The sequence below is a fragment of the Candidatus Neomarinimicrobiota bacterium genome, from assembly GCA_017656425.1.
Classification (GTDB): domain Bacteria; phylum Fidelibacterota; class UBA2242; order UBA2242; family B5-G15; genus JACDNV01.
The window spans coordinates 1-57,671 of record JACDNV010000007.1 but is presented as its reverse complement, the minus strand read 5'-3'; the positions used below and the strand labels follow the sequence as shown (position 1 = coordinate 57,671).

Annotated in this window: 51 protein-coding genes and 1 tRNA gene (1 of these 52 running past the window's edge); 29 read left to right on the top strand and 23 right to left on the bottom strand. The window is 32.9% G+C overall.

Annotated features, from left to right (window positions below):
- From H0Z29_06255 to H0Z29_06160, 20 genes are all read right to left on the bottom strand, one after another.
- Positions 1-341, bottom strand: the 5' portion of a protein-coding gene (locus tag H0Z29_06255) for a class I SAM-dependent methyltransferase (GenBank protein MBO8131105.1). It extends 565 nt beyond the left edge of the window; the window shows 341 of its 906 coding nt (coding positions 1-341); the start codon lies at positions 339-341; the stop codon falls past the left edge of the window.
- A gap of 4 nt (positions 342-345) precedes the next feature.
- Positions 346-2,451 carry a ribonuclease R gene (gene rnr, locus H0Z29_06250; protein ID MBO8131104.1) on the bottom strand — a complete coding sequence of 702 codons (2,106 nt, stop codon included), beginning with the start codon at positions 2,449-2,451 and terminating at the stop codon, positions 346-348.
- Positions 2,452-2,454: 3 nt separating this feature from the next.
- Entirely contained in the window at positions 2,455-3,906 is a 1,452-nt protein-coding gene (locus H0Z29_06245) for a BamA/TamA family outer membrane protein (protein MBO8131103.1), read from the bottom strand.
- Positions 3,893-7,180: a hypothetical protein gene (locus tag H0Z29_06240; protein MBO8131102.1), complete on the bottom strand. Its 3,288-nt coding sequence runs from the start codon at positions 7,178-7,180 to the stop codon at positions 3,893-3,895. Before H0Z29_06240 ends, H0Z29_06245 begins: the two co-directional genes overlap by 14 nt.
- Complete coding sequence (locus H0Z29_06235) at positions 7,177-8,037, bottom strand: hypothetical protein (GenBank protein ID MBO8131101.1); 861 nt, start codon at positions 8,035-8,037, stop codon at positions 7,177-7,179. The genes H0Z29_06240 and H0Z29_06235 overlap by 4 nt, the downstream gene beginning before the upstream one ends.
- A gap of 26 nt (positions 8,038-8,063) precedes the next feature.
- Positions 8,064-8,819, bottom strand: a complete 756-nt coding sequence (gene lgt / locus H0Z29_06230) for a prolipoprotein diacylglyceryl transferase (GenBank protein MBO8131100.1) — start codon at positions 8,817-8,819, stop codon at positions 8,064-8,066.
- 3 nt (positions 8,820-8,822) lie between these two features.
- A complete protein-coding gene (locus H0Z29_06225) occupies positions 8,823-9,416 on the bottom strand; it encodes a nitroreductase family protein (protein MBO8131099.1) in 594 nt (197 codons plus the stop codon).
- Between the two features lie 20 nt (positions 9,417-9,436).
- On the bottom strand, positions 9,437-9,892 hold the full coding sequence (locus H0Z29_06220; GenBank protein MBO8131098.1) for a cyclic nucleotide-binding domain-containing protein: 456 nt from the start codon (positions 9,890-9,892) through the stop codon (positions 9,437-9,439).
- A 10-nt stretch (positions 9,893-9,902) separates the two neighbouring features.
- On the bottom strand, positions 9,903-10,796 hold the full coding sequence (folD, locus tag H0Z29_06215; protein MBO8131097.1) for a bifunctional methylenetetrahydrofolate dehydrogenase/methenyltetrahydrofolate cyclohydrolase FolD: 894 nt from the start codon (positions 10,794-10,796) through the stop codon (positions 9,903-9,905).
- The gene (rny, locus tag H0Z29_06210; protein ID MBO8131096.1) at positions 10,786-12,345 is read right to left on the bottom strand and encodes a ribonuclease Y; all 1,560 of its coding nucleotides are present in this window, start codon (positions 12,343-12,345) and stop codon (positions 10,786-10,788) included. The genes folD and rny overlap by 11 nt, the downstream gene beginning before the upstream one ends.
- 51 nt (positions 12,346-12,396) lie before the next feature.
- Positions 12,397-12,696, bottom strand: a complete 300-nt coding sequence (locus H0Z29_06205) for a cell division protein ZapA (protein MBO8131095.1) — start codon at positions 12,694-12,696, stop codon at positions 12,397-12,399.
- Between the two features lie 35 nt (positions 12,697-12,731).
- Positions 12,732-12,932 carry a hypothetical protein gene (locus H0Z29_06200; GenBank protein MBO8131094.1) on the bottom strand — a complete coding sequence of 67 codons (201 nt, stop codon included), beginning with the start codon at positions 12,930-12,932 and terminating at the stop codon, positions 12,732-12,734.
- 4 nt (positions 12,933-12,936) lie between these two features.
- Entirely contained in the window at positions 12,937-15,330 is a 2,394-nt protein-coding gene (locus tag H0Z29_06195) for a phenylalanine--tRNA ligase subunit beta (protein ID MBO8131093.1), read from the bottom strand.
- 5 nt (positions 15,331-15,335) lie between these two features.
- Complete coding sequence (pheS, locus tag H0Z29_06190) at positions 15,336-16,355, bottom strand: phenylalanine--tRNA ligase subunit alpha (GenBank protein MBO8131092.1); 1,020 nt, start codon at positions 16,353-16,355, stop codon at positions 15,336-15,338.
- A gap of 5 nt (positions 16,356-16,360) precedes the next feature.
- Complete coding sequence (gene rplT / locus H0Z29_06185; protein ID MBO8131091.1) at positions 16,361-16,708, bottom strand: 50S ribosomal protein L20; 348 nt, start codon at positions 16,706-16,708, stop codon at positions 16,361-16,363.
- Positions 16,709-16,728: 20 nt separating this feature from the next.
- Positions 16,729-16,926, bottom strand: coding sequence for a 50S ribosomal protein L35 (gene rpmI / locus H0Z29_06180; GenBank protein ID MBO8131090.1), 198 nt, complete (start codon positions 16,924-16,926; stop codon positions 16,729-16,731).
- 11 nt (positions 16,927-16,937) lie between these two features.
- On the bottom strand, positions 16,938-17,444 hold the full coding sequence (locus tag H0Z29_06175) for a translation initiation factor IF-3 (GenBank protein ID MBO8131089.1): 507 nt from the start codon (positions 17,442-17,444) through the stop codon (positions 16,938-16,940).
- Between the two features lie 11 nt (positions 17,445-17,455).
- Positions 17,456-19,378: a threonine--tRNA ligase gene (gene thrS, locus H0Z29_06170; GenBank protein ID MBO8131088.1), complete on the bottom strand. Its 1,923-nt coding sequence runs from the start codon at positions 19,376-19,378 to the stop codon at positions 17,456-17,458.
- A 63-nt stretch (positions 19,379-19,441) separates the two neighbouring features.
- Positions 19,442-19,515, bottom strand: a tRNA-Val gene (locus H0Z29_06165).
- Positions 19,516-19,603: 88 nt separating this feature from the next.
- Positions 19,604-20,857: a TIGR04013 family B12-binding domain/radical SAM domain-containing protein gene (locus tag H0Z29_06160; protein ID MBO8131087.1), complete on the bottom strand. Its 1,254-nt coding sequence runs from the start codon at positions 20,855-20,857 to the stop codon at positions 19,604-19,606.
- A 76-nt stretch (positions 20,858-20,933) separates the two neighbouring features.
- Between H0Z29_06160 and H0Z29_06155 the strand changes: the two genes are divergently transcribed.
- Entirely contained in the window at positions 20,934-21,470 is a 537-nt protein-coding gene (locus H0Z29_06155) for a dTDP-4-dehydrorhamnose 3,5-epimerase family protein (protein ID MBO8131086.1), read from the top strand.
- Here H0Z29_06155 and H0Z29_06150 read toward each other — a convergent pair.
- Together H0Z29_06150 and H0Z29_06145 are read right to left on the bottom strand one after the other, a co-directional pair.
- Positions 21,467-22,867 (bottom strand): sigma-54-dependent Fis family transcriptional regulator, encoded by a 1,401-nt coding sequence (locus H0Z29_06150; GenBank protein MBO8131085.1) that lies wholly within the window; start codon positions 22,865-22,867, stop codon positions 21,467-21,469. The two genes, H0Z29_06155 and H0Z29_06150, sit on opposite strands and share 4 nt — an antisense overlap.
- A 4-nt stretch (positions 22,868-22,871) precedes the next feature.
- Entirely contained in the window at positions 22,872-27,071 is a 4,200-nt protein-coding gene (locus H0Z29_06145) for a PAS domain S-box protein (protein MBO8131084.1), read from the bottom strand.
- A gap of 170 nt (positions 27,072-27,241) precedes the next feature.
- On the opposite strand from H0Z29_06145, the gene mraZ reads away from it, so the two are divergent.
- The 14 genes from mraZ to ftsZ are packed head-to-tail and all read left to right on the top strand — an operon-like array spanning position 27,242 to position 43,007.
- Positions 27,242-27,691 carry a division/cell wall cluster transcriptional repressor MraZ gene (gene mraZ / locus H0Z29_06140; GenBank protein MBO8131083.1) on the top strand — a complete coding sequence of 150 codons (450 nt, stop codon included), beginning with the start codon at positions 27,242-27,244 and terminating at the stop codon, positions 27,689-27,691.
- Positions 27,691-28,617, top strand: a complete 927-nt coding sequence (gene rsmH, locus H0Z29_06135; protein MBO8131082.1) for a 16S rRNA (cytosine(1402)-N(4))-methyltransferase RsmH — start codon at positions 27,691-27,693, stop codon at positions 28,615-28,617. The genes mraZ and rsmH overlap by 1 nt, the downstream gene beginning before the upstream one ends.
- Positions 28,617-28,928: a cell division protein FtsL gene (ftsL, locus tag H0Z29_06130; GenBank protein MBO8131081.1), complete on the top strand. Its 312-nt coding sequence runs from the start codon at positions 28,617-28,619 to the stop codon at positions 28,926-28,928. The genes rsmH and ftsL overlap by 1 nt, the downstream gene beginning before the upstream one ends.
- The gene (locus tag H0Z29_06125) at positions 28,928-30,895 is read left to right on the top strand and encodes a transpeptidase family protein (GenBank protein MBO8131080.1); all 1,968 of its coding nucleotides are present in this window, start codon (positions 28,928-28,930) and stop codon (positions 30,893-30,895) included. The genes ftsL and H0Z29_06125 overlap by 1 nt, the downstream gene beginning before the upstream one ends.
- Entirely contained in the window at positions 30,888-32,357 is a 1,470-nt protein-coding gene (locus H0Z29_06120; GenBank protein ID MBO8131079.1) for a UDP-N-acetylmuramoyl-L-alanyl-D-glutamate--2,6-diaminopimelate ligase, read from the top strand. The genes H0Z29_06125 and H0Z29_06120 overlap by 8 nt, the downstream gene beginning before the upstream one ends.
- On the top strand, positions 32,357-33,718 hold the full coding sequence (murF, locus tag H0Z29_06115; GenBank protein ID MBO8131078.1) for a UDP-N-acetylmuramoyl-tripeptide--D-alanyl-D-alanine ligase: 1,362 nt from the start codon (positions 32,357-32,359) through the stop codon (positions 33,716-33,718). Before H0Z29_06120 ends, murF begins: the two co-directional genes overlap by 1 nt.
- On the top strand, positions 33,719-34,822 hold the full coding sequence (locus H0Z29_06110; GenBank protein MBO8131077.1) for a phospho-N-acetylmuramoyl-pentapeptide-transferase: 1,104 nt from the start codon (positions 33,719-33,721) through the stop codon (positions 34,820-34,822).
- Positions 34,819-36,207, top strand: coding sequence for a UDP-N-acetylmuramoyl-L-alanine--D-glutamate ligase (gene murD, locus H0Z29_06105; GenBank protein ID MBO8131076.1), 1,389 nt, complete (start codon positions 34,819-34,821; stop codon positions 36,205-36,207). The genes H0Z29_06110 and murD overlap by 4 nt, the downstream gene beginning before the upstream one ends.
- Positions 36,197-37,318, top strand: a complete 1,122-nt coding sequence (gene ftsW / locus H0Z29_06100; protein ID MBO8131075.1) for a putative lipid II flippase FtsW — start codon at positions 36,197-36,199, stop codon at positions 37,316-37,318. Before murD ends, ftsW begins: the two co-directional genes overlap by 11 nt.
- Positions 37,311-38,450: an undecaprenyldiphospho-muramoylpentapeptide beta-N-acetylglucosaminyltransferase gene (gene murG, locus H0Z29_06095; protein ID MBO8131074.1), complete on the top strand. Its 1,140-nt coding sequence runs from the start codon at positions 37,311-37,313 to the stop codon at positions 38,448-38,450. The genes ftsW and murG overlap by 8 nt, the downstream gene beginning before the upstream one ends.
- A complete protein-coding gene (locus H0Z29_06090; protein ID MBO8131073.1) occupies positions 38,434-39,813 on the top strand; it encodes a UDP-N-acetylmuramate--L-alanine ligase in 1,380 nt (459 codons plus the stop codon). The genes murG and H0Z29_06090 overlap by 17 nt, the downstream gene beginning before the upstream one ends.
- A gap of 1 nt (position 39,814) precedes the next feature.
- Complete coding sequence (locus tag H0Z29_06085; protein MBO8131072.1) at positions 39,815-40,576, top strand: FtsQ-type POTRA domain-containing protein; 762 nt, start codon at positions 39,815-39,817, stop codon at positions 40,574-40,576.
- 7 nt (positions 40,577-40,583) lie between these two features.
- A complete protein-coding gene (gene ftsA / locus H0Z29_06080; GenBank protein MBO8131071.1) occupies positions 40,584-41,822 on the top strand; it encodes a cell division protein FtsA in 1,239 nt (412 codons plus the stop codon).
- 21 nt (positions 41,823-41,843) lie between these two features.
- Positions 41,844-43,007 (top strand): cell division protein FtsZ, encoded by a 1,164-nt coding sequence (ftsZ, locus tag H0Z29_06075; protein ID MBO8131070.1) that lies wholly within the window; start codon positions 41,844-41,846, stop codon positions 43,005-43,007.
- Positions 43,008-43,058: 51 nt separating this feature from the next.
- On the opposite strand, the gene H0Z29_06070 is transcribed toward ftsZ, so the two are convergent.
- Positions 43,059-43,250: a 50S ribosomal protein L28 gene (locus tag H0Z29_06070; GenBank protein ID MBO8131069.1), complete on the bottom strand. Its 192-nt coding sequence runs from the start codon at positions 43,248-43,250 to the stop codon at positions 43,059-43,061.
- Between the two features lie 98 nt (positions 43,251-43,348).
- Between H0Z29_06070 and H0Z29_06065 the strand changes: the two genes are divergently transcribed.
- The 14 genes from H0Z29_06065 to H0Z29_06000 all read left to right on the top strand — a co-directional run bounded on the left by H0Z29_06065 (position 43,349) and on the right by H0Z29_06000 (position 57,493).
- Complete coding sequence (locus H0Z29_06065; GenBank protein MBO8131068.1) at positions 43,349-43,522, top strand: hypothetical protein; 174 nt, start codon at positions 43,349-43,351, stop codon at positions 43,520-43,522.
- Positions 43,519-43,944 carry a tRNA-dihydrouridine synthase family protein gene (locus H0Z29_06060; protein MBO8131067.1) on the top strand — a complete coding sequence of 142 codons (426 nt, stop codon included), beginning with the start codon at positions 43,519-43,521 and terminating at the stop codon, positions 43,942-43,944. Before H0Z29_06065 ends, H0Z29_06060 begins: the two co-directional genes overlap by 4 nt.
- A gap of 713 nt (positions 43,945-44,657) precedes the next feature.
- Positions 44,658-45,419, top strand: a complete 762-nt coding sequence (locus tag H0Z29_06055; GenBank protein ID MBO8131066.1) for a cyclic nucleotide-binding domain-containing protein — start codon at positions 44,658-44,660, stop codon at positions 45,417-45,419.
- Positions 45,420-45,427: 8 nt separating this feature from the next.
- Positions 45,428-46,594 carry a radical SAM protein gene (locus tag H0Z29_06050; protein ID MBO8131065.1) on the top strand — a complete coding sequence of 389 codons (1,167 nt, stop codon included), beginning with the start codon at positions 45,428-45,430 and terminating at the stop codon, positions 46,592-46,594.
- A 72-nt stretch (positions 46,595-46,666) separates the two neighbouring features.
- Positions 46,667-47,029: a response regulator gene (locus tag H0Z29_06045; protein ID MBO8131064.1), complete on the top strand. Its 363-nt coding sequence runs from the start codon at positions 46,667-46,669 to the stop codon at positions 47,027-47,029.
- An 18-nt stretch (positions 47,030-47,047) separates the two neighbouring features.
- Positions 47,048-48,274, top strand: coding sequence for a polysaccharide biosynthesis/export family protein (locus tag H0Z29_06040; protein MBO8131063.1), 1,227 nt, complete (start codon positions 47,048-47,050; stop codon positions 48,272-48,274).
- Between the two features lie 11 nt (positions 48,275-48,285).
- Positions 48,286-51,366 carry a polysaccharide biosynthesis tyrosine autokinase gene (locus H0Z29_06035; protein ID MBO8131062.1) on the top strand — a complete coding sequence of 1,027 codons (3,081 nt, stop codon included), beginning with the start codon at positions 48,286-48,288 and terminating at the stop codon, positions 51,364-51,366.
- Positions 51,367-51,392: 26 nt separating this feature from the next.
- Entirely contained in the window at positions 51,393-51,671 is a 279-nt protein-coding gene (locus tag H0Z29_06030) for a hypothetical protein (protein MBO8131061.1), read from the top strand.
- A 1-nt stretch (position 51,672) separates the two neighbouring features.
- On the top strand, positions 51,673-53,109 hold the full coding sequence (locus H0Z29_06025) for an O-antigen ligase family protein (GenBank protein MBO8131060.1): 1,437 nt from the start codon (positions 51,673-51,675) through the stop codon (positions 53,107-53,109).
- Position 53,110: 1 nt separating this feature from the next.
- Positions 53,111-53,398, top strand: coding sequence for a PqqD family peptide modification chaperone (locus H0Z29_06020; GenBank protein ID MBO8131059.1), 288 nt, complete (start codon positions 53,111-53,113; stop codon positions 53,396-53,398).
- The gene (locus tag H0Z29_06015) at positions 53,395-54,222 is read left to right on the top strand and encodes a hypothetical protein (protein MBO8131058.1); all 828 of its coding nucleotides are present in this window, start codon (positions 53,395-53,397) and stop codon (positions 54,220-54,222) included. Before H0Z29_06020 ends, H0Z29_06015 begins: the two co-directional genes overlap by 4 nt.
- A 5-nt stretch (positions 54,223-54,227) precedes the next feature.
- Complete coding sequence (locus H0Z29_06010) at positions 54,228-55,352, top strand: hypothetical protein (GenBank protein ID MBO8131057.1); 1,125 nt, start codon at positions 54,228-54,230, stop codon at positions 55,350-55,352.
- The gene (locus H0Z29_06005; GenBank protein MBO8131056.1) at positions 55,349-56,431 is read left to right on the top strand and encodes a nucleotidyltransferase family protein; all 1,083 of its coding nucleotides are present in this window, start codon (positions 55,349-55,351) and stop codon (positions 56,429-56,431) included. The genes H0Z29_06010 and H0Z29_06005 overlap by 4 nt, the downstream gene beginning before the upstream one ends.
- 318 nt (positions 56,432-56,749) lie before the next feature.
- Complete coding sequence (locus tag H0Z29_06000) at positions 56,750-57,493, top strand: class I SAM-dependent methyltransferase (protein ID MBO8131055.1); 744 nt, start codon at positions 56,750-56,752, stop codon at positions 57,491-57,493.
- Positions 57,494-57,671: the final 178 nt, after the last annotated feature.

Below are 57,671 nucleotides of genomic sequence, written 5' to 3'. Positions count from 1 at the left end.
GTAGCAGTTCCATAGTCAAGAATCTTGCCACTTCTCTTATAACTACTAACAAGGTGATATTTGATTCGTAAATTAATATTTCTTATTGATTTATAAATAATAGAAGCTATATCAAAACTTTTCTCAATTGAAATGAAGGGGTCGTAATTTTCACTACTATAATATTGTGAAATTTCAGTAAATGGTACTCTCGGATTAAGAAAAATAAGACCGCACCTTCCACATTTTACAATCCTGAATATTTTTTCTTTATCCTTATCAAACCGATCAAATGTACTTAGGAAAAATATACTTTTTCCAGATTTGCATAAAGGGCAATTTATATTTTCCAATCTCAACATTTAATTAATGGGTAATTTCTAAATCTATTCTTCTATCCTCAATCGAAACTTCTTTAATTATCACCTCTACAATATCTCCCAACCTGTATTTTTTACCATATTTTTTACCAACAATAGCATGATTTTCACCGTCATAGACGTAGTAATCATCATATAATGTTCTTACATGAACAAAACCATCAACAAGAAAATCCGATATTTCTACAAAAAATCCATAATTGGCAATACCAGAAATAATACCTTTAAAACGATCCCCTATCTTATTCTTTAAAAACCTGGTTTGTTTAATTTTAATGTACTCTCTTTCTGCTTCTAAAGATTTCAACTCATTTTCGGATGATTTTTTTGCAATGTTTCTTAATCTACGGCGCAAAAGTCTTATCTCCTCTTTCCCTCTTTTCTCCTCATAATATTTCAACAGCCTATGAACCATTAAATCTGGATATCTTCGTATTGGCGAGGTAAAGTGCGTATAGTATTTAAACGCGAGACCAAAATGACCAATTGGCTTTGTAGAATATTTAGCTTTTGCCATAGATCGCAATGCAAGTATTTCTACTAGATTTTTAAATGGAAATTTTTCAACCTTTTCAAGAATTTCTTGCAAATCAGATGGATTAAATTGCTCAGGCTTTTTCATGGATAAACCCAACCTTGCAAGGATATCATATAAATTATTTATAGCTTCCTCAGACGGTTTTTCATGAACCCTATATATAAAAGGTAACTTCTCACTCTTTCTTGTAATAGAAATATGCTCTGCAACAGTCTTATTTGCTAACAACATAAACTCTTCTATAAGTCTGTGGCTATCAAGGCGTATACTCGGCCTAATATCTAGCGGTATACCTTCACGCCCCATCTCAAATACTGGTTCAGGAATATCAAAATCTATACTGCCTGTCATTCTCCTTTTATCATATAATAGCTTTGAAACATCCCTCATTAGTTTTAAAGTATCGGCAAAATCGCCCTTTCCTGTGTCTATGATCTCTTGAACTTCTTCATAAGTAAACCTTCTCTTTGATTCAATTACACTTTGATAAATATCATAATTGAGCAAATTCCCTTTACGATCTAGCTCCATATCAATCGTAATTGTAAGCCTTTCTTCTCCAGGTTTCAGACTACAAAGATCACCTGACAGCCTTTCCGGCAACATCGGTATAACCGTTTCAGCAAAATAGACACTTAAGCCCCTTTTCAATGCTTCTCTATCAAGAAGTGTCCCCGGCTTCACAAAGTGACTAACATCAGAAATATGTATTCCCAGCAAATAATTCCCCTTTTCATTTATTTCAATAGACACAGCATCATCGAAATCTCTTGCATTAATAGGGTCAATTGTAAAAATCTCCTTATCCCTTAGGTCTTTACGGTACTTTAACTCCTCTGTTATATTGGGATTCTCCAATTCATCGACCTCTTTTAATAGTGCCTTGGGAAATTCCCTAGGCAAATCGAACATCTTTATTACAACCTCGATGTCTTTGTATGGCGATTTAAAATCTCCAATTATCTTTACAACTTCTCCTGTGGTATAAGCGTTCGGATCATCCCATCTAAGATTTTTAACCTCAACAAGTTTCCCATCCTTCATCCCTGGTATTTTATTGGTAATCAATATTTCTGTTGGATGTTCAGGTTTTTCAGGTAAGAGATAAAATTTACCACCTCTCCTTTTTAAGGTTCCATAGAACGTTTTAGTCGCTCGTTCCAATATTTTTACAACTTTCCCCTCTGGTAATTTACCTTTTTGCTTTTTATAAACATGAACCAAAACCTTATCACCATCGAATGCGTTCAATATATCGTAACTACCTATAAAAATCTCATTTCCACTGTCAGTTTTGACAAAACCAAAGCCCTTGCTTTTCAGTGTAATAGTTCCTGTGACTGTTTTCTCATCCATATCTGGATATCTGAATGTATGCTTCCTGCCTCTTTCAATTCTTCCCTTTTCACTAAGTCTTTTTATAACCTTTTTAAAAATACTATAATCTACTCTGGAATCACCAATAGCTTTAAAAATACTTCTCTGTTTAATAAAGTTACCTCTATTATTTTTTAAGTATTTTATTATTTTCTCTTCTAAGGATTTCCTCTTCATCGCTTAAAATCTATTCTCTAAGACAAGATGAATTTTGGCAGTTGAAAATGTATCATCTTTCCCAAGAGCATATGTAAGCCCGACTATACCAACTCTCGAATTAAACATCATACCAAAGCCATAGGAGTATGGAATTACCCCATCTATATAGCCTAAATCTGTAAACATAAAAACTCTAGAATATAGTCCAAGCAATTTTCTAATTTCGAAAGATGTCACAAATACAGTTAACCCTTTAAAAAAATCCTCAGCATAGCCTCTTAAATCCCTTGCACCCCCTACCCAGAAATAATCTGTATATAAAGGGGTTTCTAAATTTACCCATTTTTTCCCCAATAAACCATTTAAATTAAAAACAAAGGAACTTATGCTCATATTAAAATCATAATTCAATTCTATAGAATAACCATAACTCTTATCACCCATATAGTTTCTATAATTACCCAACAAATTAGTTGTGACAAAATAGCCTTTTTTTGGATTTTTATCATTATTTCGAGTATTTATGAAAAAACTTATCCCCAGGCTTCGCTCGCGATTGCTTGTCTCATTTAATAATTTTTTACCACTTTTCGTTGGCATCCCTTCCATCCCACCAAGTATAAAACCTAATCTAACATTTTTAAAAGACCTACCACTGGAAAAATAAAAACTGCGTAAAACATAAAGTGTATCTCTTAAAACCTGTGAAAACTTTAAATCAAAAAATATATATTTCTGTAATACAAATGGTTGAAAATAATACACCATTAACTCTTGAGAATATTGATTTAATCTCATCCATGAGATTTCAATCTTCCTACCGAGACCGGAAAAATTGTGTAGATTCATTTCAAAATTACCTGTGAAGTATCCATCAGTCGTCCCTTTCCTGGGAACATATGCTAATGATCCTAGAAATTTATTCTCTCTTGCTTCCTCCAATTCTATATAAAGACAATTCTTTCCATCTATACTTTTCACAATAACAGGTTCTTTCGCCAGCTTGATAAACTTATAATTACTAATGATTTTTCTCATTGCTATCTTCTCATCCGAGTTCATACTTTTACCAATAAACTCTTTGAACTTGGTAACAAGTATTTTTTTTAGTCTATCATTCACCCCTTTTACAAGAATACTATCTACAACAATTCTCTTATTAACCATGACTTTTAATTTTGGATTAATATAAACAACAGAATCAGTCAAAGTCGGATTTATATTCTCAACGGATATAAAAGTTTCATAACCATTATTATCGTATATCCAGTTCTTTAAATGATTCATCAGCTCCAATATGGTTTCCTGACTGGCTTTAATACTTACATAATCATCCAGTATTGATATTCCGGAAAAATCAACGGTATCTCTTCCAAAATATTCTATGAATACTTTCCCTATTCTATACTCTCTCCCAAAAATATTTATGTAAAATATAAAAATTAATATGATAATTACTTTAAAGAACCGCACCAATATCCAATCCCCCTATTTGATAATTACCGATTACAGGCTCTATCCACCCCTCATATCTCAGCCTTAGATTTAAAATATCTTTATAGGTACGCATGAAGTTAAGCCCCCATCCAAATGTACATCCTACCATTCTACCATTACTTATTTCCCATGGGACACTTTTTTCCCCGCTATTAGTTTTTACATCTATTATCTCTATAAAACTTCCCACTACACCCTTATCTCCAACTTTCTTATCGTAACTAAATCTAAAGCTACTTTTTATAGCCTTTATCTTATTGTAGGTCTCCTGCCGACCTGAAACAAAGGAATATTTGAAACTCATTTTATCGTAATCGCCAATAAGGAAAATAATACTATTACTTAAATCATAAATATTAAGTTTTCTATTAACCAGTGCATTATATTCTGCAAATCTTTCCACTCTTTTATTTTTTAAGATAGTTTCATTACTGATGTTTCCAGAAACATTCTTTCTAATTTTAATATATATTTCTTTCTGCCTGTATTCTTCATATCCTCGAACATCGAGATTACCTGAATTATCTTTATTTATAATTCCAATTGATAAATCGCTTATTCTATTCCCATTATATCTCAGCTCATTTTTTATATATATTATTCTATTAACACTATTTCTAATTTTAAAAAGTTCTGAAAAACCATCTTTCACTCTATTTTGGAGCCTTATACTACCAATGTACCTTAGGTGAGAAATGAAACCAGAAGATTTCAGCAGGTGTCCACCAACCAGAACATTAAGATTTAACTTTCCGTCATTTACAGGCTCTTTTTCATTTGAAGGGATTATTCTCAGAATATAATCACCATTCTCTCTTGGAATAAACTCTGAATATGTTGAGTCATAAATATAGTTTCCCTGCCCCATCGGAACTTTTATATACAACTTCTCCTTTTTTACCATATTTTTCCGCCCAAGTTCTATTACAGATGATAAAGAAACTGGTTTTCTCCGGGGTCTAATCTTAATAACCCATCGACCAATAATTGCACTCAGATCAGACTGCGCCTGATCAAAATATTTTTTCCTCTGGAAATACATATTAAAATCAGAATTAAATAACCCGGGTTTATTAAAAAGCATACTAAATTTGGCATAATGTAGATATGATTCCTTCTTCCAGCCCGATTCAATCTTGGTTTTATCCAATCTGTCAGAAAGCACGATACTATATTTCAAACCGGTTCTGGTTTGCTTTATGTATGATAAAGAATTTTTATAAAAGAAAAAGCTATTCTTTATTAAAGGACTTTTTTTCAGCTCACTACAATAACTGTATGTTATCCACTTATACCCGAGTGTATAGTTTTCCCTGATCCAGTTCTCATTGCGTGGTAAAATTGATCTGATATTTTCTCTGTTAAAATTAAAGGTAATGTTATTAAACAAATCAAAATTGGATTTGATATTTAATCTATTACTGTTTGCTTCAAACGATTTTAGATGACCACCCTCAATTGAAAAATCAAAATTATTATTCAGTGAATAATCTATGCCAGCCTCGATTATCTTTTCACCCACCGTTGTGTCACTCTTGAGATTCCACTTTCTTTTAAATTCTACCTCTCTGTCTCTGACAACAGAACGAAAATTCTTATCCGATGATCTAATACCTGTCCATAATATCGTCTTTCCAAAATTTTGTAAGTCTATTATTCTTCTCATAGATAGATTTAATGCTGAGCCGATATTGTTCCCATCGTCTAGGCTTGAGGCAATATTTCGATCAAAATTAGATATAGCAAACTCGCCATTGACATTGAATTTATTAGACGGCTTGTATATGAGACTGGTATGATAAAAATTTTTACTTGACGGCAGCTTAATAGGTCTGGCTGGAGAATATACAGCTTCTTCTTTCAATTCGTTTGAAACCAAGGGATCATTTTTATCAACATATTCAAAATAATATCCATTATCTGAATAAACTTTCCTGTAACTACCCTTTTTACCAATATTATAGAAAGCCGCCGAATAGCTACCATTCTCATTCCCGACATAGACAAGGACAGAATCGTTCAGTATATATGCACCATTTGAATCTTTTTTTATCGTACTAACAAATATCCTCTCCCCCCCACTTCCAACAGTTTTCATTCTCTTATAATCATCTTTAGTAAGCTGTATACCGATAGTATTATTTTTATCATCTTTCTCCTGTAGAGCTGAGAAGGAAAATGCTAATTTATCACTCAGCCCGGATAGATTTATGTTTCCAGATAAAATATTCTTACTATAAAATAAATCCGAGTACTGAAAATCCACGGTAATCCTTGAATTTGAAGTTATAACAACATTAGGAGTGAAAGTAATTTGTCCTGTTGAATAGTCAATTATATAATCGGCATTTTCTCCTCTTTGAAGTTTTCTTCCATCGAGCCATACTCGCTCCGTCCCAGCAAGAACAATTATAGCTTTTTCACCATTCTTACCTGTCAATTGATAAGGGCCTTGATTACCATCCTGCCCAAGGAAATAATTTGTGTTGTATTCTCCTCTTGAAACTGCCGCGGAGCCGTCAACCTCACAATATTTCAGATTACTATGAAAATTTATACCCTGAATTTTTCTGTTATAATTAAATAATCTTCCTCTATTTACTGAGTAATCAATATCGCCAAGTACAATTTTGCTTCTCCCCAATTTAGCTTCCAGAAAAATCCTGTCTACCTCACTGATTGCCTGGGTATTTCCCTCTGGCTGAATTGGGATATTTTGGTCAGATAATACCCCATTTATAATAATCCCATCAGCCAGCTCTCCACTCAATTTTAGATTTAATCCCGACGACATCGAAATACCAGAATTGGTGCTAAAAGTTATTCGTCTGAAAATATTTCCGGATTTTACTATATTAAACTCCTTCGGACCAGCAACTGAAACACTTTTGTCACTCTTTTTAGCATCATATATTATTTCAGGAGATTGGCTTACAATCTTTAAACTACGTAAATCAAAATCTAAATCAAGATATTTGTATTCAATAATAAAAATCCCTGTATCTTTATTAAAATTAATATCATAAATTAAACCTTCGATAGAATTTACTTTAAAACTATCAATAGCCAATTTCAAAGAATCGCACCGATAGATAATGTGTACACTTGATGGGATAATATTTTTATTTTTAAGATAGATAGTATCTAAATCTGCATGAACCTCAAAGGTATCTATATCCGATATTTGGAAGAAGGTATTATAGTCAAAAAATAGAGCTAATATTATAATAAGTCTCGTTAATCTATTCATTTATTAATTAATTCAAATATGTAGATTTTCCCATCTCTTGTAAGGGATAGCATCCGATTTGAAATTCCAGAAATACTTACGATAGTATCTTTAATACCAAGTTCACCTAGATTTACCTCTTTTAAAATTTTGTTTTTTATTATGAAATACTTCATAGTTCCACACAATACTATTACATAGTCGATTACAATGGTCATATCAATTGGATTTTCTTTTTTATCCAATTTAATAAGCTTAGAAGGAGCAACAGGAAATTTGAAAATTTTTATAGAATTTCTCTCAAGAACATAAACATTTTTTCTACTATCAACTCTTATTTTTAAAGGGTTAAACAGCTTAAACTCTCCATATTCCGGACTCCCCAATTGATATATTTTAGTCGCTTTTGTTCCAGATATTATCACCTCATTCTTATCCCCATCCAAAATAAAAAAGAAACCGTCTTTGCTATAATCCACAGACAGTGGGTAGGTAAGGGTAAAGGAATTGTCTATGGGGAACTCACTAATAAAATTTAGCTCTTTATCAAAATGCTTAATTTTACCATTAAAATAATCTGCGATGAATATATTTATCTCATCTGGGCAAACAATATCCGATGGTCCATCAAGATTGGAATGATCCCAACCAATACCTCCTGCTATTCTGATAATTTCTCCCCTTCTATTCACATGATATACCTCATCATAGTTTGATTCAATTAAATAAATATCGCCAAAGCTATTTCCTGCTATACCAGTAAATTCCTTCCCATCAACATTTTTTACCTGCAATGTCCCCTTCACAACAAAACTCTGTGCAATAGATATTGATAAAATAACTCCTGCAATTGCAAACGCAACTTTTATTGAATTCATAATTTTTTATCCTGTTATTTAATATTTTAACTCTTCTTTGATTTTGGTTTAGCCAAGCTCAGAAGAATGATTACTCCCGTTATTACCATCAAGAGTGATATATATTGAAACATGGTCAACCCAAGAAATACTACCGGGTTAACCCTGATAAACTCTATTAAAAATCTTTCTGCACCAGCAAATATGAGATAAAGAGAAAAAATAGTCCAATTCCTATCTTTAAATTTTGGTCTTAATCTACGTAATACAAAAAACATCGTTGTATTATATATAGCCTCATATAATTGTGTTGGATGAACCGGACCTTCAGCAGGTGGAATAGCATTAGGGAATCTGACAGCCCACGGTAGATTGCACTCAACTCCATGGCAGCAACCAGCAAAAAAGCATCCAATCCTACCAATAGCCTGACCAATAAACAGAATTGGTGCTACTATATCAGCGTAAACTCCAATATTTCTTTTATTCTTTTTCAAAAATAATATTACAGCTAATGTACCGCCCAAGAGTCCACCCTGGTATGCTAACCCAGCCCCAGAAAAAATAACACCGATGGGATCCTGGACCGTATATTTAATGTTCTCTAAAGCGTATAATAGTTTTGCGCCTGCAAGTCCTCCAATCGCTGCCCAGAAAACCATATTAGCGGCAAAATCAGGGCTATCGCCAATTTTCTTCGTTTCCTTCTTCAATAGAAAATAAGATACCAAAAAAGCTATCGCCATCATCAGTCCATATGTGTGAATAACAAGGGGACCTATTTTGAATAGATCAGGATACATATTTTATCCTTTCATACTGTTTATAAATAGAATCTCTTCCAAGGGACGTTTTGGAACATGAAAAACATCTTTTTCATCCTTCCAGTACTTAATATTACCATCTTTTGATTCCTCAATGACAGAGGTCTCCGCAGGATAACCAAATGCAACAACAGTATCTATAATGAAGTTTTCAGGTATTTGAAACTCTTCCCTTAACTTTTCCCTATCAACAGATAATAACCAGCATGTAGCAATCCCATAAGACAGTGCACTCAAAATGAAATTTTCCACAGCTGCCCCGACATCATACTCATAACCTTTACTTCTTATATTCTTATCAATCAAAATAACGAGATATCCGACAGGTTCTTTTCCCTTCTCCGGATTGCCCCTTGGAGTAATATATGCCGCCCATCTTAATAGTGGAAATACTCTTTTAACCTTCTCTCTATCTGTTATTAATAAATACTTGATTGGCTGTAGATTACTCGCCGAAGGAGCTAGCCTAGCAGATTCCACACATTCCTTTAATATTTCCAAAGGAATCTCATCCTGTTTAAATTGCCTAATTGTCCTTCTACTTCTTATCAATTTAATAAATTCATTTATTGCCATCATTTCCCTCAGATTAAAAACTATAAAAGTGCATCCCGCATACCAAGATTCATGTTTCTTAACTTCGAGGTTAATATTTTCGAAATATTTTTATAAAATAGAAAACCAATATGCTCATTCTTATCCAGAAATCTATGCAAATCTAGGTAATTTGCATAAAATAATCTGGTATCTTCTTCAGCTACAACAGTAGCTGAACGAGGTGCAGCATCAATAAAAGAAAACTCACCAATCACGTCACCATCTTTTAAATATGTAATGATCTCTTTTTCACTAGGCAATTGCGTGGAGAGTACCTGAACTGACACCCTTCCGGTATCTATTACAAACAACTCACTGCTTTTTTCCCCTTCTTTAATAATAATAGTTCCCTTCTTCGCATTTTTTCTATGAAATAGTTCACCCAGCTTCTTTACTTCATCATCGAGCATCCCCTGTGTTATGGAATTTTTCCTCAAAACTTCAAAGCAATCCATGTAAACTCCTTTAAATTAAACCCGCCTTTTTCTCAGCCAAGTATAGAGTGTTATGTATTAACATTGTTCTTGTCATAAGCCCAACACCACCTGGTACAGGAGTTATAGCACTTACCTTATCTAAAACATCATTAAAATCTACGTCACCTGTCAATCTATATCCTTTATTACTCAATTTATCCTCAACCCTGTTTATCCCAACATCAATTATTACAACACCATCTTTAATATGTTCCCTTTTTATAAATTCAGGTTTTCCAATTGCTGCTACCAATATATCAGCTGTCCTTGTTATTTCTTTTAAATTTTCTGTTCTTGAATGACAGACAGTTACTGTTGCATTTCCCATATTTCTTTTCTGCATTAAAAGTATTGCCAGAGGCTTACCAACGATATTGCTCCTACCAACAATAGCAACATGTTTTCCTGCTGGATCTATATTATAGAATTCCAGAATCTTCAAAATACCATGTGGGGTACAGGGGAAGGGGCATTCTCTACCTGTTGTCATTGTACCGATATTATATGGGTGAAGCCCATCCGCATCCTTATCTGGAGAAATAGCACTCACAATTTCAAACTCATCTATACCCTCAGGTAATGGTAATTGGACAAGGATACCGTGATATTCATCATTCTTATTAAGATGGTCGATTAAAGACAAAATGTCTTCTTTTTTAGCTTTTTTATCGAATTTAAAAACTCTTGAATTTAGCCCAAGTTTTATAAAGTCCCTTTCTTTATTACGCACATATACCTGTGATGCTGGATCATCACCAATAAGTATTACCGCTAACCCAGGCAATATACCCTTTCTCTTCAGTTTAGAAATTCGTTCCGAAAAAGACTTTTTTAAATGCTCCGAAACGATCTTTCCATCAAGTAATATATAATTATTTTGCATAGCTTATACTTCTATGTTCTCTCACTACAACCACTTTCACATGCCCCGGATAATTTAGTTCTCTTTGTATCTTACTGGCAATTTCCTCAGCCAGGTTATCCGCTCCTACATCATCAACAATTTCGTTCTCAACAATAACTCTTACTTCTCGTCCTGCCTGTATAGCATAAGTCTTAGATACACCCTCAAAAGACTTTGCTATTTCTTCAAGCTTTTCAAGTCTCTGAATATAATTCTCGAGTGTATCTCCACGAGCACCCCTTCTCGAGCCACTTATTGCATCGGCAGCCTGAACTAGTACAGCATAGGGAGATTCCATCTCAACTTCTTCGTGGTGAGAAGCAATTGCATTTACAATTATCTGCTCCTCTCCATATTTCTTTGCCAGATCAGCACCTATCATTGCATGGGTTCCTGTAACGTTTCTGTCTATTGCTTTCCCCAGGTCATGTAGAAATCCAGCCCTCTTTGCAAGTTCACCATTCAATCTAAGCTCTGATGCCATCAAACCAGATAGCCACGCTACCTCAATTGAGTGCTTTAATACGTTCTGTCCATAAGAGGTTCTATATTTTAACCTACCTATCAATTTCATCATTTCAGGATGAAACGGTGGCAAACCAACCTCATCAATAGCTTCTTCAGCAGCGTGTAAAATTGACTCATCTACTTCTTCCCTTGCCTTTTCAACTGCCTCCTCAATTCTCGCTGGATGAATCCTACCATCTTGTACCAGTTTCTCAAGGGCAATCCTTGCTATTTCTCTGCGGATGGGATCAAAACCTGACAATACTACTGCCTCTGGTGTATCATCTACTATTATCTCAACTCCAGTTAACGCCTCAAAATGCCTGATATTTCGACCTTCCCTACCAATTATCCTACCTTTCATTGTATCGTTTGGTAAATTGACGACAGTGACTGTTGTTTCTGCAGTATGATCTGCTGCTGATCTCTGAATTGCATTTATTATAATGTTTCTTGCCTCTCTATTTGCATCGGTAATGGCTCTCTCTTTTATTTCTCTTACCTGATTAGCAACAGTTCTTTTGGCTTCTTCAAGTAGGTTATTCATCAATAACTCTTTTGCTTCATTTCTTGACAGGCCAGCAATTTTCTCCAGTTTCTCATTTTGCATCTCAATGATCTCATGAATTCTCTTCTCTTCTTCAGTTAATCTTTTTTCCCTTTGATCAATCTGCTTCTCTTTCTGTTCAATATCCTCTAATTTCCTCTGAGCTACTTCAAGCTTTTTATCGAGTTCAAACTCTCTCTTTACAAGCTGCTTCTCAAGCTCCCTTGTTTCCTTTAGCTTTGCCCTATATTCTTCTTCAGCTTTTTGCTTTATCCTATAAGCTTCATCTTTTGCTTCTATTTTGGCTTCTTTTATAATGTCCGCAGCTTCTTTTTTGGCCCCCTCTATTATCTCCCCTGCAGTGCTTTTTGATCTCTTTAAAATACTTATATAAATAAATATTGATGCAATTGCTCCAATAATTAGTCCTGCAATCCCAAAGAGTATATTTCCTATCATGTTACCACTCCACATTTTTATCAGAGTTTAACTGCTTAAGTCGGAAATTTTATATAGAGGCAAAATTTATTCTTTTAGCACACTTTCAATTTCTTCTATTAATCCTTCCGACCTTTTATTTATCTCTTCAGTTTCTTTGTCCTTTTTATTCTTTAATGAAAATAACTCATCCGTTATACTCATTGCCGCAAGAATAGCTATTTTCAATGGAGTATGAATAGAGGACACAGCAGATTCCACCTCCTCCATTTTATCATTTACATATTTTGCCACTTTCTGAATATAGCCAGAATCAGCCTTCCCCCTTATCATATATTCCTGACCGAAAATGACTACTCTTACTAAATTTTCCTGTGATTTATCCATTTATTTCTTCTCCGCCAAAAGCAGTTAAACTCATATTAAACTCCAATTTCATTAAGCATCTCGATCATATTATGAATTTTTTGTCTCACAGTATCTATTGCTGATTTTACCTCCTCCTTTGTAATACCACTACTACTAACTTCTTTTTCTTCTAACCTCCTATTTTGCTCCTTTAAATTATTATACCTGGCTATTAACTCCCTTATTTTACTTTCTAATTTATAAAAATTTTCCACCTGATTACCTTAACCTTGCATTTAACTCTTTTCCAAGCCTATCAACTATTTTTTCCATTATAATATCTACTTCCTCATCTTTCAGAGTACGCTCATTTGATCTAAAAACTATATTAAATGTAAAACTTTTTAAACCTTTTTCAATACTTTTCCCTGTATAAATATCATAAAATTTTACATTTTTTAGCAAATCTGTCCCATATTTTCTTATAACCCTCTCAACGTCAGCTACTTTTACTTTCTTATCAACAACAATTGATAAATCTCTTTCAATAGCTGGAAATACTGGTAGCTGTTCATATCTAATATTGAAATTACTATGTTGTAATATAAAATCTACACTTCCTTCCATTATATAAATTGGTTGTTGAATATCCCATATTCTGTTGAGATAGTCCCTATTTAACTCTCCAATACTTACAAACTTATCGCTTTTATAATAAACGTCAATTATATGGCTAAAGTACCCTTTTTGATAATTCCTATATGAATATTCGACATCCTTAACCCCAAAATATCCTAAAATATTCTCCAGTATACCTTTAAGATGAAACAAAGAGGATTTCTCCTCCCCTACTAACCATGATTTTTCTCGGATATTACCGGTCAATAATATTCCAAAATTTAATGTCTCTTCATCTCCAAATTCTGAGCTCTGACTGACCTTATGAACAGTCCCTAGTTCAAAAAGACGCAGGTTATTATTTTTTCGGAAAATATTTAACTGTGCAGTTTTCAACAGGCCAGGAATTAATGATGTTCTCAAATATGCCATATCTGAACTTAATGGATTTTTTAACCTGATACCCTCAGTCTCATCAAACGAGACTTTAAGTAGACTCTTCGAAATTAGTGAATTAGAATAAACCTCGATGAGACCACATGAGAATAAATATTCCCTCAACCTTTCAATTAATTCGTACCTGTTGTTCTTCTCAACAATAGGGTACACAACAGTTTCCAGCTTAGGCGGTATATTCACCATTCCATAAATCCTGACTATCTCTTCAATCATATCTATCTCACGCTCAAGATCTGGTCTAAAAGTTGGAACAAGTATCTTAATTTCAGACTCATTTTTATTCAGAATCTTACAACCAAGTAGAATAAGTTTCTTACTAATCCACTCTTTATTGATTTTGCAACCAACAATAGAATTTACTTTACTATACCTAAGTGTAATTTCTTTTGGTTCAATCTTTACTGGATTGCAATCTACGATACCCTCATACAAGTCACCACCAGCATATTCAAGTATTAATTGGGCTAACCTATTGGCAGCGTATATCTGTCCGTCAGCATCGATCCCACGTTCAAATCGGTAAGATGCCTCAGTTGATATGCCTATACTTTTAGAAGCTCTCCTTATTGTCAGAGGGTTAAAGTAAGCACTTTCAATTAAGATATTTTCTGTATTTTCATCTACCTTTGAATTTTGTAATCCTACAATTCCCGCTATAGCGACAGGTTTACGAGAGTCATATATTAAGAGCACAGATTCGTTTAATTCAACTTCTTTTCCCTCAAGGGTTACAACTTTTTCTCCGGATTTAGCCTTTCTAACTACAATTTTGCCTCCCTCTAGTTTATCAAAATCAAAGGTATGCAGCGGTTGGCCTGTTTCCATCATTACAAAATTCGCAGCATCTACAACATTATTAATTGGATGTATTCCAACACTTCTCAGATAACTTTTCAACCATTCGGGGGATTCGGCTACTTTCACACCCTTGATCAATCTAGCAACATATCTTGGACATCCCTCCGTATCTACAATCTTAACACCTACCTCATCAGTAATTTTTTTCGAACCCTCTTTTAATTCGACTTTTGGTATTTTTAATTTATTTTCGGTAATTACAGATATTTCTCTTGCTACTCCTATATGTGAAGTGCAATCAGGTCTATTCGGAGTTAAATCGATTTCTACTACTATTCCAATTTCTTCAAAAATATTTTTTACTGGGATACCTATATCAACATCTGCTGGAAATTCTATTATGCCAGAGTGATCATTGGAGATACCAAGCTCATCTTCAGCACATAATATACCGTAGGATTTGATTCCTCTAATCGTTACCTCTTTTACCTTTCGTCCATCAGGAAGTTTAGCACCAACTCTGGCAAATGCGGATTTTATACCGATTCGTGTATTGGGTGCACCGCAAACTACATGATATTCACCTTTGCCGTCATCAACAAGACACACATACAATTTATCTGCATTAGGATGCTTATATACTTTTTTTATTTCACCTACGACAATTTCATTATCTAATTTTCCAATATCAAAAGTAAGATTTGACTCAAGCCCTACAGACGTCAGCAAATCTGCAAGCTTTGAAGGATCAAAATCAAAATCAACATATTTTCTTAACCAGGAAATATTAACTTTCATACTGATTAATAAAATTGTTCTGAAAATCTTATATCATTTTCATAAAACAATCTGATATCATCAATACCATATTTTAACATTGCTATACGCTCCAAGCCCATTCCAAAAGCATATCCTGAATACTTCTCCGGGTCTATATTAACCATTTTCAATACATTAGGGTCAACCATACCACATCCGAGTATTTCAAGCCAGCCTGTCTCTTTGCACACTTTACATCCCTTGCCACCACATATAAAGCAGGATATATCTACCTCAGCACTCGGCTCTGTAAACGGGAAAAAACTTGGTCTGAATCTCAATTCAACATCCTTACCAAAATAGCGCTTTGCAAAATACCCCAGCACCCCTTTCAATTCTGCAAAACTAATATTCTTATCTATACATAAACCTTCTATCTGGTGAAATACGCAGTAGCTTCTTGCATTTATAGACTCATTCCTAAAAACTCTTCCTGGCGCAAGAATACGTATAGGTGGTTTTTTAGATTGCATCACCCTAATCTGTATTGGAGATGTATGTGTTCGCAACAAAATTTTATCATTAATATAAAACGTATCCTGCATATCTCTTGCAGGGTGATCTTCAGGAAAATTTAGAGCCTCAAAATTATAAAAATCAGATTCAACCTCAGGACCGAATTCTATTCCAAAACCAATTTCCTGAAATATTAATATTATCTCCCGCATAGTCAGAGAAACAGGATGTAATCGTCCTGGACCATAGGATATTCCTGGTAATGTATGATCAAAATACTCTTCACTTGAAACCTTCTTTTTTACTTTTCTATTTAGAAACTCTATTTTTTCTATAATTTCATTTTTTAAAGAGTTTAAACTTCTACCGAATTCTTTTCTCTCAGGGATATCCAATTCTGGTATCAATTTAAATAGTGATTGTATAAACCCCTTTTTCCCTAAATATTTTATTCTTAATTCTTCCAGTTTCTGTGGGGTTAATTCACAATTATTTATATCGTCATGAAAGGATTTACGTACTTCATCGATTCTATGTTGTATATTCATTATTTCTATGCCTTAACAGTTTCAATAAGTTTTTCAAATCCTGCAGGATCATTTACTGCCATCTCAGCAAGTGCTTTTCTATCTATCTGAATTCCTTTCTCTTTCAAAGCATGGATAAATTTATTATAAGGTATCCCGTATGCACGAGAGGCAGCATTAATTCGAGCAATCCATAATCGTCTAAAATTTCTTTTTTTTGTTCTTCTATCTCTATATGAATATTGTAACCCTTTTTCAACGGTATCTTTGGCATTTACATAGGTTCGATGTCTTGCTCCCCATGCTCCTTTTGCCATCTTCACTATTTTTCTATGTCTTTTATGTCTTGGTACAGAACTATTTGCTCTGGGCATTGCTATTCTCCTTTTTTTAACTATATTTGCAACATCTTCTTAACTCTTTCCTTATCACTGGCAGATATATAATCAGCTTTACGAAGCTTTCTTTTCCTCTTTGAAGTTTTACCAGTCAAGAGATGCGATTTGTTGGCTTTTGCTCTTTTAATTTTACCTGAAGCAGTAACTTTTATAAACCTTTTTTTAGCTGAACTTCTTGTTTTGACTTTTGACATAACAATCTCTCCTATTTTGGACCTAATACTGCTACAATTGTTCTCCCCTCACCCCTAGGTGGTCTTTCAATATTTGCGATTTCTGAGAGTTCATCACATACATTTTTCATTAATTCATATCCTAATTCTGTATGAGCAAGCTCCCTTCCTCGAAACAATAGTGTAAATTTTACTTTATTCCCTTCCTGAAGAAACTCTTTGGCTCTTTCCAACTTAAGTCTCAAATCATTTTTGTCAATATTCGGTCTCAATCGTAACTCCTTAATTTTTATAATATGTTGCGCCTTTTTCCCTTTTCTATCTTTTATCTGCTGCTGATATTTATACCTTCCATAATCCATTATCTTACAAACAGGTGGATCAACATTTGGTGCAACCTCGACTAGGTCAAGGTCTCTCTCCTCTGCATATCGGAGAGCTTCCTGTATTGAAACAATTCCAATTTGTTTTCCATTCTCATCTATTAACCTAACCTTTGGAACTCTAATACGCTCATTAACTCTTAAATCTCTTTCTATTTTTGCCCCTCCTATATTTGTTCCTGTTTTATAATATCTAAAGTCTCCTTCCAGCTATAGGACCCAAGGTTACCTTTTTTTCTTCTTCTCACAGAAATTTTATTTTCATTTTCTTCTCTCTCGCCTAAAATAAACATAAAAGGGATTTTCTGTAATTCTGACTCTCTTATTTTTTGCCCAATAGTCTGAGATTTATCATTCATCTCAATCCTTACCCCATGTTCCTTAAAGAATTCATACACTCTGTATCCATAATTCTTCTGTTTATCAGTAATAGGCAATACAATCCCCTGGACAGGTGCTAGCCAAACAGGGAAATCCCCCGCAGTATGCTCTATCAATATTCCAACAAACCTTTCAATCGATCCGAGAATAGCTCTATGTATCATATAAGGCTTCTGCTTTGTTCCATCCTCGGCAATGTAATACATATCAAATCTTTCTGGCAGATTAAAATCAAATTGTATAGTAGTGCACTGCCAGTATCTACCTAATGCATCCCTTATCTTAATATCTATCTTCGGTCCATAGAATGCTCCACCACCTTCATCGATTTTGTATTCAATACCAAGCTTCTCAAGAGACTTCTTAAGCGAATATGTTGCCACATCCCACATCTGAATATTACCTGTAAACTTCTCCTCAGGTCTTGTAGAAACAAAAATGTCAAATTCCTTAAAACCGAATTTCTTAAGAAAGTCTATGGAAAATTCTACAAGATTTTCAATCTCAGAATCAAGCTGTTCAGGAGTACAAATAATATGAGCATCATCCTGAGTAAATCCCCTTACTCTCATTAATCCATGGAGAACTCCGCTCAATTCATATCTGTATACCGTTCCAAGTTCTGCATACTTTACGGGCAAATCCCTATAACTTCTTATTTTAGATCTATATATCATTATATGGTAAGGGCAATTCATAGGTTTAACAAAATACTCATCATTTTCCACCTTCATAGCTTCAAACATGAAATCCCGGTAAAACCCAATATGTCCACTTATTTCCCACATCCTGGATCTACCAATATGTGGTGTTACCACTAGCTCATAACCTCTTTTAAGATGCTCATCAATCCACAAATTCTCGATAGTTCTTCGTAACATTGCACCCTTTGGAAACCATAATACCAGACCAGCTCCTACAGAATCATTTATATCAAATAGTTCGAGTTCTCTCCCAATTCGTCTGTGGTCTCTTCTTTTTGCCTCTTCAAGAAAATGGAGATATTCATCAAGCTTCTCCTTAGAGGGAAAGCTGGTTCCATAAATCCTGGTCAACATCTTATTCCTTGAATCACCCCTCCAGTAGGCACCAGCTACGTTCAAAAGTTTAAAAGCTTTTACTTTTCCAGTTGACGGTAAGTGAGGACCGCGACAAAGATCAACAAAATCATCCTGTTTGTATAAAGAAACTGTGTCTTCCTCTATATCTTCGTTCAAAATCTCAACTTTGTATATCTCCCCCTTTTTTGCAAAAAACTCGATAGCATCTTTAACAGACATCTCAATTCTTTCAATTGGATAATCAGCTGCAATTATTTTTCTCATCTCCACTTCAATTTTCGGAAGGTCTTCGTCTTTAATTGGGGGATCTACATCGATATCATAATAAAATCTATTTTCGATAGCAGGTCCTATTGCAATTTTTGCATTAGGATATAATCTCTTTACTGCCTGAGCCATGACATGAGAAGTTGTGTGTAATATTATTTCATGGGCTTCCTGATCATCGTAAGTAATTATCTTCAGATTACAATCTTCTCTTATTTCGGCTGATAAATCAACTAACTTTCCATCTATTTTAGCAGCTACTGATTTTTTATATAGTTTATCACTAAGTCTTTTCGCAACCTCAGAAATCTTGGTCTCAGCTTCCGTTTCTATCTTTGATCCATCCGGTAGAGTTATATTTACCGTCTTTTTCTTTTTCAAATCCTTTTTCCCTTTTTCTTTTTTCTCTTAACAATATCCTACCTCTACGTATAGTAAAAACCGTGGGCGGTACTGGACTCGAACCAGTGACCTCTTGCATGTCAAGCAAGCACTCTAACCACCTGAGCTAACCGCCCATATTGTATACAAAAAACCTAATAAATTTAATTAAAGATGATTTTACATTCAATGAAAAGCTTCAAAAAGCAATATGATTATATTTTTTTAATATAATAATAATTCATGAATTTTATAACTCAATTCTTTTTGCCTTTCCCAGTTTCCAAAAATATGACCATTGGGCAATAACTCTTTATGAATAAAATCTTCATATTTTTCAAATATTTTCAATGTTTCTCTCTCCAGAACCGTTCCTGGCAATGGCAAAAAATAGTGACCATGAATTCTTGCACCCATCTTTACAAGTTTACTGATAAATTTAATCGTAACTTCAACATCTTCATCCTTTTCGAATGGTAACCCAAAAATAAAATCGACATTAGCATTCAAACCATTTGATATTATTATATCCACTGCATTTATAACATCTTCAACAGTATGACCTCTTTTTAATAACTTAAGAACTCTTGAACTACCACTTTGTGCTCCAATAACAATATTTTTATTATTACAATACGATTTTATAAGTTTAATCGCATCTATTGAAATATTCTCGGGCCTGATCTCTGAGGGAAAAGAACCAAAAAATATCCTCCCATCTTCACCAATTTCTTTTCTAACGCAATATAGAAGATTCTCAACTTTATCCAAATTTATTTTAATTCCATCTTCAGAACCAAAAGCAATAGCATTAGGTGCTATAAATCGAATATCCTTCATACCTAAAAAAACCATATGTCTAACTATATCAATAACACTTTCAATATCCCTGTGTCTAATATTTCTACCAAATATTGACGGCGTCTGACAGTAAGCACATCTATAGGGACAGCCACGAGAGATTTCTATGGGTCCAAATCTATTATATTTGATCGATACAGGGCTAAACTCATTTAGATTTACAAATTGAACAGAAGTAATAAATGATACACCATCTTTATTCCCTTGCTTTGACAAATCACCTTCCATACTGTTTAAAATATTCTGGAAAAAATTTTTAAAAGTTATTTCCGATTCACCAATAAAAACATAATCGAATCCGAGAGTTGCAACACTCTCAGGTTTGCCCGATGCATGTGGACCACCACAAACAAAAATAGCATCTCTAAATGTTGACTTTAATTCCTCTACTAAATTTTTTATATCCCAGTATTGATGAGTCATAAAAGAAAATGCAAATACCAAAGTATTATAATTCACTGAAATTCTGTTTATTCCCTGGCAAACATCCTGCTTTCTATAATCAACTACGAATATATCAAAAAAATTATCGTCAAAGGATTCAATAGCACCTACTAAGCTATTTACACTGTATTTATTTTCCCTGCCTATGATAAAAATTAATGCTATTCTCTTCATATAAATTCCAAGATACATTCAGGTTGTAATTTATATATCGCTTAATTAATTTCTACGCAGAAAAATGAGGGATTGAATGGAACTGAACAAAGATGCCAAAAAAGCTTATGTATTACAGGATTATTTAAAAAAGGTAACAATTAAAGATGTAAAAGTTATTGAATTAGTAAGCAATGTTGATGAATCTGGTTGTTTGATTGAACTGATGAGATTAGGAGAAGAAATTAAAAAAAATATCGGTGACTTTGACCTCAGACAGGTAAATTATAGTGAAATTGATACAGGTTGTATTAAAGCATTTCACGTACACAAAATTCAAACAGATATCTGGTTCACTCCACCATCTGATAAAATATTACTGGTTTTAGCTGATGTTAGAGAAGCTTCCCCAACAGAGGGAAATATACTCAGATTAACTCTCGGTGGTGGTAAGCCAAGGTTAGTGGTCATACCTCCAGGTGTGGCACACGGCTGTAGGAATTTAAAAAATTCACCATCAAGAATTATTTATTTTACCAACTACTACTTTTCCACCGAACCTGACAAATGTGATGAAGGTAGACTACCATGGTATTTCTTCGGTGAAAAAATTTGGGAAATAAAAAGGGACTAGCCTTTGTTATTTCTTATACCATATTTATCCAATTTGCGATAAAAATTTGTCCGATCAATTCCATAAATTCTAGCTGCTTTCGAAATATTCCCTCCCGCTGTTTTTAAAGCTTTTACCACTAAAATTTTATCCATTTTTTCAGTAGCTTCATGTAACACATCAACATACTTTTTATCTGGCTCTATAATATCAATACAGCTAAAATCAAATCCTTTTAACTCAGGTTTTTTCTCATAACTCAAAATAATATTATTCTCTTCTATTATTCCATCACAAATGAGTACGGCTCTCCGAATGGCATTCCTTAATTGACGGATATTCCCAGGCCAGCTGTAAGAAATGATTTTATCTATGGCTCTATTGGAAATTCCCGTTACCCTTTTCCCCAGCTCTCTGCTAGCTTCATTTATTAGATTATTCACAATCAGCGGTATGTCCTCTAACCTTTCACGTAAAGGTGGTATTTCTATTACAAACTCCACAAGCCTATAATATAAATCCTGACGAAAATTACCTTCCTCAACAAGCTTACTTAAATCCCTATTTGTTGCAGCGATGATTCTGACATCGACTTCTTTTTCCATCTTTGAACCTATTGGTAAAATTTTCTTTGTTTCGACAACCCTTAACAACCTCTGCTGTTGGGATAATGGAAGATTACCTATTTCATCTAAGAATAATGTACCTCCATCAGCCATTTCAAATTTTCCCGGCTTCGTCTCCACAGCCCCTGTAAATGCTCCCTTAACAAATCCAAATAATTCACTTTCTATAAGGTTCTCAGGTATTGCTCCACAATCTACTGGCACAAACCTTTTATCTTTTCTTTTACTTCTGTTATGAATAAAATTTGCTATTACTTCCTTACCAACGCCAGTTTCACCATACAGAAGAACAGTAATGTCTGTTTCCGCTACAATATTAATCTGCTCTATTACTTTCCTAATAGCAGAACTTGAACCAAATATCTCTTCCAGCTCACCCTTTGCGTAGACCTTTTTTCTAAGACTCTTTACCTCTTTCTTTAAACGAGCATTTTCCAATCCCCTCTTTACCGTCATCAATAACACATCATTATCAAAAGGTTTTTCAATAAAATCATAGGCTCCCATTTTCACTGCTCTTACTGCGCTCGATATATCTCCATAGGCTGTAATTATTATTACAACCAGTCCAGCATCAATTAATGACCTAATTTCGGTTAATACCTGCCAGCCGTCTTTCTTAGGCATTTTCATATCAAGGATCAGACAATCAATATCATCATTAAGAACCGTAACCACAGCTTTTTCACCGTTATCTACTGTATCAACTAAGAACCCTGCTTCTTCCAGTATCTCCTTTATATTATCCCGTGTATCAACATTATCATCAGCTATTAATATCTTTTCTTTCATCCTCTTAACCTTTGTATATAGGGATTAATATAGTCACTACTGTCCCTTTGCCTTTTTCTGATACTAAATTAATAATTCCTTTATGAAGTTCAATAATTTCTTTTACAATTGAAAGACCAAGTCCAAATCCAGTAGCCTTAGAAGAGTAAAAAGGATTAAAAACTTTATCAACATCTTTTTTATCAATACCCGAACCACTATCTGTAAAAATAAATTCTACATATTCGTCCTTATACTTGTCTCCCGAACTTGATATAACTATATCAACCTTTCCTCTACCTGAAATAGACTCAATAGCGTTAGTAATTACGTTTTGAAATGCCTGAAGCAGTTTTTCCTCATCTCCAACAATTTTCACATCGTCCGCTTTTAAATTAACACTAAATTTAATCTCAGGAAATTCCTCTTGATATTTTTCTATTTCTGCACTCAACCTTTCAGCAATCTTTTTAACATCAAGACGCCTAAGATCAGCTTTTACCTCGCTCGTATAATTATACAAATCTTTTATTATCTTATTACATATATCCACATTACGAGTTATTACATTTATATGCCTATTATATCTTTCATTTTGCATCTCATTGTTCATTCTTGATAAGATTTGAGCCGAGCTTCGTATGCTAGCTAACGGGTTCTTCATCTCGTGTGCAAGTTTCAATGTAAACTCACGGAAACTCTCTCTCTTTCTGGCTTCAGCCTTCATCAGTTCCTCTTCATTCTTTTTCAATTGTGTTATATCCCTACCTATGAAAAACACGCCAACTACTCTCTCCTGATCTCTAATAGGTACCATCTTTATCCATAAAACAATTTCCTCTTTCCTCTTTGATAAAACCTTTATCTCACATTCACGAGTTTGACCTTTTACAGTTTCCTTAAAATAACTCTGGTAAAGCTGCTTATAACTCTCTTCAATAAAACGATTATTCTTTTTCCCTATTAATTCATGTCTTTTATAGCCAAGAACATTTAAAAATAACCTGTTCACAATTCGAAATTTACCTCCCACATCCACCAACCATATCAAATCATCAGCATTCTCAAACAAATATCTGAATCTTTCTTCGCTCTCCCTTAACTCTTTTTCAAACTTAGCTCTTCTATTAATTTCTCTATTTAACTCTTCGTTTATCTTAGCCAGCTCCTCAGTTCGCTTTTTTACTTGCTCTTCAAGTTCCTCCTTATGTCTGAGCAGGATAATTTCTGCCTTTTTTAAATCAGTAATATCTCTTATGAATATTGCTACCTTATCAACATCACCTTGAAGACTGCATATGGGATAAAAATATCTCTCGTAAAATTTGTTATCAAATTCAATATGGCATACTTTTGGAGTCTTATTAGTAATTATCTCATCTATTGTAGATTTCGTAATATTAAAGAAATTAAATTTATAAATGTTGGCACTTATTAAATAGCTTCTCTGTAATCCAAACATATTAGCTGCAGTTTGATTTAGTGCAATTATTTTACCCTCTTTATCTACCATTATTACTGAATCAAGGGCTGCATCGAGCAAAGACCTTATCAAATTATCATTTTCTCGTAATACATCTTCAATAAATTTTCTTATCTCAATCTCTTTCAGTAGTTGCTTATTTAATTCCTGTAATTCCTTTGTCCGCTCTTTAACCTTATCTTCAAGTTCACCATATGCTTTTAATAGTTCATCCTGTTTTTTACATAGTTCCTCCGTTCTTATTTTTACAAGATTCTCAAGCTTAATATTTTGTGCTCTAATGGATGCTACCCGAAGCTGTATTGCAATTATCACAAGAAGTATTAAACCAATAGTTGCCATAGTACGAAAGCCCCATGTGCTATAAAATGGAGGGCTTACTTTTACTAAAATTTCTTTAATCTTATCTGTCTTTATACCACGATAGTCTAGATATTCAATAAATAGTCTGTGCTTCCCTGGTCTTAGATTTGAGAATGTCAATGTTCCTGTATTACCAACATTTATCCAGTCCGATCTCATTCCTTTAAAAGTATAACGATACTGACACTTTAAAGGGTCGTAATAGTCCAACGCTGAAATATTTATTCTTATAAACTTATCTTTATAACTGAGCTCTAAAGTGTCATTTATAAAGGGGATATTTCTTTGTTTACCATCCCTATCTGTAATGCTAATAGATGATATTTTCACCTCATAGCTCGAAAGAGATGAAGAAATATCTGCTGGATTAAAATATGTAACTGTATTTATACCGCCAACCCACACACTACCATCGAGTGCAAATGTTATCCCACTACCATACAAATTGGCAGGATATTTATCTCTTTTTAAATAAAATTCCACACCATCATTTATATCAAAATTTACAATATATTTATCCTTAATATTTAGTCTTGATATTCCTCTATCCGTACTTATCCATATATTCCCCATACCATCTTGAGTAATTCCAACTACAAAATTAGAAGCCAATCCATTTCTTTTATTGAAATACAAAATACTCCCATCCTTTTTGATTATATTCAATCCCCCAAGATATGTGCCAATAATAATATCTCCGTCATTGTCAATAAGCATAGATGTAATATACTCATCAGTTAAGTGAGGTTTAGAATTAAGGTTATATTCTTTTATTATATCCCCTGTCTCAGTCAAATTGATTATACCTGATATATTTGTACCAGCCCATATAGTACCATCTTCATCTATTTCAATCGAGGCTATATAATTATCGATTCCATATTCTCCTAAAGAATAAGCCCTCACAAATGCCAAATTACTATCGAGTTTTATTATTCCAGTCCCAAGTGTTGCTAACCAGTAGTTGCCCTTTTTGTCCTTATTAATATCCCATATAACTCCTATCTTTCCATTCCTAAAATATCTGGAAGGAATATCGATATTTTCAATACTCATATCCCTTAAATCCAAAATCTGTAAGCAACTGTATCTACCAATAAGTAAACTTTCTTTATCCAAATAAAGTGTATAAACAGCTTTTACAGAATCTTCAGGACAATCTGGTAATTCTATATAATCGACTCTTTTTCTATGAGTATCCAATTTTATCAATCCAATTTGAGTAGCTATCCAACATACTCCTTTTTGATATATAATAGAGTTGATACGCCTTACTTTTTCTGATTTTAAGATACTTGCAATATTAAAATTTTTAAATTTTAATTTTTTACTTAATACCCATAATCCCTCATCATATGTACCAAGCCATATATTACCCCATGAGTCAATGTAAATTTCGTTTATACTATTAGGTCTCTTTTCACCTCCGAAATCTACCTGATCGAATACAGATTCAAAGCTTTTACTCCTGATATTGAAAATAAAGACTCCAAGAGACTGCACAGCAAGATAAAGACTATCCCCTTGCTTATCTATAGAGTAAATTAAACAATCCTTGAATTTCTTATCTCTATATATTAGCGGATAATAGGTGAATCTACTAAACTTCGGATTGAACTTAACTAAACCAGAATCTGTAGCCAACCAAATACTATCATTTTCATCTACATAAATATCAAATATTTTACAAAAAATTTCTGACTCATACTTTTCAATCTCTTTTGTATCTTTACTGTATATAATAAGTCCATTGTTTAAAGTACCTATATATAAATTCCCATTTCGATCTGTTTTTACACAATTAATCAAAATCTTGCTAAAATCGAATTCCTTAGTTTTGTTAAAATTCAATTTCTCAAAGGAATTATTAATATGATTAAATAAATATATACCATTTTGCAATGTACTTATTATTAAACTATTATCGCTATACTTGCTAATGGAAGTTACATTTAATGACTTAGTGTCAACATTAACACTATCACGAACGAAAATTTTAAGTTCTTCAAGTTCCTCCTTTCGATAATTAAACACATATAATCCTCTTCCAAAAGTACCAACAAGTAATTTTTCCCTGTTAATTGGAAAAATGTTAGAGACTAACCTATTTGTAGCAACGGGTAATCCTTTGATATTATATTCATAGAATTGATACCCATCAAATCTACTTATACCAGATGGAGTATCTATAAAGATAAATCCATGATAATCTTGTGTTATACAAACAACTCTATTATCGGGCAATCCGTTAAAAACATCGTAATGTTTTACTCTATAGATATACTTAGGATACAGAAGGTTAAAAAAGATTATGGAAACAAAGATAATTTTTTTAATAGCTTCGTAGTTAGAATGGCAAGTATATATACTTCTACTCATATTTACTCAATTTTCCTGATTATAAAAATTTTATTTTATAAACACAAGAACAATTTTAAAAATCAAAGCTGTAAATATAAATAATTACTTGACATATATCCCAAAATGTTTTATAATAGTGGTGTAATGTGGTGCAATTTCCCATATAATCCCAGATAGTCGGTGAGATAATGATTAACTATTTTTCAGGAGAAAGCAAAGCAAACATAGATGAAAAAGGAAGAATCATTATCCCCGCAAGATTTAGGAAGTGGGAATATCCCGATTCTGAACCTGTTTTCGTTGTGACTAAAGGATTTGATCCATGTCTTATCGCCTATCCATCATCAGAATGGGATGATTTTGCAGAAAAAATGATGAAATTGCCTAGGTCTAACAAAAAGTACAGGGCTTTTATTCGAAATGTATGTAGAACTGCTGTTAGATTAAAATGCGATAAACAGGGAAGAATAACTATACCCCAGAATCTGCTTGATTTCGCTAATATTAAAAATGAAGCAATATTGATTGGGGTGCTAAACTCAATCGAAATATGGGATCCAGAAACATTAAACAATCATCATGAGACAAATCAAGAATTAGATGATGAATTCTATCAAAATATGGAGAATTTACTCTGATGGCCAATTATCACGTTCCTGTACTTGTAAATGAAACTGTCAAATATTTAATCAACAATATTGACGGTGTATACGTTGATTGCACTGCAGGCACTGGAGGTCATATAGAGGCAATTTCACAACATCTTTCAAAAAATGCGGTTATAATAGCTATTGATGGAGATGAACAATCTCTCGATATCTGCAAAAATAGATTCAAAAACATGAACAACATTATCTATGCCAATGATAATTTTAAAAATATAAAAAAAATAATATTCACAAATGGATATACGAAACTTGATGGTATTCTTGTTGATCTGGGGTTATCAAATTTCTTGCTGAATTCCTCGGGAAGAGGTTTTACATATAAGAAAGACGAACCACTTGACATGAGATTTATAACTTCGCAAAAATATACCGCAAGAAGCTTCCTAAATAATGCACCGTTTGAAGAACTTAAGTCAGAATTAAAAAAGTATAGCGAGGACAGATATGCTGCTAAAATAGCAAGGGAAATTATTAAAGAAAGGGCTACTCAACCGATAGAAACTACGGGTCAACTTGTCTCAATTATAAAAAGAGTTGCTCCAGAACCATTTTTAACCAAAACATTGAGTCGTATCTTCCAGGCTATTAGAATACATGTAAATAAAGAAATGGAAAACCTACAGGCTTTGCTTGAACAATCAATTTCGATTTTGAATCCCGGTGGACGAATTGTAATAATTTCCTACCATTCTATTGAAGATAGAATAGTAAAAAACTTTTTTAAAACCGAGTCAACTGACTGTATATGCCCGGATAATTTTCCTATATGTACCTGCAATCACAAAAAAACAATTAAAATTTTAACTCGAAAACACATCACTCCTGGAAAAAATGAGATTGAAAAAAATCCCAATGCCAGGAGCGCAAAACTAAGAGCAGCGGAGCGATTAAATTAATGAAAAAACGCAGGAAATCATCAATTAATTTTCTCAACAAAATTCCACCATCACTTTTTGCATTCATCGTAATTATGTTTTTACTTTTTCAGTACATTTATGTAGGAAACACAATAAGGATTCTAAACGCAGAAATAACCAGACTACAGGAAATCAGGGCAAAATTAATCACACAAAACAACATAATTTCAGCAGAAATAGAAAGACTTTCAGGACCTGATCGAATTAAGGAAATAGCACAGGACAAATTAGGAATGGTAATTCCAAAGCCAGAAACCCTACTTGTGGTTATAAATCAGCAGGAAGAGTAATGGTGGATAGCAGGATTATAAAATTTAGAGCTGGAATTGTTTTAACAATTCTAATATTCTTTTGGGCTACTATACTAATAAAACTTTTTATAATTCAGATTATTGATAGTAACTGTTATAAAGAGATTTGTCTCAAACAATCAACAGAAAAAGAAATTATAGAACCAATTCGAGGAACAATTTTTGACAGAAATGGGAATCCTCTAACAATGAATATTCTAACTTATTCTATCTTTGCACATCCATACTTAATAACAGATAAGAAAAAAATAGCCGAAAATCTTAGTAAATTAACAGGAAAACCAATAAGCTACTATTACAACCTTATTAATAATAAAAAAACTTTTGTCTGGATTGAAAAGGAATTAACAATAGACAAAATAAATGAAAAATATATCGACTCAATAAGAACTCAGGGAATCGAAATAAAAAAAAAGTATCGTAGATATTATCCCTATAAGGACATATTTGCTCATGTAATAGGTTTTGTCGGCACTGAAAATAAAGGTCTTTGTGGCTTGGAACTACAATATGATCCAATACTAAGAGGTGTACCTGGCTGGAAAATCATCCTAAAGGATGGATTTGGCAGAGTAATCCCTGCCTCTGTAAAAAAGATTAAAAAGGCTATAAATGGGAACGATATATATCTTACATTGGATAAAGAATATCAGACAATTCTATATGAGGAATTAAAAACCGCATATCAGGTTAATAAAGCCGACAAAGCAATGGGTATCATAATGAACCCAAAAACAGGAGAAATACTGGCAATAGCTTCAGTTCCATCCTACGACCCCAATAGACCGGGAAAATACCCTATAGCAAATCAAAAAATAAGCTCAATCACAGATATCTTCGAACCAGGTTCCACCCTTAAAATAATCACTGCTGCAGCAGCTCTCGAAGAAAAAAAGATAGAACCTGATGATACAATTTTTTGTGAATATGGAAAGATAACAATAGGAGATATAATAATCCATGATGCAGAGCCTTACGGAACCTTAAAATTTTCCGAGGTGATAGAGAAAAGCAGCAATATTGGTACTATAAAAATTGCTCATAAAGTTGGTAAGAAAAAACTCTATGAATACTTTCTAAGGTTTGGCTTCGGAACAAAAACGGGGGTAAATCTACCAGGTGAAGAAAATGGAATCGTTCATGAATTAGAAGACTGGAACGAAATAACCCTGGCTCAGGTCTCAATTGGGCAAGGAATATGTTCAACGGTGATTCAATTAGCAAGCGCTTATTGTGCTATTGCTAATAGTGGATATTTGATGAAACCTATAATTGTACGTCAAATTATCTCACCAGATAATATAAAAGTAAAAGATTTTTCACCGGAGCTAATAAGAAAAGTTACAAGTAAGACAACTTCGCTTAAACTAAGGAGTATGCTTGAATTAACTGTCGAGGAAGGGACTGGTATACATGCAAGCATTAAAGGTATTAAAATTGCTGGCAAAACTGGTACGGCGCAAAAAGTAATAGATGGCAAATACAGTAAAAGAGATTATATCGCGAACTTTGTAGGTTTCACCCCTGTCGAGGATCCGAAATACCTTTGCGTCGTAGTCGTGGACAATCCAAGAGGAAAATATCATACAGGTGGATATGTATCTGCTCCTGTCGTTAGAGATGTTTTTAAAAGAATTATTAATATAGATGACAATCTCACCAACTTTGTAGAAAATAAAATTAAGAACAATGAAAAAATAACTAGCCAAAATAATAGCTATAACTATCAAAAAAATGAAAAGCCATTATTAATTACTTATTCATTGTCAAATAGAATGCCAAATCTGATAGGGAAAACTCTAAGAGAATCGTTAAATTTAATAGTAGGTCTGAACCTGGACATTGAGATTGATGGTTCAGGAGTTGTTTATTATCAATCCATTAAACCAGGATCTATAGTAAAACCAAACGATAAATGTTTGATAAAGTTAAAAGAATATGACTAATAATTATACAGTTGAAACAAAAAAAATATTAAGAGATCTCAAATATGAATTAAGAGGCCATCTACCGGAGAAAATCGCAGGTATAACGGATAACTCAAGAGATGTTAAAAAAGGTTTTGCCTTTATTGCGGTGAAGGGACTAAAACACGATGGACACAATTTTATCTCCGATGTTATTCAAAAAAAACCATCGTTACTTATCGTAGAAAAGTTTATTGATAATGTCAATGTCCCACAGATAAAAGTAAAAAACACTCGCAGTGCTCTCTCAAAAATCGCTGCAAATTTCTATGATAACCCATCTAAAAAGCTAAAGATAATTGGTGTAACAGGAACAAATGGTAAAACCACAACAATAATTTTATTATCAAATATATTAAGAAAAGCTGGATATACTGCTGAAACTATTGGTACATTGGGATATACACTAAAAGGAGAAAATTATAAGCTGGGACTTACTACTCCAGATAGCCTGCAAATACAATCAATCTTAAATCGATATATAAAAAACAAAATAGAATATGTAGTAATGGAAGTATCCTCCCATTCCTTAGCTCTTCACAGAGTAGATTCTATAAAATTTGATTTCGTAATTTTCACTAATATTTCTCAGGACCACCTCGACTTTCATAAAACAATAGAAGATTATGTAAAAGCTAAATTAAAATTATTCGAAATGCCCAATTATAATAAATATTGTCTTATAAATATAGATGATCGGTTCTTTAAAATTTTTATAAAAGGATCTCGGGGTAAAGTATATACTTACTCTCTATACAATAGTAATGCTGATTTTAAATGGTCTGTATCAACAACTTATAATGAAGGAATAAATGGTATAATAGAAAGTGGTTCAGATAAGATAACAATTAAATCCGCCCTTTCCGGAAAGTTTAATCTTTACAACATATTAGCAGCTTCCTCGTGTGCAAGATTAATAGGTCTGGATAAAGAAATTATATCATCTGCAATTTTAGATGTAAAAAATATACCAGGAAGATTTCAGGAGTTCAGAATTCCAGGCAAACCCAGAATTATAATCGATTATGCTCATACACCCGACGCTTTTGAAAATGTACTTAGCTCAATCATCAATATTAAAAATAAAAATGGAAAACTTATAACTGTATTCGGTTGCGGTGGGAATAGAGATAGAAAAAAAAGACCTAAAATGGCAAAAATAGCAGAGAAATATTCTGATTTCTGCATTGTTACAAACGATAATCCAAGGTTTGAAAATCCTGATCTCATAATTAACGACATAATGGCAGGCTTTAAAAATAAAAACTTATTTACCGTAATTAAAGATAGAAAAGAAGCTATTACTCATGCAATTAAAATCTCGACTGACAATGATATAATAGCAATACTTGGCAAAGGTCACGAAGATTATCAGGAAATAAATGGTGTTAGATCTCCTTTTAGCGATCTTGAAGTAGTAAAAAATATATTAAAAGAATGATGATTACAAAAGAAATAATAGAAGAAACCAGGCTTGGAGAATTAAAAAACTTTTACAGATACGCAACAGGAGCTTCTATAGACACCAGAATTCTTAAAAAAGGAGATATATTTTTTGCACTCGTGGGTGAAAATACAGATGGACATAATTTTATCAGCGATGCCTTTGAAAATGGTGCCTCTCTATGTGTTGTAAGTAAGCTCTGGTTTGAAAAAAATAAAGATAGATTCAAAAGCATGCCGTTCTGGATAGTAGACGATCCACTAAAAGCTATGCAAACTCTATCAAAATTTTATTTGAAAAGATTTGACATACCAAGACTAGCAATCACCGGAACGGCTGGGAAAACAACATGTAGAAAGTTTATTTTCACTGTGCTTTCAACAAAATACAATGTTCATACAACAATTGGCAATTACAATAACCATATCGGGATGCCCCTTTCCATTTTATCCCTAAATAGGAATCACCAAATCAGCATAGTAGAAATAGGTACCAATAAACCAGGAGAAATCGCCTACCTGTGCGATATTTTAAAACCAACCCATGGCCTTATTACAAATATAGGCTATGGACATATTGAGTTTTTTGGTTCAAAAAAAGGCGTAGCTGAGGAAAAAGGGAGCCTGTTTAAAATTTTGCCAGAGAGTGGAATAGCATATGTAAATATGGATGATCCTTACATAGTGAGAATAGATACATCTGCGAAAAAAATTACCTATGGCATAAAAAGAAAGAAATGTGACTATCACGCAACAATTTTGGAATTCGATAACTTTGGTAGAGCCACTATCAAATTAAATAGTCACATAATCAAAATATCAACACCAGGCAGATTTTCAGTTTATAATGCTCTCACTGCATATACAGTCGCTAAAAGCTTCACCATCGAAGATGAGGCTATAATAGAAGCACTAAGTAAACTTGAGCCTGATCCGCAAAGATTCAATATAACTGATTTCAATGGCATCAAAATAATCGATGATACATATAATGCCAATCCAGATTCAACTTCTGCATCAATTGAAACGTTAAACTTGATGAATACGGGAGGTAAGAAAATTTTTATCTTTGGTGATATGCTTGAGCTTGGAAAACACTCAATTAAAGCCCATAAATCAATTGGGACTCAAATTTCGAGGTCCAATATAGACGAATTCTACTGCACTGGAAATCTCGCATATCATAGCTATCTAAGAGCCAAGGAATTAGGATTCAAGAAAGCATACCACTACGAAAATAAAATAGAATTGGCAAATGCAGTAATTAAAAATATAAAAAAAGGTGACCTGATATTAATAAAAGGCTCAAGAGGAAGTAAAATGGAGGAAATAATTGAATACATAATGAAAGGTGTATAGATGTTTTACGAATTTTTATATCCTTTAAAAAACCTTTTCAGCCCATTTAATATTTTCCATTATATCACATTTAGAGCTGCAATGTCAGCGATAACTGCTCTTCTTTTAAGCTTTCTAATTGGACCCGCTATAATAAAATACCTAAAGAAGAATCAAATCGGTGAAATTGTACGACATAATAGTCCATCTACTCACCTATCCAAGCAGGGCACCCCAACTATGGGCGGTATAATAATTTTAATCTCAGTACTAACATCTATGCTTCTATGGGGTAATCTATCCAACGTTTATACAATTATTATTCTTATAGCAACCATCTGGATGGGGCTGATTGGATTTATCGACGACTACTTAAAATCTGTTAAGGGATACAAAGACGGACTTGTTGCAAAGTATAAACTAATAGGTCAGCTAACATTTGGCTTAGCTCTTGGACTATTTATTTACTTTTGCAATCACTTTGAGGAATATAATTCAATCACATCTATACCTTTTTTGAAAAATGCCAATGTTGATTTTGGATTGTTCTATATAATATTCATTGCCGTTGTGATAACAGGAACTTCTAACGCAGTCAACCTTACCGATGGACTCGATGGATTAGCAACTGGACTCGTTGGCATTATATCACTTACATTGTCTATTATTTGTTACATCACCGGCCGTGTTGATTTTAGCAGTTACTTAAATACTATTTATATACCTGGCTCTGGTGAATTAACTGTCTATTCTATGGCATTATCCGGCGCCTTGCTGGGATTTCTCTGGTTTAATTGTAAACCAGCAGAAGTATTCATGGGAGATACTGGAAGCCTATTTCTCGGTGGAGCTATAGGTACCATTGCCGTACTGGCCAAAAAGGAAATATTACTCGTATTACTCGGCGGGATATTTGTTGTTGAAGCAGCCAGTGTATTAATTCAAGTAACCTATTTCAAATACACTAAGAAAAAATATGGAGAAGGGAAAAGGGTTTTTCTTATGGCACCCTTACATCATCATTTTGAACTTAAGGGATGGCCTGAAACGAAAATAGTCATAAGATTCTGGATAATTGGAATATTACTGGCTTTAATCAGCTTAAGCAGTTTCAAATTATTATGAGTGAGAAAGTTAAGAAAGAAATAGAAGAACTGGAGCATAAAAAGGTAGCAATCCTTGGAGCTGGTACCAGTGGTATCTGGGCTTCTTTTTTACTCGCTGGAAAATGCAAAAGTATTTTACTGTCAGAAATAAAACAAAAAATATTTGATAATGCCGAATTAAAATCTTTAATAAATGCAGGTGTTAAAATAGAAACAGGTGGGCACAGTGATGAAGTGCTTAAAAGCGATTTGGTAATTGTTAGTCCAGGGATATCATCCGATAGCGACATTATTAAAAAAATTAAATCTAGGAAAATAGAGATAATCAGTGAAATTGAACTGGCATACTGGTTCAGTTATAAACATAAAATTATCGCTGTCACTGGCTCAAATGGGAAATCCACAACCACCTACCTACTATACCAGATACTTAGCAAGGCAGGTTATAACGTTTATTACGGTGGAAATATTGGAATCCCCTATTCCAAGATAGTAAAAAATGGTGATACATTTAACGATGATACTATAATCGTACTTGAAATAAGCAGTTTCCAGCTGGAATACATCAAGCATTTTAAGCCATTTATATGTATTGTAATGAATATTACCCCTGATCACATTGATAGACATAAAACCTTTAATAATTATATAAGAGCAAAATTAAATATTTATAAAAATCAGGATAAAAACGATTACTATATTTACAATGACGACGATCCAATCTTGAAAGAAAGATTACCTTCAAAGCCAAATATTATCCCCTTCTCTATTCATAAAAACACAGGATCACCTATTATTTTCGAGAACGACACCTTTATAACAATAGATAAAGTAAAAATTGCTGAAAGAAAGGATTTCCGATTGCCTGGTGAACACAACACATATAATTTGCTTGCAAGTTTAAATGCCTATATGGTTATATCAAATAGTCGCAAACATTTAAAAAAAATAATAATGACATTAACTGGATTAAAACATAGAATGGAGTACGTTGATAGCATTAAAGGAGTAAAATTTTATAACGATTCAAAAGCAACAAATATTGATTCAGTAAAATATGCTATCAGAGGGTTGGATAAGCCAATAATATTGATACTCGGAGGTAAAGATAAAGGAGCAAATTTTGAAGAGCTGAAACCTATTATCAAAGGAAAAGTAAAGAAAATAATTGCCATTGGGGAATGTAAAAGCAAAATAACAAATATATTTAAGGAATATATCCCATGCAAAGAGGCAATATCAATGTTCGACGCTGTTATTGGCGGATTTCTATCTGCGGATAAAGGGAATATAGTTTTACTATCACCTGCCTGTGCAAGTTTTGATATGTATAAAAATTTCGAAGAAAGAGGCAATGACTTCATAAACTGTGTAAAAATTTTGAAGAGTATGTATGCAAAATAATAGGAATTACCCGAAAAATCTTATAATGCTACTTTTAATAATTCTAGTATTAGGTATAATTGTTCAATATAGTGCCAGCTCATATTTATCCACAGAAAAATACAATGATCCAAACTATTTAATAAAACAACAGATTTTAAAAATACTGGCTGCATTGCCATTATTTTTCTTTTTCCTTTTTTTGGACTACAGATTCTTAAAGAGGATAACTTATCTCTTCGTTTTTTTATCCTTTATCCTTCTAGTTTTATGCTTCGTAATGAACAAAGGGACAATAAAAAGGTGGATAACGATTGGTCCGATAAGGATTCAACCTTCTGAATTTTCTAAATTAACTCTCATAATTTTTATATCATACTATATAGATAAATATAAAGAATCAGTCAGTATTGATATAAAAAAGTTTCTATTTATTTCGTCAATAATATTTATTACCCTATTTTTAATCATTTTGCAAAAAGACTATAGTACATCAGCAGCCATTTTCATTATTTGCTTAACTATCTTATTTATTGGAAATGTAAATCTAAAAAACATATTAATTCTCCTTGGCTTATTTGCCATCAGCTCTTTGATTTTTATCCTGATAGAGCCTTATCGTCTAAGTAGAGTGTTATTATTTATCTCACCAGAAAAGGGCAAAGCTGACGGCAATTATCAAATAATGCAATCCTTAATATCCCTGGGTAATGGCGGTCTCTTTGGTAAAGGAATTGGTAAAAGTATAGAAAAAAACATGTATCTACCAAATCCCCACACTGATTTTATCTTCTCTGTTTTGGGAGAGGAATTTGGCTTTATCGGTACGTCAATTATTATGGTATTGTTTCTAATACTATTTATCAATTGCATCAGAGTATCTATAAAAACTGACAATACCTTTGGTAAGCTACTCGGACTTGGACTTTCTATAAGTATTTTTATGTATTTTATTTTAAATGTTGCCGTCGTGGTAAATCTCCTTCCAGTAACTGGATTGCCACTACCGTTTATAAGTTATGGTGGATCAGCAATGATGTACAATTTATCAGCTATGGCAATTTTAATTAATATTTCAAAGAAAATTAAAGCGAAGGAAGAAAAAATTACTTTGACGGTGGAATATGTATAAGGATAAAAAACTAAAAATAATATTTGCAGGCGGAGGTACAGGCGGTCATCTATTCCCAGCTATTGCCATATATGAGGCAATACATAAGATTTGCTGTAGCAATAATATAAAAAATGAGTTTCTATTTATTGGTACTAAAAAGGGAATAGAAAAAGTAGTATTGAAGGAACTTAATCTCCCTGTAAAATTTATTCCTATCCGTGGTTTCCAGAGAGGATTCAATCTTAAAAATATCTTTAGGAATTCCGTTCTTCCGTTGAGAATACTCGCAAGTTATATCAAATGTTATATAATATTTCTTTGGTTCAAACCAGATGTCATCATTGGAACAGGAAGTTACGTCTCTGCTCCAGTACTTTCCATAGCAAAGCTAATGAAGAAACCCTATTTTTTGCAGGAACAAAATGTTACCCCGGGTTGGGTAACAAAGAGATACTCAAAACACGCAGAAATCACATTTACATCATTTAAGGAAACAGAAAAATATATCCCAAATACTTTCTATTCAGGTATCCCACTCAGATCTTCTTTAAAACCTATCGACAGAAATCTTGCTATGCAGTTCTTTGAGTTAGACGAAAAATTTGAAACGATCTTTATTTTCGGTGGTAGTCAGGGCTCTGCAGCAATAAATAAGTATTGGGAAAGAAATATTTTGAAATATATTGAAAACTTAAATTGTCAATTCATATGGCAAACCGGTATCAAAAATTATTTTTACCTAAAAGAAAAATTCCAGAAAGTTAAAAGAATTCACCTGACACCTTTTATACACCAGATTGAATTTGCATATTCTTCATGCGATCTGGTAGTTTCAAGATCAGGTGCTCTTACTCTTGCAGAGCTTTCCTATTTTGGTAAACCCGCTATTTTGATCCCTCTTCCTACAGCTGCTGGAAATCATCAAGAAATAAATGCTAGACTTTTTGAAAGGGCAGGGGCCACACGTGTCGTATTGCAATACGAACTAAAAACAGAGAAACTATATGATATAATCTCGGAACTATTAAATGAGCCACAGAAAATGGCAAAAATGAGTAAAAATATTAGAAAATTCTATAAGAACAATACTGCAGATTTAATAGCAAAAAAAATAATGGAGCACGTGGAAAATTATGTTTGGAAAAATTAAAAAAGTACATTTTATCGGTATTGGCGGCATAGGTATGAGCGGAATTGCTGAGCTTCTGGTACATTGGGGATTTAAAATAACAGGCTCTGATCTTGTTCAATCAGAAAATACTCTCAGATTGGAAAAGATGGGGGTTAAAATTCATTATGGTCATAAAGAGGAAAATCTGGACAAATGCGATGTTGTAGTCTATTCATCAGCAATAAAACCTGGAAATCCAGAACTTCAGGCTGCAAAGAAAAAGCACATACCAATTATGCGACGAGCTGAAATGCTTGGAGAATTATTGAAATTAAAACCTGTAAGTATTGCAATAGCTGGCACTCATGGTAAAACAACAACTACATCCATGATTGGGAAAATATTTACCGCAGCAAAATTTGATCCCATCATTATAGTTGGCGGAGTGGTAAGAAGCCTCGGTAGCCCGACAAGGCCTGGGTCAGGAAATTACATTATAGTCGAGGCGGATGAATTTGACAGATCATTTTTAAAACTTAATCCAACCAACGCAATAATCACAACTATAGAGGCAGAACATCTCGATTGCTATACTTCCTTAGATGATATTGAAAAAGCTTTCACTCAATTTGCCAATAGTGTTCCATTCTATGGCTCCATCACCATATGTCTTGACGAACCAGCAAATAGAAGGATAATTCAAAATTTCGAGAAACCTGTTTTTACATATGGGCTTTCTCCAGACGCAGATTTGTACGCCAACTCAATTTTTCTAAAGGAAAATACTAGCAGATATAAAGTCTATTCAACAAACGGAAAAACAATTGGTAATTTCAGGTTAAATGTTCCTGGAATTCATAATATAAAAAACTCACTTGCTGCTATATCAGTCGCACTTCAATATGACATACATATGAAAACAATAAAATCAGCTCTAGAGGAATTCACTGGAGTACACAGAAGATTTGAAATTACCTATAAAGACAATAAAGTAGTGGTAGTTGACGACTATGCTCACCATCCAAGTGAAATTAAAGCAACGTTATACGCTGCTAAAACCGGTTGGAATAGAAGAATAATTTCAATATTTCAACCACATTTATATTCAAGAACCAGAGATTTTTATAAAGAGTTCGCCGAAGCTCTTACTCTTTCCGATATTGCAATAGTTTTAGATGTTTACCCTGCTCGTGAAGAGCCAATAGATGGTGTAACAGGCAAGTTGATTTTCGATGCATTAAAGGGATATGGACATCAAAAAGTTCACTACGTTGAAGATAGAGAAATTCTGCCTGAGCTAATTACTAAAATGATACAAAAGAATGATATGATAATAACCCTTGGTGCTGGTGATGTATGGAAAATAAACAATAAACTCGTCGAGAGATTGTCAAAAGATTAATATGAATGTACTACAATCAATTATAACGACTATAAAAATTCTACTATTCATAGCTATTTTTACAAGTATTATCTATCTTTCTTTATACTGGTGCAAATACTTGGAAATTTTTAATATTAAAAACATATATATAACAGGAAATCACATCACATTAAAAGAAGATATACTAAAAATATCAAAAAAATATATATCACAAGATATATTTTTAATTCATACTGATTCACTTCAGAAATCGCTATCAGATCTACCATATGTCAAGGTCGCTTCCGTTTCAAAAATCTTCCCTTCAACAATACTTATAAGGATTGAAGAAAGGGAACCGTTAAGTTTCCTGAAACTTGACAGATTATACGTGGTAGATGAAGACCTTACACTTCTACCACTACCGAAAGCAAAAATACATTTAAATATTCCAATAATTAGCTACAATTCAGATAAAAAACTAAAAATCAGACTTTTACAAATGATTGAGAATAAAGATTTAGTAGAAGCTATACAACTTATAAAAAATGCAAAATATAATTATCCATCAATTTACAAACACTTATCAGAACTTGTAATTGAAGATAAAGAATTTAAATTAATAACAATAGATCAAGGCGTTCCAATATATCTTGGGAAAGGTAACTGGGATTATAAACTAAAAGTATTATCAAACTTTCAGCAAAAAGCAGGTATTAAAAATATCTACTCTAGCTTTCGTTACATTGATCTTAGATGGAAGAAACAAATTATAGTTAGAGAAAAAAGGACCAGAGGTTAAAAGACGAATGTACGACAATATCATAATGGCAGTTGATGCAGGAAGTCAAATGATAAAAGTTGTAATTGCAGAAATCAACGAACAGAGTGAGCCTACCATATTGGGTTTTGGAACAGCGAACTCCAGAGGGATAAAGAATGGCCAGGTAATTGATATTTTTGAAGCAACAGATAGTATATCAACGGCAATTGATAATGCAGAGAAAATGGCAAATCTGCATACTGAACTCTGTATCGCAACCTTATCAGGAGATCATATAAAAGGATTAAACACAAGTAGCGCTGTTATAATTGACGAACATTCATCTGATTCCGATTTACTTAAAACGGTAAATGAGGAAGATATAGACAAATTAATATCACACGCAAAGGCGATAGATTTGCCTGTTGATTGGAAAATATTACACCTTATTCCTCAAGAATTTGTTCTTGATAATCAATCGGGAATAAAAAATCCAATAAATCTGTCCTGCCGAAGACTTGAAGCCCGGATTCATTTAATTGCTTATAACTATACAAGTGCAATCAATTTAAAAAGGAGCATTGAAAATACAGGAGTAAAGGTGACACAATTCTTTTCCCATTCACTTGCTTCAGCATATGGAACATTATATAAAGATGAAATGGAATTAGGTGCCATTCTCATTGATATAGGAAGTGATAATACAAAACTATCGGTATTTTACTCAGGTGGAATCTATCAGACCAGTATTATAAATAATGCTGGCAAAAATATTACTACCGATATTGCCTATCTGATGCAGATCCCATTGAGTACAGCTGAAAATTTAAAAAAGGAATATGGATCAGCAATCCCAAATGAAAAGCACAAGGATAAGGAAATACAAATTGAACTTATAAACGGTTCAAAAATATCTATAACAAAGTATACTCTTGCCTCCTATATAGAACCAAGAGTAGAAGAAATCTTCAGTGATATAAAAAATGAATGCAGAAAGGCAAATTTAAATTTCTATAGAACCTTCCCTGTGGTAATTACTGGAGGAACAGCAAATCTTCAAAGAATTGATGAACTTGCAGAATTGGTCTTTGAAACGAAATCAAGAACAGGCTTACCCTATGGATTTAGTGAAATGCCCGATGAGCTAAAAAAGCCTGAATTTGCAGCGAGTCTAGGATTATTAAGATGCTTTGGTGAATTAAGTAAAAAATCACTAACACAAACAAAGTCTTTTAAGAAAAGAAAATTTAAATGGCTAGAAAATCTATTAAAAAAAATACTTTAAAATATTTAAAAGGAGGGAGTTATGTTATTCGAAATTGATGACTTTTCAAATCAAAAAGCAAGGATTAAGGTAATTGGAGTAGGTGGAGCAGGTGGAAATGCAATAAACAGAATGATTGAGCAAAATCTCTCTGGTGTCGAATTCATTGCTGTCAATACAGATGCCCAGGACCTGGAGTATAATAAAGCTTCGATTAAAATTCAAATTGGTAAGGAAATAACAAAAGGACTTGGTGCTGGTGCAGTTGCAGACATCGGGAAGCAGGCAATGGAAATGGATAGACAGCTTGTAGCTAATGCCATTAAAGACTCTGATATGGTCTTTATAACTGCAGGTATGGGAGGAGGTACTGGTACCGGAGCATCTCCCATTATTGCACAGATTGCAAAAGAGATTGGATTACTGACAATTGCAATTATTACAAAGCCCTTTCTGTTTGAAGGGTCCAGAAGAATGCAACGAGCTGAATCTGGTATTAAGGAATTAAGAAATTATGTTGACACTTTGATTGTAATCCCTAACCAAAGGCTTTTATCGATAGTTGATAGAAATACAAGCTTTAAAGAAGCCTTTAAGGTAGCTGATAGTGTACTACATCAAGCAACTCGTGGTATTTCAGACCTAATCAACAGACATGGGATAATCAACTTAGATTTTGCTGATGTCCGTACTATAATGAAAGATGCTGGCGATGCAGTAATGGGAACTGGAGTTGCAAAAGGTGAAGAAAGAGCCTCTCTCGCTGCCCAAATGGCTATATCTAGCCCACTGCTTGATGATGTAAGTATAAAAGGTGCCAGTGGAATATTGATAAATATAACTGGCGGTGAAAACCTCAATATTTTTGAAGTCAATGAAGCATGTCAGATTATAACTGAAGAGGCAGGAAAGGATGCGGAAATAATTTTTGGTGCGGTAATAGATGAAAGCCTAAAAGATGAAATTATGGTAACAGTTATTGCTACTGGATTCAATGGAAATATGAAAAAAGTTCAACAGGTTAACGAGGATATGAACGCAGAAGCATTTATTTCATCATTACAAAAGGAAATATCGTCTGATATAACGCCTGACGTTAAAAGAACAGAAAAACCTACGAATCTTACATTTTCGTTCGAGCAGGAAAAGCCAATTGCAGAAAGCGATTATATTCCATCCTTTCTTAAAAAGAAGATATATAAATAAAAAAAATGCCCTGGATTTTTTCCAGGGCATTTAAGAAAACTATATAAAATACTATGGACGAACTATATCTTTCTTCTTCAAGCATGACGCGCAAATTTTTATCCTCTTGACCTGACCATCTGGCAATTTTACTCTAATGCGCTGCAAATTGGGATTCCATACTCTCTTAGTTTTATTATTGGCATGACTTACATTATTTCCAAATAGAGGCTTTTTACCACAAACTTCACATACTTTCGACATTGCTTATCTCCTTCAATTTTCAAACGCAAATTTTATCAAATAATACTTTTATAAACAAATATAATATTTAAAATTTTATGGATTACTGGTATTATAAAATGAAATATTTACTCAAAATCGGTAATATAAAAATAAAACCACCCCTTGTACTTGCCCCTATGGCTGAGTATACTGATTTTACATCCCGTGCAATATGCAAAAAATATGGTGCAAAGCTTACTATATCCGAACTAGGATCACACATAACACTAAATAGTCTGAAAAATATCTGATATTTTCAAAAAGCGAAAGACCTTTTGGGATACAAATTTTTGGCAACGACCCAACTACGATTTCAGAAGCAGCAATAATATTATATGAAAATTATAAGCCTAATATAATAGATATTAATATGGGCTGTCCTGTAAAAAAGGTGTTCAAAAAGGGAGCTGGCGCAGCACTTTTAAAGGACATAGAAAAAGCCTACAAAATTTGTTATAAGACAGCCAAGAATGCCCCAGCCTCGGTCACAGTAAAAGCAAGAATAGGATGGGATTATAAAAACATAATTGCAGAAGAATTTATAAAAGCTATAACGTCTTGTGTTCACGAAGTCACCGATGTGGATTTCCCGAAGGGCAAGATAGCCTTACGGCAATTGCAAAATGAAGATTGCAATGTGCAAAAGTCAAATTTATTTCTGTCTACATTTTGAGTACAAAAGCCAAATCTGACAAAAAGCGATTTTGCATTTTTCAATTTGCACTCTGCATTCTGCATTGAGCCTTTGCGCTTAACGTCTTGTATTAACGAAGTCGCCGAAGGCGATTTACCGAAGGGTAAGATAGCCTTACGGCAATTGCAAAATGAAGATTGCAAAGTGCAAAAGTCAAATTTATTTCTGTATACATTTTGAGTACAAAAGCCAAATCTGACAAAAGGCGATTTTGCATTTTTCAATTTGCACTCTGCATTCTGCATTGAGCCTTTGCGCTTAACAATTCATGGTAGGACAGCAAAAGACCCGTATTCTAAACCTGCTGACTGAGATATAATAAAAAAGTTAAAGAGAGTTTCAAAAATCCCTGTAATAGGAAATGGAGATATACTTAATCTTCATATCTCAAAGAAATCCTTCGGATAAATTTTTACGTATCTAAAAATCATGAGCCCGAATTAATTAATAAAATTATGAAAAAGCACCTTTCCCAATATATTAATAAGGATACCAAACACATCAAAAATAAGAGATGCAATTACAAGATCAGATAATCTTAAAAAAACTGTTAGTATTCTAAAGTCATTGCAAATAATTAGGCGATCCTTATAGATATCAAAATGATTATTATTTTTAAATTAATTTATTAAATATAAATTTTTGTAGATAATTATTGTGAAAATTTTAAATTATAACCAAGGTTGGCTGATATGAAAGAAATATATTTTGAACCAGGTAGCGTTATAATCAAGGAAGGAGAAATTAGCTCAACTGCTTATATTTTAAAATCAGGAGTGGTAGAGGTTACAAAGAAAACAAATAGTGGAGAAATTAAACTTGCTGAAATAGAAGCCGAAAATATCTTCGGAGAATTGGGATTGATAGAAGATAGTCCCCGTACAGCATCGGTAAGAGCAAAGACAAAAGTAATAGTGGACGAAATAAAAAGAGAAGATTTTTCGAGAATTCTTGGAGACAAATCCAGGTTTGTAATTCCAATAATGAAAACCTTAATTGAAAGATTAAGACAGACTAATGAGCTTGTTGCAGAACTGGAAGATAAATTACGGATGGATGTAAAATCAATTTCAGAAAAAGATATTCCAACAATCACAATAGAAGGATTAACAGAAGAAAGTAAAAAAGCTCTTAGGGATAAAAAGATAGAAATCAAAAAATTCCCGTTTAAAATAGGGAGGGACACAAGACTAAGAAGCAAGGACATATTTATTGAAAATGACCTTTATATTGAGGATAAACCACCCTACAATGTATCAAGAAACCACATGTCCATTAATTATCTCAATGGAATATTCTATGTTCTTGATAGAGGTAGTAGTCTTGGCACAATTGTAAATGATAAAAAAATTGGGGGCGAAACAAATATTTATAAAACAGATCTAAAAGAGGGTGAAAACATAATAACATTGGGCAGCATCCGTTCACCATTTAAATTTAAAATAACTATTTGAACTAAATAATGGTACCAAGAAAAAATCTCTTAAGGGCAATTAAAAAAGCCTTAGCACAACCAGAATATGCTTTAATAAACCTCTTTCACAGACTAATGGGAGTTGGATTTTATCATTTATCCAACGGAAAAAGCTACTACCCAGAAACTATATCACTTTTTCTTACTTTTAAATGTAATCTGAGATGTTTCATGTGTGGGCAGTGGGGAGAGGATGGAGCATTTAAAAATTTTTCAAAAAGCGTCTTAAAGCTTATTCTAACAAAAGAGGATGTAGAAAGAACTGTAAAAGATGTAAAAATGCATAAAACCAATTTCACTTTATTTGGTGGCGAACCGATGCTTCATCCTGACTGGATTGAAATAGTAAAAATCATAAAAGGAAACGGATTAAGGTGTAATATAGTGACAAATGGCACACTTATAAAAAAATATGCCGTTGATATCGTAAACTCTGGAATAGATGAAATAATATTTTCTCTTGATGGTCCCGAGGAAATACATGATAAAATCAGAAGAGTGCCAGGAACTTTCAAAAAAACGATCGAGGGATTTAAATATCTTAACAATCTAAAGAAGAAGTACGGCAAAAAAAAACCAGTCGTAAACATAAACACTACGATAAATGAATTAAACTATAAAAATCTTGAAGAAATAATTAAAGTAGCAGAGTCAATCGGCACAAAAATGATAACATTTCATCACCTACTTTTCTTAAAAAAACACACGGTTATTAATTTTATAAATTTTTTTGAAAAAAAATTTGGACAGAAGCCTACTGATTGGATTGGATTTGCCTACGGAAATCCAGTAGCTATTGATGCTGAATATTTAATAAGCCAAATTGAAACAATAAAACAAAAGAAATATAACATTGGCGTCTCTTTCTTTCCTAATCTATCAATAGAAGAAATAAGAGATTGGTACTCAGGCGGAGAGTTTATATCTAAGACATACAAAAACAGATGTATGAGTCTCTGGATGACTGCATATATTTTTCCCGATGGTAGCATCAGGCCATACCATACAATGAATTATACAATCGGCAATATTAGGCATAATAGCTTTCGTAAAATCTGGAACTCAAAAAAATATACCGAATACCGTGCATATATTAAAAAAGTAAAAAAATTCCCTGTATGTTCTAAAGGTTGCACAGAATTCTTCCGATATTAGAGGTATGTATTTGTTAGTTAATTGACTAACCACTTTTTTATCATTAAATTAAAAGAGCGAGGTTATTAAAAAATGAAAAAAATACTTGTAGTAGATGATGAGTTAGAAATTATCGAATTACTAAAGGAGTTCCTTAAAGAAAGAGGATATCAGGTAGATTCTGCACAATCGGCAAGTGAAACATATGAAAAGATTACTTCTTTTCAACCGGACATAATACTGCTTGACATAAGACTCCCAGATGCCAGCGGTATTGATGTTTTAAAAAAAGTAAAAGAGTTAAACTCGAAAATTGACGTTATTATGGTTACCGGTGTAATAGACAAAAAAACAGCTTTAAAGGCAATGGAAATGGGTGCTTCAGATTATGTAGTAAAACCAATTGATCTTGAATATCTGGAAACCAGTATACTTGCAAAACTTATATACAAATGATATAAATTGTAGGCAGGCATGAAATCCAAAGAATATTTTATTATTCTAATACTAAATTTAAGTATTAATATGCTATTATTTTCTCAGAATAGTGTTGATTATGCAATCAACGATGAAAATTATCCTATTCATCCAGGTGATAAGCTTGAAATACTTTACGTTGATATAGGACGTGATGGTTCACCAATCGAAAGGTCCAATATTTACACTGTAAACTCCGATGGCTATATTCTGCATGAATTAATTGGATATATAAAAGTATCAGGATATACATCGCCAGAATTGACGATTCTTTTACGGGATAAGTTCAGCAAATACTTTAATGACCCTAAAGTAAGGCTATCAATATATCAGAAAAGAAAGATAAGTGTACTGTTATACGGAGAGGTATACAACCCAGGCGTATATTCTATAACCCCGGATACTAGAGTGGCAGAATTTATTATCCAGAAAGGGGGAACTACTCCCGACGCTGACATTACAAAAATTATAATTAGTAGAAGAGATGGTTCTACACTCTTTTTTAATATGGATAAATACATTTTTTCAAACGACCAATCGCAGAATGTAATATTACAGGAAGGTGATAAAATAATTGTACCAAGGGTTTCGCCAGAGGAATTATTTAAAACTGGGACAAAAAATTATATTCTAAAATACGGAAACGTAATAGAGCTAACTTTATCAGAAGCAGAGTTAAGTGGGAAATCAAGTGAAACACCCGATATTTACACAATAGATGAAAATGGAAACATTTACCATAATCTATTAGGAGCAGTTAAAATTGGTGGACTTACCATAAAAAAAGCAGAAGACAAAATTAGAGAAATAGCAAAAAACTACTATTCAAACCCCTATGTCAATATAAATGTCAAGGAGATAAGCTCCAGAAATGTATTTGTTTTTGGAGCAGTAAACCGACCTGGCGTCTATCCTATAAGAGGAAATGTTAGGGTTGCTGAATTTTTAGCACAAATAGGAGGTTTGACTAGCGATGCAGATTATAAAAAAATAACTATTACAAGGGCTAATGGTAAAATAATACATTTTAATATGCACGATTATCTATACAAAAGAGATGATAGAAGAAATGTTTTAATTGAAAATGGCGATAGAATTATAGTACCCAGCAGAAAACAGAGTTTTCTATATCAATTTGCAGAAAAGATTGACCCACTTAGAACAATCATAAATCTTATTTATGCGTCGACAATAACTTATTTAATTTTAAAAGGTAAGATTTAAATGAGTAAATTATGCCACAATATGAATTAAGTTTAAGAGATTATTGGCGAATAATAAAAAAGAAACGCATTATTGTAATTACAACGGTAATATTGTTGGGAATGTTTAGTTTTATCTTCGCCTTAATGAATAGACCTGAACCAATTTATCAAGCTGTAGCAAGCTTAAAAATAGAGAAAATAACTTCTTTAGCCGGACTATATAACTACTATTGGAGTGGCGGCGACGACCTTGCTACAAGGGCAGAAGAAATAAAAAGCTATCCGATAATTGAGAAAGCAGCTCAAGCTATGGGCTTAATTGATTCAAATTTAACATCGGACGAAATTCGCAATAATCCAAAACTGTTTTCTATTATTTTAAGACTTAAAGGGAAAGTAAAAACAGAGCAAGAAGGTTATACCAATATAATAAATATTCTTGTAAAAAGCCCCAACCCATATGAAGCAAGAGATCTTGCTAATGCACTTGCAAAAGTCTATGTTAAAGAGAGTTTCAAAGAAAGAAATAAACAGATTACTCAAGCATTGGAAACAATAAAAACCCAACTTGACAATGCTAAAAGAGCAATGGAAGAAACAGAGCGAAAGGTCAGAGAATATAGATCTAAACATAGATTTATTACTCTTGATAATAGTTCTTCAAGGCTACTGGCTGAGCTAACAAAAGTTGAAGCAGATTTAGATGCAATAAGAAATGATATTAAACAGATAGACAATCTTATTGCTGAAATAAACTCAAATCCTGATTATTTATATTACACTTCAGTAAAAGTCATGTTAAATAATCCTACACCACTACTAAACTCTCTTCAAGCCCGGCTAAGTAATCTGCAAGATCGTCTCCAACAATATTCAAATTATTACACTGAAGAGCACCCAATCATTAAAAATATAAAATCCCAGATTTCAAGTTTAAAAAATAGATTCGTAGAAGAATTAAAAGCTTATAGAAAATCATTGTTGAATAACGAACAGATATTATATGAAAAATGGAAAAATTTGGACGAAGAATATAGAAATCTCCCATTATATGCCTTAACACTTGCTGACCTAGAAAGGGAATTAAGCGTAAACACAAAAATATATGAAGAACTTCAATTAAAATATCAAGATGCTTTAATTCGGAAATCCGAAATGGTCCAGGAGGTTTATCTTTTAAGACCTGCTTTCCTCCCTACTTCTCCAATCAATCCATCGAATGTAGGTCCTACAACTGCAGTTGGTATTGTTCTTGGTCTTATTCTTGGCGTTATTCTGGCTTTTGTTGCAGAAACCCTGGATACCACCTTTTCTACTATTGATGAAATCGAGAAAACACTTGACACAACAGTTCTCGGAGTTATTCCTCATGTTGATATGGAAGAACATATAAAATCTCTTGAATCTAAAATAACTACCCCTATTACTCAGGACATTCTGGAAATGCAAGCGCGTGTCGTCTCGCATTTTAATCCAAAAAGCACAATGGCTGAAGCTTTTAGATCTTTAAGAACTAACATTCACTTCGGATTAATGGACAAGGGTTATAAAACAATTTCTATTACAAGTTCTGTCGCAGCAGAAGGAAAAACAACCATTGCAGTTAATCTGGCTGTATCGATGGCTCAGATTGGATTAAACACACTTTTAATTGAGGCAGATCTTAGAAGACCAAAAATCTCAAAAATCTTTGGTATTGATAGAGAACCAGGACTCACAGATATAATCTTAAAAAGAGCAGAACCCGATGAAACCATAAGAACAATGTCGGATTTGATAACAGGAACTATGGCAACTGAAATTCTAAGCGACGAATCTATCCCTGGAATAGAGTACTTAAATATTCTCCCCGCAGGGAAATCAGAAAGAAATCCCTCTGAGATACTTGCCTCAAGATTTATAGATGAACTTATAGAAAATCTCAAAAACAAATATGACATAATAATTCTTGACACATCACCAATTATGCAAGCGACAGATGCCACTATACTGAGTACTAAAGTTGACACCACAATAATCGCCTACTATCAGGGAAAAGTATCAAGAGGTACACTCAGAAGAGCAAAATCACAACTTGATATGTTAAAGTCAGACGTCATGGGAGTTGTTATAAACGGTATGAGAGCAGATGTAAGTGCTGATTACTATACATATAAGTATTCCTATGAATATTACTATACATACGGAAGTGAAGAGGAAGAGCAAAAAAATAAAATCGTTGCTTTCCTTAAAAGGCAATTTCTTAAGCCACCAACTAGCCCTTCCGATACTTTCCTTAAAAGGCTACGAAAACTAAAAATCATGGGATTGAGTGTAGTATTAATATCACTTATATTAATGGGCTCTATGTTAATAAATTTGATTAAAAAAACAGAAAGTCAAAAGGCACTGCCTCCGAACCTTGTAAGTAAAGACACTTCTTTAACTGTTAAAACTCAGAGCGGAATCCCCCCAATAAGTCAGCCGGCAAGCCAGACAAAAAAAGAGCAAGAAATTATACACACGGAGCAAATTGATAAGAAAGGACAAATCTCACAGCAGACAATCACAGCCTTGCAACAAACAGTCACGAAACCCTACAGAATAGAATACATTAACGAGGATAACTTACAAATAAACAAATTACAAAGTTTCAAGAGTAAAATCATAAAATTAAATAGACCATTTACCCTGCTAATTAAATCATTTTCAGATGAAGAGGAAGCCATAAATTATAAAAACGAGCTATCAAATATTGGAATAGATGCAGTTATTATTCCAAATTTTCAAATTTCCGGTTTTAACAAATTTCTGGTATGCTTTGGTAACTTCTCAACACCAGAAGAGGCAAAATCAGCGGCACCAACATTAATGTTTCACGGTATAATGGGTAAATTTATTCCATTAAATCTAGGCTATACAATCTTTATCGGCGAATATAAATCCCTATCAAAAGCAAAAGGGAAACTTCAGAATTTGAAATATGATGAATTTGCCAATATTAAAAAAATCTATAATAATTCTGGAGAAATTAAAGGATATAGATTATATCTTGGAAGATTTAAAAATACTGAAATGGCAGAAAACTTTCTATTTTCACAATTAAATTCTATAATTAACCAAGCAAAATGATTACAAAAAGGAAACATAAGAGAAGAATGACCTATTATGAAAAGAAGACTATTATTTTTACTGTTACCATTGCAATTCCAATAGGTTTTCTATTGAGTATAACTACGACAAAACTTCCAAATATCATGGAATATGCCTATAATAGAATGAGCAATGGTAAAAACATTAATTACGATGGTTCAGCAGTAAAAAAAGAAACTGCATTACAAAAGCAATATGAAGAAACCTATAGAAAAAAATTAAATCCAGACTGGGATAAAGAATATAAAACTATTTTGTACAATAGCAAAACTGACAGTCTATAGAATGCGCAATACTATTTTACAGGAAAATCAAATAAATAAAATAGTAATAATATTAACTATTCCAATTACTCTTCTTATTGCCTATCTTCTTATTAAAATCGATCCTGTTTTTGCTATTGTAGCTGCAATTGGAGGGGGTATATTAATATTCACTTTTATAAATACTGACTTTGCAATATACATCCTGATATTCTCAATGCTACTATCTCCTGAACTTGGAGCAAGAACCACAAGGGGAGAAGGAATTACAATTAGAATCGACGATATAATATTATCAGTAATAATATTTACATGGTTAGCCAAAATGGCAATCTATAAGGAACTTGGGATTTTTCGAAAAACTCCCCTTAATGTCCCAATATCTTACTACTTGATAGCATGTTTCATCGCAACTGCCCTCGGTGTATTAGCAGGTAGAGTTAATCCGCTAAGGGGTGCATTTTTCATCCTTAAATATATTGAGTATTTCATGATTTATTTCATGGTGGCTAATCAGGTTCACTCTAAAAAACAGGTAGAACGATTTATTATCTCCATGCAGATAACTTTTTTACTGGTAATTTTAATCGCGTTGTCACAAATACCCACAGGTCAAAGACTTACGGCACCATTTGAAGGTCAGGAAGGTGAACCTAATACACTAGGAGGATATATTCTCCTTTTAATGTCTCTAAATATGAGTCTTATATTAAATTTACCTCCAAAGTCTTATCCAAGACCCATATTAAGAAAATTATTGAGTTTTGTTACCTTATTATCAATAGTACCATTATTACTTACTAACTCAAGAGGATCATGGCTTGCAACGGTTCCAGTAATTATTAGCTATATTATAATCAGCAAAAGAAGGTACATAGTGCTTGCTTTTACCGTGGCATTTATCTTTCTTGCACCATATATTCTACCGCAAACGGTGGTAGATCGAATCAAATACACGTTTAAGGAACAACAGGGATGGGCAAGGAGTCTTCAAGAAGAGCTACCAGGCGGAATAGTTGTTGATCCATCCGCATCTGAACGCCTAAGAAGCTGGAAAAAGGCTTTCAGGGATATAAAAAAGCACCCTCTTTTTGGGTATGGAATTACAGGCTGGCGCTTTCTTGACGCCCAGTTTATTAGAGTTATGATTGAAACTGGACTGGTAGGACTCGCTACATTTATTTATCTTTTATATTCAATAATAAAACAAACAAAAAAAATGAAGGATGAAACAAAAATACCTTTTTTTAAAGCCATAGCTCAGGGCTTTATTATTGGCACTGTTGCAATGATCTTTCATTCAATTGGTGCAAATACATTTATTATAGTAAGGATTATGGAACCATATTGGTTATTATGCGGATTAGTACAGTCGTTCCCAACTATTGAAAAAGAAGAAAAGAGAATATTGAAAAGTATTGAAGATGAAATTAAAATGGTAAAACTCGGGACTGTCTAACATGAAAAGTATCAGCTTAGATTCAATGCCAATAAGGAATGAAGACATACTAGAAAAGGAAGTAGATGACGGAATAATTTTATATAACCCTAATGAAGAAAAAATATTTTCTCTGAACAATACCGCTGCTTATATCTGGACTCTATGCGATGGCAAGAACACAGTTTCAAACATAATAAACTCACTAAAAGAAGATTTTAACAATATAAATGACGGTATAATTGACATAGTTAAAAACTCGATTAAGGAAATGATAGACAATCATCTTGTAAAACTTAAAGAAAAATGAAAACAATCAATATTAAAATCGCAAACGCAAACATAACCATCGCAATCGAAGATGAAATAGCACCGTTAATAAGGGAATATGTTTTTAAGTATCACTCAAGATATACCAATAAGAAAGACGAACCAAAATACATAATACAAAAAGAATGTGATAAATATGTAATCACAAAAAACAATAGAGTAGTTAACCGAAACCGAAAAATATCAAACATTGTCTATGATATTGAAACTAAGATAATCAACGAATTCCTCACAAAAAACAAAGATAAACTTATTATACATTCAGCATGTCTAATAAAAGATGGTAAAGCACATTTGTTTGCTGGACCGGCAAAATCAGGAAAAACAACACTGAGTATATTTTTAGCAAATCACGATTATCTATTTGCAGGTGACGAATTTGTTATGATAGATCTTAAGAAGAAAAGAATATACCCCGTCGTGAGAAATATTATTTTAAAGCCAAGAATTAATAATGATATAATTGAAATGTTCAATTTACCTGACGATAAACTTTTAAAAGTATCTGGATATATTTATCTCGATCCATCCTATTTTGGAAAAATAGCGAAAATAAAATTTTATCCAATTGAAAAAATTTTCTTTATAGACACTTTTTATGAAACAAGAACAAAAAAACCAGGTGCTGTTGACATTTTCAATAACTTTATTGAAGTAGTATATAATCCCTATAATATAAGAAGACGACTATTAGAATCTATCAACGATCTTTTAACCCTTGCTGAATACCGCCTTATGAAATTTAAGCATCCCTTTTTTCTTAATGATGAAGAAGAAGCTACCCTTTTTAAAAATTTAGAATAGATAAAATGATACACGAATACAGAGAACTATTATGTGAAAACAATAGAATAGAAGCCTTTAGAAATTCAATATTTCAGGTTGTTAATAATAGCACTGTAATTGCTGAAATTGGAACTGCTTTAGGTACGTATTCATTTTTCTCGGCAATGGCAGGAGCAAAGGCTACATATGCAATCGAAGAAACTGATTTGATTGAAGTTGCAAAGACTATCGCCAGAAATAATGGAATGTATGAAAGAATAACCTTTTTGAAAGGGCACTCAACAGAAATTGAATTACCCGAAACTGTTGATTATATTATTTTTGAAGATTATACACCAGTTTTTTTGTATCCTGGATTGAAAAACGTTATAGTCGATGCAAAAAAACGCTTTCTAAAAAAGAATGGATCTTTTATTCCATATCAATTTGAAATAAAAATAGCCCTTTGCCAGGCAAATTCTTTTTACAAAAAACTTGATATAATGAGAAGTACAGAGGATCGCTTATATGAGATAGATTGGAGCTATACAACAAAACTAGCCTTTAACCTGCCCTACTACCTCGATGATGAAAACATACAATTACTAAGTAAAGAAAAATGTATAAAAAAGATAAACATAAATTCGGATGAAGAATTTACATTCAAATTTAAAGGAGATATTGTTGTAACACATAATGGAATACTTCACGGGATTGTAGCATGGTGGGATTGTATCTTCCCCATTGACAATAAGTTTTCCAATTCACCTCTTAAAGGAATATCAAGCTGGGGACAAATGTTTTTTCCTTTTAGGCATACAATGAATGTAAAGAAAGGAGAGTATGTTACAGTGACTCTTTTATCGTACGAATCACCCAGAACTGACGAAATAAATTTTAAGTGGGCAGTAACTTATAAGGACATACATCAAGAATTCAATACATTTAAGAATTCTTTCATAGCCCCCTCCTTTCTCGTACCAACTGGAAAGGAGTATAAATTATCTCTAAATAAAAAAGGGGAGTTTTTATTAAATATCATCCAGAGTGTTGATAGATACTCATCGGTAGACGAAATATATAGAAAAATCTATGATTCTGATTTATCCATCAAAGATAAAAAAGAATTAACAAAGCTACTAATAGAATTAATAAATACTTCCCTATGAATCATCCCCTAAAAACCATTTTCAACCTTATTACCAGTAAAACTGTAGCTTTAAAACCCATCGAGATAGAAAATAATTTTGAATACTTTGAAAACTATGAAATACTACCCTTTATCGCCTATCATGTTGAGCAGAAAAGTATTAAATTAAATTCAGGTATTCTAAGCCAACTTTTACAGAATTCAAGGGAATTAGATATCCTCAGAAAAAAATATTTTAAAGCTGAATTAAGAAATTTCTTAGAAATTCTGCAGGGTGAAGAATTAATAATTTTTAAAGGTGGTATCCAATTGATTAGTCCATACTGGAATAACTATGATGGTTACCTTCCAAAAGACATTGATCTATTGCTCAAAAGAAATAGAAAGGAAAAAATTATTAAATTGATCTTTAAAAATTATCAAATAGTTTCAGAAAATTATAATCGAACAGTTATCCAGACAAAAGACAGAATGGTAACTTTTGATCTTCATTTCTTCCCTGTTAACAATGTTCCCGAAAATTCTATAATTGAATATCTAATAAAATCCTGCAACTTTTATGATTTTGATAAATTCAAAATTCTTATCCCCTCTTTTAATATATCTCTCGTATATAGACTATATCATACCTTTTATCATCATAACGACTTTCTCCCTATACATCCTTTTGACATTATTGATATATATTATCTTCTAAAAAAATCACTGGAATATGAAAATTTATCTACCACGATTTCAATTATAGATAATTTCCATTTGATGCACACGTTTATACCTATTTACAAATTCCTTAAAGAAAAAATAAGATTAAACCTTCCCTCAATAAACTATATAAATATACCAGAGAAACTCATATCGATATTATTTACAGAAATTTCTTACCCAGCTTTTCTATATTATGCATTTGCAAGGAATATTCTTCTTAAAATGAAAAAGTCAGATTCAACATCAAATTCTGACTTCTATAAACTTATTCAATATCGCATATATCCCGAAATAAAATGCGATTATAATAATTTAGCATCGAGATTTTTTCATCTTATCAAGGCAATCTTGTCATCAATATTGGCTGAATTTTACTACCAGAAAAAACTATAGAACTATTTCGATCTTTATGTAAATAATTAAGCGCCATTTTTCAATGAACATAAATTTTATCTTGACACCTATTAATACCTGTTTTACAAAATGCAATTACGAATCTGGGTTTTTACATCAGGGATTAAAGACAAAACAACTCTCTTCTATAATTAAGTTGAAATAGGGATAAATTCTTTGCAAATTAAAGATTAAATGATTTGATGTTAGCAGCTGTGACTGACAAAAGCGGAGCTGTAGAAATATATTTTTATTTTAATAAAGGAAATATAGCTTCTGCAAACCTTTAAATTTAAAATAAAATCTAATGAGGATTAGATGAGCCTAAATAAATATGATGCATGGGGAAGAGTTGTTTACCATATTCCTGATAATAGCCTGGTATTAGATGTAGGTTGTTCCAAAGGTCATGTTGCAAAATTGTTGTGCGAGAAAAACTGCGATGTAACTGGTATAGAAATCAACAAAAACGATGCTGAATTCGCAAAACGTTATTGTAGCAAAGTTATAGTTGGGGATGTCGAAACATTAGATACTCTCCCCTTTCCAGTTAACTATTTCGATGTCATCTTATTTGGAGATATCCTTGAACATTTAAAAAATCCAGAAAAAACATTAAAGAAATTCGTCCTTTATTTAAAAAACGAAGGACGAATTGTCGCCTCAATGCCAAATGTAGCTAACTGGGCTATACGATTAAATTTATTATTTGGCAGGTTTGATTATCAGAAAAACGGTATATTATCAAAATACCATTTGAGATTTTTTACACTTAAAACAATAAAGCAAATATTCAATAATGCAGGATTAAAAATAATCGAAATAGATGTAACTCCTGGACTTCATTTACTAACATTATACAATGCTCTAATAGGTAGATTGCTATCTAAAATCCCTGGTTATGATCTTTTCACTTATTCACTAACTAAATTATTTAAAACATTCTTCTCGCAACAATTCATAGTTATAGCTAAAAAATATAATATTGAAAAAATGAAAAGTCGTAATAAACGTCTTGTATTCACGAAGTCGCCGAAGGCGATTTCCCGAAGGGCAAGATAGCCTTACGGCAATTGCAAAATGAAGATTGCAAAGTGCAAAAGTCAAATTTATTTCTGTCTACATTTTGAATACAAAAGCCAAATCTGACAAAAGGCGATTTTGCATTTTTCAATTTGCATTTTGCATTCTGCATTGAGGCTTTGCGCTTAACGTCTTGTATTAACGTAGTCGCTGAAGG

Bases quoted from the DNA above. Each gene is read 5' to 3' on its own strand.
- H0Z29_06025 (MBO8131060.1), top strand. From the start codon at position 51,673: ATGCGCAATACTATTTTACAGGAAAATCAAATAAATAAAATAGTAATA.
- H0Z29_06195 (MBO8131093.1), bottom strand. From the start codon at position 15,330: ATGAAAGTTAATATTTCCTGGTTAAGAAAATATGTTGATTTTGATTTT.
- H0Z29_06055 (MBO8131066.1), top strand. From the start codon at position 44,658: ATGAAAGAAATATATTTTGAACCAGGTAGCGTTATAATCAAGGAAGGA.
- H0Z29_06005 (MBO8131056.1), top strand. From the start codon at position 55,349: ATGAATCATCCCCTAAAAACCATTTTCAACCTTATTACCAGTAAAACT.
- H0Z29_06235 (MBO8131101.1), bottom strand. From the start codon at position 8,037: ATGAATTCAATAAAAGTTGCGTTTGCAATTGCAGGAGTTATTTTATCA.
- H0Z29_06240 (MBO8131102.1), bottom strand. From the start codon at position 7,180: ATGAATAGATTAACGAGACTTATTATAATATTAGCTCTATTTTTTGAC.
- H0Z29_06070 (MBO8131069.1), bottom strand. From the start codon at position 43,250: ATGTCGAAAGTATGTGAAGTTTGTGGTAAAAAGCCTCTATTTGGAAAT.
- H0Z29_06065 (MBO8131068.1), top strand. From the start codon at position 43,349: ATGAAATATTTACTCAAAATCGGTAATATAAAAATAAAACCACCCCTT.
- H0Z29_06015 (MBO8131058.1), top strand. From the start codon at position 53,395: ATGAAAACAATCAATATTAAAATCGCAAACGCAAACATAACCATCGCA.
- H0Z29_06020 (MBO8131059.1), top strand. From the start codon at position 53,111: ATGAAAAGTATCAGCTTAGATTCAATGCCAATAAGGAATGAAGACATA.
- H0Z29_06085 (MBO8131072.1), top strand. From the start codon at position 39,815: ATGAATGTACTACAATCAATTATAACGACTATAAAAATTCTACTATTC.
- H0Z29_06050 (MBO8131065.1), top strand. From the start codon at position 45,428: ATGGTACCAAGAAAAAATCTCTTAAGGGCAATTAAAAAAGCCTTAGCA.
- H0Z29_06000 (MBO8131055.1), top strand. From the start codon at position 56,750: ATGAGCCTAAATAAATATGATGCATGGGGAAGAGTTGTTTACCATATT.
- rplT (MBO8131091.1), bottom strand. From the start codon at position 16,708: ATGCCCAGAGCAAATAGTTCTGTACCAAGACATAAAAGACATAGAAAA.
- mraZ (MBO8131083.1), top strand. From the start codon at position 27,242: ATGATTAACTATTTTTCAGGAGAAAGCAAAGCAAACATAGATGAAAAA.
- H0Z29_06150 (MBO8131085.1), bottom strand. From the start codon at position 22,867: ATGAAAGAAAAGATATTAATAGCTGATGATAATGTTGATACACGGGAT.
- rsmH (MBO8131082.1), top strand. From the start codon at position 27,691: ATGGCCAATTATCACGTTCCTGTACTTGTAAATGAAACTGTCAAATAT.
- ftsW (MBO8131075.1), top strand. From the start codon at position 36,197: ATGCAAAATAATAGGAATTACCCGAAAAATCTTATAATGCTACTTTTA.
- murG (MBO8131074.1), top strand. From the start codon at position 37,311: ATGTATAAGGATAAAAAACTAAAAATAATATTTGCAGGCGGAGGTACA.
- ftsZ (MBO8131070.1), top strand. From the start codon at position 41,844: ATGTTATTCGAAATTGATGACTTTTCAAATCAAAAAGCAAGGATTAAG.
- ftsA (MBO8131071.1), top strand. From the start codon at position 40,584: ATGTACGACAATATCATAATGGCAGTTGATGCAGGAAGTCAAATGATA.
- H0Z29_06010 (MBO8131057.1), top strand. From the start codon at position 54,228: ATGATACACGAATACAGAGAACTATTATGTGAAAACAATAGAATAGAA.
- H0Z29_06030 (MBO8131061.1), top strand. From the start codon at position 51,393: ATGACCTATTATGAAAAGAAGACTATTATTTTTACTGTTACCATTGCA.
- ftsL (MBO8131081.1), top strand. From the start codon at position 28,617: ATGAAAAAACGCAGGAAATCATCAATTAATTTTCTCAACAAAATTCCA.
- H0Z29_06225 (MBO8131099.1), bottom strand. From the start codon at position 9,416: ATGGCAATAAATGAATTTATTAAATTGATAAGAAGTAGAAGGACAATT.
- rny (MBO8131096.1), bottom strand. From the start codon at position 12,345: ATGTGGAGTGGTAACATGATAGGAAATATACTCTTTGGGATTGCAGGA.
- rnr (MBO8131104.1), bottom strand. From the start codon at position 2,451: ATGAAGAGGAAATCCTTAGAAGAGAAAATAATAAAATACTTAAAAAAT.
- H0Z29_06035 (MBO8131062.1), top strand. From the start codon at position 48,286: ATGCCACAATATGAATTAAGTTTAAGAGATTATTGGCGAATAATAAAA.
- H0Z29_06155 (MBO8131086.1), top strand. From the start codon at position 20,934: ATGGAACTGAACAAAGATGCCAAAAAAGCTTATGTATTACAGGATTAT.
- pheS (MBO8131092.1), bottom strand. From the start codon at position 16,355: ATGAATATACAACATAGAATCGATGAAGTACGTAAATCCTTTCATGAC.
- H0Z29_06160 (MBO8131087.1), bottom strand. From the start codon at position 20,857: ATGAAGAGAATAGCATTAATTTTTATCATAGGCAGGGAAAATAAATAC.
- H0Z29_06120 (MBO8131079.1), top strand. From the start codon at position 30,888: ATGACTAATAATTATACAGTTGAAACAAAAAAAATATTAAGAGATCTC.
- H0Z29_06040 (MBO8131063.1), top strand. From the start codon at position 47,048: ATGAAATCCAAAGAATATTTTATTATTCTAATACTAAATTTAAGTATT.
- H0Z29_06045 (MBO8131064.1), top strand. From the start codon at position 46,667: ATGAAAAAAATACTTGTAGTAGATGATGAGTTAGAAATTATCGAATTA.
- H0Z29_06145 (MBO8131084.1), bottom strand. From the start codon at position 27,071: ATGAGTAGAAGTATATATACTTGCCATTCTAACTACGAAGCTATTAAA.
- H0Z29_06110 (MBO8131077.1), top strand. From the start codon at position 33,719: ATGTTTTACGAATTTTTATATCCTTTAAAAAACCTTTTCAGCCCATTT.
- lgt (MBO8131100.1), bottom strand. From the start codon at position 8,819: ATGTATCCTGATCTATTCAAAATAGGTCCCCTTGTTATTCACACATAT.
- H0Z29_06220 (MBO8131098.1), bottom strand. From the start codon at position 9,892: ATGGATTGCTTTGAAGTTTTGAGGAAAAATTCCATAACACAGGGGATG.
- H0Z29_06205 (MBO8131095.1), bottom strand. From the start codon at position 12,696: ATGGATAAATCACAGGAAAATTTAGTAAGAGTAGTCATTTTCGGTCAG.
- H0Z29_06125 (MBO8131080.1), top strand. From the start codon at position 28,928: ATGGTGGATAGCAGGATTATAAAATTTAGAGCTGGAATTGTTTTAACA.
- H0Z29_06090 (MBO8131073.1), top strand. From the start codon at position 38,434: ATGTTTGGAAAAATTAAAAAAGTACATTTTATCGGTATTGGCGGCATA.
- rpmI (MBO8131090.1), bottom strand. From the start codon at position 16,926: ATGTCAAAAGTCAAAACAAGAAGTTCAGCTAAAAAAAGGTTTATAAAA.
- murF (MBO8131078.1), top strand. From the start codon at position 32,357: ATGATTACAAAAGAAATAATAGAAGAAACCAGGCTTGGAGAATTAAAA.
- folD (MBO8131097.1), bottom strand. From the start codon at position 10,796: ATGCAAAATAATTATATATTACTTGATGGAAAGATCGTTTCGGAGCAT.
- murD (MBO8131076.1), top strand. From the start codon at position 34,819: ATGAGTGAGAAAGTTAAGAAAGAAATAGAAGAACTGGAGCATAAAAAG.